Origin of the sequence: Arthrobacter nitrophenolicus, from assembly GCF_045833485.1 — a bacterium.
Classification (GTDB): Bacteria; Actinomycetota; Actinomycetes; order Actinomycetales; family Micrococcaceae; genus Arthrobacter; species Arthrobacter nitrophenolicus.
In genome coordinates this window covers 3,233,315-3,289,415 of record NZ_CP174504.1, presented here as the reverse complement: position 1 = coordinate 3,289,415, position 56,101 = coordinate 3,233,315, and the positions used below count along the sequence as shown (strand labels likewise).

Here is a 56,101-nt window from a genome sequence, read left to right as displayed (position 1 = left end):
TGAACGCTGAGGTCATGAACGGGGTGTAAGCCGATCCTGTGCCATCAGCGCCGGCATTTTCGGCGCTCCCGCCGGACTGCGTCCTGGAAGGCGCACGCGACCGAAGCTCCGTCACATGGATCAGCACATCGCCGTCGAGGCGCACGGAGTGGCGGGTCCAGCCGGCACTGCCATGGCGCTCGACCCGAAGGACGCCACCTCGCCAGGTGCAGCGGTCTGGAACCCCCGGCACCGGGTCCGTGGTGTCGGCGTGGTACCAGAGAACATCGGGGTGGTCGGGATCAACCGTGAACATTCCGTGGCCTTCGAAGTGCGTCCCGTCCGGCTCACGGTGGCTGTAGGTTTGCACAACGCCGAAGCCACTGGCCACCCGCCGGTAGGTGACTTCAGCCTCCACGGTACGCTCCGGCCCCCAGGGGCCGGCAGCCAGGCGCGTGCTCCCCCGCCAGTGGCCGAGGAGACCGCGCAGGGCAGGGTGGTCAGCGGGATGGACACCAGAAGGAGGGACCCCGACGGCCTCCCGGGCATCGGCATAGCTGCCGGCGGCACTGATGTCAGCAGGGTTGATGCCAGCAGCGTTGATCTCGGCAGGATTGATCTCGGCAGGGTTGATGCCGGCAGGGTTGAAGCCGCCGGAATCGTCACGGCCGATGTTGTCCGTACCCGGCAGGGGTCCGTCCACGCCCCTCACCCCTCACCGCAAGGCGTCAGCCCTCTGCCGACGTCGAATGCGCCCATCCTATGCCCGGGCCCGAATGTGGCGGCAGGGGTCAGAGCCCGAAGGTTTCCGTCTCCTCGAAGGGGCCGACAACTGTCACGGTCCGCGGTGCGGCGGCAAGTTCGGCTGCAAGGTCCTGGACCTGCTCGGCGGTGACGGCCTTGATGAGGCGAAGGGTTTCGTCAATGTCCTGGTATTCCCCGGAAACCAGTTCGGCGCGGCCCAGCCGGGACATCCGTGAACCGGTGTCCTCCAGGGCCAGGACAATGCCGCCGCCCAGCTGTCCTACCGCCTTGCGGAGCTCCTCGTCGGAGATGCCGTGTTCGGCGAGCTTGTCCAGCTCGACACCCAGCAGGTCCAGCACCTGCCGGACCTTCGACGGGGTGCACCCGGCGTACATGCCGAAATAGCCGGCATCGGCGTAGGAGGAAGCGAAGGAGTACGTGGAGTACACCAGTCCCCTCTTCTCCCGGATCTCCTGGAAGAGCCGGGAGGACATGCCCCCGCCCAGCACAGCGTTGAGGACGCTCATGACGTAGCGGCGCTCGTCCGTGGCAACAATGGTGGGGCAGCCCATGATGATGTTGGCCTGCTCTACGGCGCGCTTGACCACATGCAGCCCCGCGGTGCCTGTGATGAGCGAGGGCTCCGTGGAGCGCCGCTTGACCGGTGAAGCGTTGGACTCCAGGGACCACCCGGCCGATTCCAGTGCGCTGATGACGAGGTCGCACACCACGTCATGCTCCAGGCCACCCGCAGCCGTGATCACCAGTTCGTCCGGCCGGTAGTAGCGTCGGTAGTGCTCCCACACAGAGTCACGGGCCACAGCCTTGATCGCGGCAGGCGTTCCGCCGATGGGACGGCCCAGGGGGTGGCTGCCGAGAACGGCGGCCACAAAGTGCTCGTGGGCCACGTCCGTGGGATCGTCGCTGTCCATCGCGATCTCTTCGAGGATGACGTCCCGTTCCTGCTCCATCTCGGTGGGATCGATGACCGCACCGGTGATCATGTCCGCGATCACGTCGATGGCCATAGGCAGGTCCGTATCGAGCACCCGGGCAAAGTAGCAGGTGCTTTCCTTGGCGGTGGCGGCGTTTGATTCCCCGCCCACCTCGTCAAATGCTGACGCGATCTCCAGGGCAGTGCGGCGTTTGGTTCCCTTGAACAGCAGGTGCTCAAGGAAGTGGGTGGACCCGTGCTGGCCCGGGGCCTCGTCCCGGGAACCGACGCCCACCCAGAAACCGATCGTGGCTGACCGCTGCCCCGGCATGGCCTCCGTCAGCACCCGCACTCCACCGGGCAGCACGGAACGCCGGACTTCGGAGCCGCCGTCGGAACCGTGGACCAGGGTATTGCCGGGGTGGTTCTGCTCAAGAGGCAGGGGTACAACAGTCATTGAGGCCTTTCAAGACGGGCAGCCGGATCTGGCTGCCATCGTAACAGCGGCGGGGCCGGTGGATCATCCACCGGCCCCGCCGATTCATTGCTTCTGCCGGAAACCGGAGCTGTTAGACGTCAGCGCCTTCAGCAGGTTCGGTGGTGTGGGCGCGCTCGGTCTCAGCCGCACCTTCTTCCTCGGCCACCACGGGGGCGAGCGACAGCTTTCCGCGGTCGTCGATCTTCGTGATTTCCACCTGGACCTTCTGGCCGACGGACACGACGTCATCCACGTTGTCCACGCGCTTGCCGTTGGCCAGCTTGCGGAGTTCGGAGATGTGCAGGAGGCCGTCCTTGCCCGGGGTCAGCGAAACGAACGCGCCGAAGGTGGTGGTCTTGACGACCGTACCCAGGTAGCGCTCACCGATCTCGGGGACCTGCGGGTTGGCGATGGCGTTGATGGCGGAACGTGCTGCCTCGGCAGACGGGCCGTCGGTGGCGCCGATGTAGACCGTGCCGTCGTCCTCGATGGAGATGTCGGCGCCGGTGTCTTCCTGGATCTGGTTGATCATCTTGCCCTTGGGGCCAATGACCTCACCGATCTTGTCCACGGGGATCTTCACGGCGATGACGCGCGGTGCGAACTCGGAGAGCTCGTCCGGGGTGTCGATCGCCGAGTTGATGACCTCGAGGATGTGCAGGCGTGCTTCGCGGGCCTGCTTCAGGGCTGCTGCCAGCACCGAAGCGGGGATGCCGTCGAGCTTGGTGTCCAGCTGGATGGCCGTGACGAACTCTGCGGTACCGGCGACCTTGAAGTCCATGTCACCGAAGGCATCTTCGGCGCCGAGGATGTCTGTCAGGGCTGCGTAGCGGGTCTGGCCGTCCACCTGGTCGGAAACCAGGCCCATGGCGATACCTGCGACGGCGGCCTTCAGGGGCACACCGGCGTTCAGCATGGACAGGGTGGAGGCGCAGACGGAACCCATCGACGTCGAACCGTTGGAACCGAGGGCCTCGGATACCTGGCGGATGGCGTACGGGAACTCCTCGCGCGACGGCAGGACCGGCACCAGGGCGCGTTCCGCCAGGGCGCCGTGGCCGATTTCACGGCGCTTGGGCGAGCCCACGCGGCCGGTTTCACCGGTGGAGTACGGCGGGAAGTTGTAGTTGTGCATGTAGCGCTTGGTCTTCACCGGCGACAGCGAGTCGATCTGCTGCTCCATCTTGAGCATGTTCAGCGTGGTGACACCCATGATCTGGGTTTCGCCGCGCTCGAAGATCGCCGAACCGTGGACGCGGGGCAGGACCTCAACCTCAGCGGTGAGCTGGCGGATGTCGGTCAGGCCGCGGCCGTCGATGCGGATCTGGTCCTTGAGGATGCGCTGGCGCACCACGTGCTTGGTGACCGAGCGGAATGCTGCGGACAGTTCCTTCTCGCGGCCCTCGAACTGGCCGGCAAGGTTGGCCAGCACTTCGTCCTTGAGGGCGTCGGCAGCGTTCTCGCGCTCCTGCTTGTCAGCGATCTGGAAGACAGCGGTCAGCTTCTCGCTGGCTGCGGACTCCACGGCGGCGTAGGCGTCGTCCTCATAGTCAAGGAAGACAGGGAATTCGACCGTCGGCTTGGCAGCACGGGCGGCGAGGTCGGCCTGGGCGTCGCAGAGAGCCTTGATGAACGGCTTGGCAGCCTCGAGGCCCTCGGAAACAACCTCTTCGGTGGGGGCGGTGGCGCCCTGTTCCTTGATGAGGGTCCAGGAGTTGTCCGTGGCTTCGGCTTCGACCATCATGATGGCGACGTCGTCACCGGCAACGCGGCCGGCAACCACCATGTTGAACACGGAGTTTTCCAGCTGTGAGTGCTTCGGGAAGGCAACCCACTGGGAGCCGTTTTCGTCGGCGACCAGGGCAACGCGGACGCCGCCGATGGGGCCGGAGAAGGGCAGGCCGGACAGCTGGGTGGACATCGAGGAGGCGTTGATGGCCACCACGTCGTACAGCTCGTCGGGGTTGATTGCCAGGACGGTGACAACGATCTGGACCTCGTTGCGCAGGCCCTTGATGAAGGCGGGGCGCAGCGGGCGGTCCATCAGGCGGCAGGCCAGGATGGCCTCGGTGGACGGGCGGCCTTCACGGCGGAAGAACGAGCCCGGGATGCGTCCGGCGGCGTACATGCGCTCTTCGACGTCAACCGTCAGCGGGAAGAAGTCAAAGCCTTCGCGCGGGTGCTTGCCGGCGGTGGTGGCGGACAGCAGCGCGGTGTCCTCGTCGATGTACACCATGGCTGCGCCGGCTGCCTGCTTGGCGAGGCGGCCGGTTTCGAACCGGACCACGCGCTTGCCGAAGCGGCCGTTGTCGATGATTGCTTCTGAGAACTGGATTTCGGGACCCTCCAAGAGAGTCACCTCCGTTTCTGTTTACGGAAGTCCAGCCGCATCAACCTGGCCAGCATCTGTCTACTGGCCCTGCACCCGGTCATCGATCGAGACCCACGGGCCGGGACTTCAGTCGCTGAAGCCTTCCCGGGGATCACTACCGAGGACCGCGAATGCGTGATGCGGTTGATCCTCCTGTTTAGTTTTGATTGAAGAAGGCGGCCCGTCCCGTACTGGAAAGGGCCGCCCCCGAAGTCTGACTAGCGGCGCAGGCCGAGGCGCTCGATGAGCGAACGGTAGCGGGCGATGTCGGTCTTCTTGAGGTAGCTCAGCATGCGCTTGCGGCGACCCACCATGGCCAGCAGGCCGCGCTGGGTGTGGAAGTCGTGCTTGTGCTCCTTCATGTGCTCAGTCAGATCCTTGATCCGCTGGGTCAGGACAGCAACCTGGACCTCCGGTGAACCGGTGTCGCCTTCTGCGGTTGCGTATTCCTTGATGATGGACTGCTTTACAGCGGCGTCAAGTGCCACATTAACTCCTATGAAATGTGCCGTGAGGGCCCGGTCAGAAAATCACTGCCGGGTCTGCCGCCGCGGCCTGGCCCCGGAAAACCGGGAAGGTCCGAACACGACAGGAACCAGCCGCCACGGACTGCAGCCGGATCCATCGTCAAGTTTACCGGCCCGGGCCTAACCTGTCGAAACAGTCGGTGTTAGTCCTGCAGCCGGTCCCGGATGGCCGCCATTCCCTGCAGCACCTCCTGGAAGCTGGTGCTCAGGGGCGAGAGGCCGATGCGGATGCCGCGGGGCGAGCGGAAGTCGGGGATCACGTCGTCATCCCACAGCGACGCCACGGTGGCCTTGGTGAACCCGGGGTGGTCCACGGTAATGTGGCTGCCCCGCTCCCCCGGACTGCGCGGGGTGGCCAGTTCGGCGCCCAGCGGTGCCAGCCACGCGTCGAAGATTTCGACGGCGAACGCCGTCAGCTTCTCCGACTTTGCCCGGATGGCAGCCATGGACGCTTCCTCGATCAGGTCCAGCGTCCCCCGGCTGGCGAGCATCCCAAGGATGGCGGGGGTGCCGCTCAGGAATCCCCGGATGCCTGCCGCCGGCTCATACCCCTTGGCCATCTCGAACGCGTCCTTCCGGCCCATCCAGCCCCAGATGGGCTGGTTCAGCGAGGCCAGGTGCCGCTGGTTGACGTAGGCGAACGCCGGCGACCCCGGGCCGCCGTTCAGGTACTTGTACGTGCAGCCCGCGGCGAAGTCCACGCCGGCGCCGTCGAGGTCGATCTCCACCGACCCCGCGGAGTGGCAAAGATCCCACACCACCAGGGCGCCGGCGTCGTGCACGGCGGCGGTAATGGCAGGCAGGTCGGCAAGGTGGCCCGAGCGGTAGGCGATCTGGCTGAGAAGGACGACGGCGGTGCGCGGGCCGGTCGCTTCGCGCACCTGGTCAGCGGTCACCCCGGCGGCGGGATCGGCCTCGATCCAGCGGAGCGTCAGGCCCTCTTCAAGCGCGATGCCTTCCACGAGGTAGCGGTCCGTGGGGAAGTTCTCGGTGTCCAGGACCAGTTCGTTCCGGTCCGGGTCAGCCACCGCGGCCAGGGCGGCCCGGATCAGTTTGTAGAGGACCACCGTGGTGGAGTCCGCGATGATCGTTTGTCCCGGCGCAGCACCCAGGACGGCCCGGCCCAGCTGGTCACCGATGGCCTGTGGCAAGTCCAGCCATTCCTCATCCCATGCGCGGATCAGGCGCCCGCCCCAGCCCTCGCGGATGAACGCCGCGATGTCCCCGGGCGTCCTCTTCAGCGGGCGGCCCAGGGAGTTGCCGTCCAGGTAGGACAGCGGGGTATCGGTGCCGATGAAGTGGCCCCGGTAGTGGGCCAGCGGGTCCTGGCGGTCAAGTTCTTCGGCGCGCTGCTGCAGGGCTACGCCTTCCTCTTCCACCAGGGGCTGCTGCTGGGTGGTCATTGGCCGATCTCCGTCCTGACTGCGAATAACTCCGGGAAGAAAGTGAGCTCGAGGGCTTTTTGCAGGAAGGCGGCGCCGCTGGACCCGCCCGTTCCGGCCTTCATGCCGATGGTCCGCTGCACCGTCCGCAGGTGGCGGAACCGCCACAGCTGGAAATTGTCTTCCAGGTCAACCAGTTCCTCGCACGCCTCGTACGCGCTCCAGTTGTCTGCCGCGTGTTCGTAGATGTGCTTGAACAGCGGCACGAGTTCCGGGGTGAACTCGTGGGCGCGGCTGACGTCGCGGTCCAGGACCGAGGCAGGGACGTCGAAGCCGTGCCTGGACAGGTAGGCGAGGAATTCGTCGTAGATGCTGGGCGCCGCGAGGAGTTCGGACAGCATGGCGTGCGCCTCGGGATCGGATTCGAACACCGGAAGCATCTTGCGGTTCTTGTTGCCCAGGACGAATTCCACGGCACGGTACTGGGCGGACTGGAAGCCGGAGGAGTTGCCCAGGAATCCGCGGAACTGGGAGTACTCGGTGGGTGTCAGGGTGGCCAGCACGGACCACTGTTCGGTGAGGGTCTTCTGGATATGTTTGACCCGGGCGATGCCCTTGAGCGCCGAACCCAGGTCATCGTTACGGAGCCAGGCGGCGGCACTGCGCAACTCATGCAACACCAGCTTCAGCCACAGCTCCGTGGTCTGGTGCTGGATGATGAACAGCAGTTCGTCATGGTGCTCGGGCTTGCTCACCGGCTGCTGGGCACTGAGCAGGGTGGGCAGCTGGAGGTAGGAGGCGTAGCTCATCCGGGAACTGAAGTCGCGGACGATGCCTTTATCCAGCTTGCGGGTGTTCTTTTCGACGGACACGTACTGCCTTTCCCTGCTGACCCCGGCAGCTTCCCGCCGGGGCTGGTGGATCGGATCGGCTGCAGCGCCCCGTTCTGGCCAGCGCCTGGCCAGCGCCTGGTCAGGGTCTGGTCAGCGTTTGACCAGGAGGTCGTGGGCCTGGACCACGTCCAGCTTCATCTGGTCCACCAGTGCTTCAGGCCCACGATAGGCCACCATCCCCCGAAGGCGCGCCACGAATTCCACGACTACTGTCTGGCCGTACAGATCGAAGTCCTCAACGGCCTCCTTGGGCCTGTCGATGACGTGGGCCTCCACCTGGCGGCTGACGCCGTCGAACGTTGGATTGGAACCCACCGAGATGGCGGCCGGCCAGCGCTTGCCGGCCTGGTCCACAAGCCAGCCCGCGTAGATGCCGTCGGCAGGAATGAGGCCGCTGGCGTTGGAGGCGAGGTTGGCGGTGGGGAAACCCAGGGCCCGCCCGCGGGCGGCGCCATGCACCACTTCGCCGCGCATCCGGTGCCACCGGCCCAGCACGGCAGCCGCCGTGGCGACGTCGCCCTCCTGGAGCGCTTCACGCACCCAGGTGGACGAGCAGCGGCGGTCCGCGCCGTCGTCGTCATGCAGGGGGTAGCCCTCGGAGCCGAACTCGCTGATCACCTGGACCTCGAAGCCGAACTTTTCACCAAGGGCCTTCATGGTGTCCAGGTCCCCGGAATTGCCGCGGCCGAAGCGGGCGTCGTGACCGATCACGACGTGGCTGGCGTGCAGGCAGTCCACGAGGTACTGCTCCACGAATTCCTCGGCAGTGAGGCTTGCCAGGTCCAGTGAATACTTGACCACCAGGATGGCGTCCAGGCCCAGTTCGCCCAGTGCCTCCAGCTTGTCGTCCAGGCCCATGATCATCTCGGGGGCGGACTCCGGGCGGTGTACGAACGCAGGATGCGGGTCGAAGGTGACCGCCACGGCCTTGGACCGGGTGAGCCGCGCCGAGCGGATCAGCTGGGACAACACCTGCTGGTGCCCCCGGTGGACACCATCGAAGTTCCCGAAGGTGACAACAGAGGGTCCGAAGTCCGCCGGGACCTCGGACGGATCGTTCCAGATGTAGACCATCACCCTCGCCTTAGACTGCCTGCAGCATCAACATTCCGCAGCCGGACCAGCCGCGGAACTCTTCAAGGTTACCCGTATTCACCGTGCCCCTTTTCCCAGCGACTTTCCCTGCGACGGCCGGCGCCGGTACAGCCACACCAGCCCCAGGATCGGCAGCAGGAGCGGGATGAAGCCGTAACCGCGGCCGAACAGGGACCACACGGTCTCATGGGGGAACGCCACGGCGTCGAAGATGCTCAGCGCCCCCACCACCAGGACGCCCACGAGCTCCACCAGCACGGCGGCGACGGACACTTTGAACCAGGTGCTGCCGGCCTTGGCCAAGGAGATCGTGGCTATCACGTAGACCAAGGCGGCGAAGGCGGACAGCAGGTAGGCGAGCGGGGCCTCGGAGAACTTGGTGAGGATCTGGTAGCCGGCGCGGGCCGAGGCCGAAATGGCAAAGACGGCGTAGACAGCGATGAGGAGGCGTCCCGGGCCCGTGTTCCGGGTATTGCGGGGGGTGCCGGCGGGTGCGCTGCCCACCGCGGCCGGTGTGTGCTGGTCATTCACGTTGCGTGCTTCTTCCACTTCAGTACCAGATCTGGTTCATGCGGGCGGCCATCACCAGGGCCGTCACGCCGACGGCGGCAAGGACGAAGTTGCTCCACCGCGTCCGTTCCAGGATGGACCAGTAGACGGCTGCCGGGGGCAGGAGCATGGCCGTGGCAAGGTAGCCCCAGAATTCCCACGCCTCGCCCGCGATGGGTTCCCCTGCGATCACCCGGACGATCGAACCCACAAGGTAGACCACCAGGGCCAGTTCCACGGCGGCCACCGAGAGAATGGTGACGTCGTTGGGTGCCTTCTTCATGATGCCCGCCACCAGGCAGATGGCGGTGGACAGCAGGCCGACTGCCAGGATGATCCAGAAATACGCGTCCACCCTAGGCCTCCCCGGCTGCCGCGGCGGCGGGTGCGCCGTTGCCCGGTGCGAACACCAGGACCGGTTTTGCGTAACTGCCGGCGTCAGCGAGCAGTGCCACCAGACTTCCGTCGGGGGCGAAAGCGGCGGCGGGATGGTCCGGGGTGGCGGCGGCGGGGCTTCCCGGTTCCGCCCCGGCCGCAATGCGGCGGCCGAACGAGATTTCCGTGGTTTCCTCGGCACTCAGCTCGCGGTTGGGCATGAGCGCACGGGCCGCCTGGGACATTTCCAGGACGTTGAGCTCCTCGGCGAGCTGGTCGAGCGTGCGGGCCTGGTCCAGTGAGTACGGGCCCACATGGGTCCGGCGGAGGGCGGTGAGGTGCCCGCCCACGCCCAAGGCATTCCCCAGGTCCCGTGCCAGGGCACGGATGTAGGTTCCGGACGAGCACTCCACGGTCACGTCAAGGTCCAACGCGCCGGCTCCGGCATCACGGCGGATGCCGTGGACCTCGAAGCGGTGGATGGTGACGGGCCGGGCCGCGAGCTTCACGTCCTCGCCGGAGCGGACCCGGGCGTACGCGCGCTCGCCATTGACCTTGATGGCGCTGACGCTGCTGGGCACCTGCAGGATGTCGCCGGTCAGTGCGGCGACGCCGTCGTGGATTGCCTGGTCGCTGACACCCTCGGTGCCGGCGGTGGCGGTAACCTCGCCCTCGGCGTCGTCCGTCACTGTCGACTGGCCCAGGCGGATGGTGGCGGTGTAGGTCTTGGACGTGCCCACAATGTAGGTCAGCAGGCGCGTGGCCTTGTTGATGCCGACCACCAGGACGCCGGTGGCCATCGGATCAAGGGTTCCCGCGTGCCCCACTTTCCGGGTCCCTGCGAGGCGCCGCATCCGGCCAACCACATCATGGCTGGTCCATCCCTGCGGCTTGTCCACTATCACCAGTCCAGAAAGCACGCCTACCAGTATATCGGCGCAGGTTGGGGCCCCGGTGCAGGGCGGCGGCGGCTAGGATGGCAGGCATGCCCGAGCTTGCCGCCCATGTCCGCGACGTGCCCGTCAACCAGATCCGCGAGATCACCGAGGCGGCGTGGCGCACCCCGGGAGCACTGGTCCTGAGCATCGGGGAGCCTGGCTTCCCGCTCCCCCGCCACGTGCTGGATGCGGGCATGGCGTGCCTGGACCGCGATGAAACGAACTACACCCCCAATGCAGGCATTCCCGGGCTGCGGGAGGCCTTCGCCGCCAGGTTCCGGGAACAGCAGGGCGTGGATGTGGGAGCCGACCGGGTGTACGTCGTGGCCGGGGCACAGCAGGGCCTGCACCTGGCCATGAGCCTGCTGCTTTCCCCCGGCGATGAGATCCTGATCCCCAACCCGGGCTACCCCACCTTCGCGATGACCGCCCGGCTCCTGAACGCCGAACCCGTGGGGTATCCGCTGTACCCCGGGCATGGCTTCCAGCCCCGGACGGAGGATATCGAGGCGCTCATCACGGACCGGACGCGGGTGCTGGTGCTGAACTCACCGTCCAACCCGCTCGGTGCCGTCCTGGGCGGGGACCTGACCCGCGAGCTCATGGAGCTCGCCCGCAGGCACGACCTCTGGGTCATCTCGGACGAATGCTACGAGGCGTTCACCTACGACGTGCCGCACATCAGCCCGGCAAGGTTCGACGGCGGGACGCGCGGCGAAGCGCGGGTGTTCACCTCCCTGACACTGTCCAAGACCTACGGGCTCACGGGCCTCCGGATCGGGGCGCTGGTGTGTCCGCCGGAGTTGAAGCAGCAGATGGACAATGTGATGGAATCCATCGTCTCCTGCGTGGCGGCACCGCCCCAGTACGCCGCACTCGCTGCCCTGACCGGCCCGCAGGACTATGTGCAGCACGCCTCCCGGCACTACCGGGAGAACCGCGACGCCGCCTCCGCAGTCCTTGACGCCAAGGGCATCCCGTACCTCCAGGCCCAGGGCGCCTTCTACCTGTGGGCGGATCTGTCGCACGCCAGTGGCGGCGACGTGCGCGGATGGGTTCGCCGGTTCCTGGCGGACGCCGGTGTTGCCCTGGCCCCCGGCACTGCCTTTGGGTCGATCGGCGAAGGCTGGGTCCGCATCGCGCTGTGCGGGCAGAAACAGGACCTGCTGGAGGGACTGTCACGCCTGCCGGCAAGGACCGGCCTGGAATAACGTCTCCGACCGCTTACCTGGCCGCGGGCCCGCCTACCGGGCCGCATCCGCCTACCGGGCCGCATCCGCTTCCAGGGCCGCGTCCGCTTACTGGGCTGCGCTGATTACCGGGCTGCGCCGCCCAGGGCCCCGTCCAGCCAGGAGCGCAGCACCTGTGCGGGCGCCGCCCCCGCCTGCCGGGCGGCCACCTTTCCGTCCACCAGCACCATCAGGGTGGGGATCGCCTGCACGTCGAACCGCCGCGACAGGCCGGGCGCCTTGTCCACATCGACTTTGACCAGCTTGATCCGGCCGGGCCGTTCGCGGGCCAGTTTGTCCAGGACCGGACTCACCATGCGGCAGGGCCCGCACCAGTCCGCCCAGAAGTCAACCAGCACGGGTACGGGTGACCGTTCAGCCACGGCGGCGAAGTCAGCGTCCCCGGCGTTGACGATCCAGGGCAGCCCGGCCTTGCAGTTGCCGCAGCGCGGCGTCCCGGCTGCCTGCGCCGGAATCCGGTTGGTCTTGCCACAGGAGGGGCAGGCGATGAGCGTTGGCTCCATGCCTAATACTCCGTCTTGCCCTCGAAGGCGTCCCACGCCTTGAAGGGGGCGGCCGACGTCGGAATGTCGTCGCGGGTGACCGGCATCAGTTCGGGGCGGGTGCCGCTGAAGTAGTCGTAGAACAAGGCATCGTCGAAGCCGGCGGCGGCGGCTCCATGCCGGTCCGCGGCAAAGTGGACCCGGTCAATCCGCGCCCACAATGCAGAGGCGAGGCAGAGCGGGCACGGCTCGCAGCTGGCGTAGAGCACCGCGCCGTGGAGGTCGAAGTTGGCAGTTGCCGTAGCGGCGGCGCGGATGGCCACCACCTCCGCATGGGCGGTGGGATCGTTGTCCCGGGTGACCCGGTTGACGCCTTCATGCACGCGCCCGTCCGCCGTCACCACCAGCGCGCCGAACGGTCCGCCGCCCTCGGCAACGTTCCGGACGGCCAATTCGACGGCCTGCTCAAGGTAGCGCGCGGCCTCAAGGTGCTCAGTTGCCTGGGTCATAGCTCGATCCTAGCCACCGCATCCCGGTTAGGGGATGAAATAGGGGGCGCATTAGGGGGAAAGTCCCGACGACATCTGCGCAGCACAGGAATAGTCTGGCGCCCTGGGGCGTCAGCTGTACTGCCTCCCTGCGGGGCACCCTCATCCCGGCCCGCCGCAAGCCACCAGTCCCGGAGTACCCAATGAAGAGAAAACTCGCTTTGATCGCATCCCTGGCGGTGGCGGCCGTCATCATCCCGGCCGCCGCATCTTCAGCGTCCGGCGGGGACCACCACGGCTGGCCGTACGAGGAAGTGGCCGGCGGCCTGGTCTCTCCCCTGCACCTGGCCGTCGGCACCGGTAAATCGCTGTATGTGACCCAGGACTTTGCAGCGACACTTAGCCGGATCGGCAGGGACGGCGACGTCGAGGACATCTACGCCAAGGGCGTTGAAGGCTGGGACGTCGCAGGCGTCGAAACGCGGGGCGCCACGACGTTCTTCCTGGAAAGCACCGGGGCGGGCCTCGGTGAGCCCGCCAAGCTGGAGGGCTACCTGAAGGCCATTGGTCCGGGAGGAGACGTGCGGACCATCGCGGACCTCGCGGAGTATGAACGCAAGTACAACCCGGACGGCAACCAAAAGTACGGGTTCGCGCCTGGCACGGGCGCTGCCTGCCTTGCCGAAACCACGCCGCCCGACGGTGAGGGCGGCCCGCCGCCCCAGTACAAGGGAGTGGTGGACTCCCATCCGTACGCCACCGCAGTCCAGGGCAATACGGCCTACGTGGCGGACGCCGGGATGAATGCCATCCTCAGGGTCAACATCCGTACCGGCGAGATCTCGACGCTGGCCGTCCTGCCGCCCCGGCCTTTCACGATTCCTGCCGAGGCCGCCAAGGAATTGATGGCGCCCAGCTGCGCCGGCTTCACCTACGCCTTCGAGTTCGTCCCGACTGACGTCGAGATAGGCCCCGACGGCTGGCTGTACGTGACGTCCCTGCCCGGTGGACCTGAAAGCGAAGCCCTCGGCCACCGCGGCGCGATCTTCAAGGTCAACCCGTGGACCGGAGCAACCAGGCTCTGGGTGGACTACATCCTCAGCCCCACCGGACTGGCTGTTGCCAACACGGGCGACGTTTATGTTGCATCATTGTTCGGCAACGAGATCCTGAAGTTCCACGCCTGGAAGGGACACCGCACCCAATTCCTGAAAGTGAACCAGCCCGCCGACGTCGAAATCCAGGGCCGGACGCTCTACGCCACGATTGATGCACTGCCAGGGCCTCCAGCAGGACCAGGTGCGGCACCTCCTGCGGGGCCTCCGGCCGGAAAGGTCATCAAGGCCGATATCAAGTAGGCACCGCACAGGAGGCGAACACAGGTTTCTGGGAAGCAGAAGGCCCGGACAGCATTCGCGGTCCGGGCCTTCTGCTGACGTTTTCGGGCTACTTGCTGCCGTCTTCGTCGAACTCGTCGGTGTCGTTGAGGTCGAGGTCCTCTTCGTCGAAATCGTCTTCGTCGATCTCCACGTCAGGTGACGCATCGCTCTTGTAGGGATCGGCGTCGCCGGCGTGCTTGGCCTTGGCAGCCAGGGCGGCCACCTCGGCGTCGCGCTTCTTGGCTTCCCGCAGCAGTTCCTCAAGGTTGGAGGCGTTCACGGGAATCTGGTCGGCCACGAATTCGAGCGTGGGAGTCAGGCGCGCAGTGATGTTGCGGCCCACCTCCTGCCGCAGCACACCCTTGGCCTTCTCCAGTCCCTTGGCAGCATCAGACTGCAAAGCCTGGTCCCCAAAGACGGTGTAGTAGACGGTGGCATGCTGCAGATCATTGGTCACGCGGGCATCGGTAACAGTAATCCCCTCAAGCCGCGGATCCTTAACCTTCCGGCTCAGGGCCTCAGCAACAACAACCTTAATCCGCTGCGCCATCTTGGCAGCACGTGCCGGATCAGCCATGTTCAACTCCTATAAAAGAAAATTTGGGTCGTACGACGGCGGCGCGGAGGCTGCCAGCGCACGTTTCAGTTCTGCACCACGCACCCAGGCGGGCCAACGACGATGCCGGAGAGTTTTGGGGGCGCCCGGGAGTGGCATCGGGCCTACCGGAGCTGGGCGGCAAAGGATCGCAAGATCCTTTGCCGCCCAGCGTAGGGGCGGGGCGCCCCCAAAACTCGGAGGCGTCCCGCCGCGGGACAGACTAGACGCGCGGCTTTTCGCGCATCTCGAAGGTCTCGATGATGTCGCCTTCAACGATGTCGTTGTACGAGCCAAGGCCGATACCACACTCGAAGTCCGTGCGGACCTCGGTGGCGTCATCCTTGAAGCGCTTGAGCGTCTCAATGGTGAGGTTGTCACCGATGACCTTGCCGTCGCGGCTGATGCGTGCCTTGGTGTTACGGCGGATGATGCCGCTGCGGACGATCGAGCCTGCGATGTTTCCGAACTTGGAGGAGCGGAAGACTTCGCGGACCTCGGCGGTGCCCAGCTGGAATTCTTCGTATTCCGGCTTGAGCATGCCCTTGAGCGCCATCTCGATGTCATCGATTGCGGCGTAGATGACCGAGTAGAAGCGCATGTCCACGCCTTCGCGGTCTGCCAGTTCGGCAACCCGCTCGGCCGGCTTGACGTTGAAGCCGATGATGACGGCGGAGTCGACCGTTGCCAGGTTGACGTCGTTCTGCGTGATGGCACCCACACCGCGGTGGATGACGCGCAGCTGCACGCCTTCGCCGACGTCGATCTTGAGCAGGGCATCTTCGAGGGCTTCCACGGCACCGGACACGTCACCCTTGAGGATGAGGTTGAGGGTGTCGATCTTGCCGTCGGCCACGGCCTGGTCGAAGTCTTCGAGGCTGATGCGCTTGCGGCGCTTGGCGAGCTGGGCGTTGCGCTCAGCGGCTTCACGCTTTTCGGCGATCTGGCGGGCGGTCCGTTCGTCGGTGGTGACCAGGAAGCTGTCACCGGCGCGCGGCACGTTGGACAGGCCGAGGACCTGGACCGGACGTGACGGCAGCGCGACGTCGAGGGCTTCGCCGTCTTCGTCGAACATGGCGCGGACGCGGCCGTGGGCCGTACCGGCCACGATCGTGTCGCCGACCGCCAGGGTACCGGACTGCACCAGCACGGTGGCCACCGCACCCCGGCCCTTGTCCAGGTTGGCTTCGATGGCGATACCGCGGGCGGCCTTGTCCGGGTTGGCCCGGAGGTCCAGCGCGGCGTCGGCGGTCAGCAGCACAGCGTCGATCAGTTCGTCGATGTTCAGGTTCTGGCGGGCAGAGACCTCAACGAACATGGTGTCGCCACCGTATTCTTCCGGAACCAGGCCGTACTCGGTCAGCTGGCCCTTGACCTTGTCAGGGTTGGCGCCTTCCTTGTCGATCTTGTTCACGGCCACGACGATCGGCACGTTGGCCGCCTGGGCGTGGTTGAGTGCTTCAACGGTCTGCGGCATAACGCCGTCGTCCGCTGCCACCACCAGGATGGCGATGTCGGTGACCTTGGCACCACGGGCACGCATGGCGGTGAACGCCTCGTGACCGGGGGTGTCAATGAACGTGATGTCGCGCAGCGTGCCCTCATGCTCATGGCTGATCTGGTAGGCACCGATGTGCTGGGTGATGCCGCCGTGCTCGCCGGCCACGACGTCCGAGTTGCGGATGGCATCCAGCAACCGGGTCTTACCGTGGTCAACGTGGCCCATGACGGTGACGACCGGAGCGCGCGGCTCGAGTTCGTCGTCGCCTTCGGCTTCGAGTTCGGCTTCCACGTCGATGTCGAAGGTGGAGAGCAGCTCGCGCTCCTCGTCCTCCGGCGACACGACCTGCAGCTTGTAGCCCAGTTCCTCGCCCAGCAGCGCGAAGGTGTCCTCGTCCAGCGACTGGGTGGCGGTTGCCATTTCACCGAGGTGGAACAGCACGGTCACCAGTGCGGCGGGGTTTGCCTCGATCTTGTCGGCGAAGTCCGTGATGGACGAGCCGCGGCGCAGCCGGATGACGGTGTTGCCGTCGCCGCGGGGTACGCTGACGCCACCCAGCGACGGTGCGCTCATCTGCTCAAGTTCCTGGCGCTTTGCGCGCTTCGACTTGCGCTGCTTGCCACGGCCTGCGCCGCCCTTGCCGAAGGCACCCTGGGTGCCGCCGCGGCCGCGGCCGCCCTTGCCGAAGCCACCGCCGGCGGGAGCACCGCCGCCGCCACCGGGACCACCGGTTCCGGGTGCGCCGCCCGGGCGTCCGGGACCGCGGCCGCCGCCACCGGGACGGCCTGCACCTGCGGGTGCGGGACGCTCAGTGCGGTTGGGCATCATGCCGGGAGTAGGCCGCGGACCACCGGGGCGGGGTGCACCGGGACGGGGACCGCCGGCACCGGCTGCGGGACGGGGCCCACCTGCACCGGCCGCTGGACGCGGACCACCGGGACGGGGACCACCGGCACCGGCCGCGGGACGCGGACCACCGGGACGGTCGCCGTCGGTGCGGCCGCCACCCGGGCGGGGCATGCCCTGGGACGTGGCAAACGGGTTGTTGCCCGGACGGGGAGCGCGGTCACCGTCGCCGCCACGGCCGCGGGGCATGCCCTGCGAGGTGGCGAACGGGTTGTTGCCGGGACGGGGACCGCCCGGGCGCGGCGCGTTCGAGCCGGGAGCGGAGCCACCCGGGCGGGCGGCGGGGGTGTCAGCCTTGGGGGCCGGACGGGCACCGGGCTTGGCGCCGGTGGAGGGTGCCGCGGGAGCAGCCGGAGCGCTGGCGGCAGGTGCCGGCGGCGCGCTGGGAGCCGGGGCCGACGGGGCAGCCGCCTGGGCGGGGGCTGCGGGTGCCGGAGCCTTGGGTGCGGGAGCTTTGGGAGCTGCCGGGCCCGGAGCCGGGGTTGACGGACGTGCTTCCGCGGCGGGAGCAGGTGCCTTGGGGGCAGCTGCGGGTGCTGCGCTCTTGGCGGCAGCATCGGGGAAGGCGTTGCGCAGCTTGCGCACGACGGGGGCCTCAATGGTGGATGAGGCGGAGCGAACGAATTCGCCCAGTTCCTGCAGTTTTGTCACTGCATCTTTGGAAGTAATACCGAGCTCTTTCGCGAGCTCGTGTACGCGGACCTTGGCCACATTTCTCCTGTCTCGGTCCGCACCGAGCCAGGCACGAACCGTCTACTTCTTACTGCGGGCCCCAGCCGCGAATGCTGCAGAAGGGCCCATTGCAGAGCGCAACAAAGTTGTCATCGTTACGCACTCATCGCTGGGAACTCATCGGGTTTCCATCAGATTTCTGACCCGCTTTCAGGTTGGACGGTTGGTGTCGCAGCCGCCGTGGCGCCTGTGACGATCGGACCTGACGTGATCCGGCGTTCCACGGCTTCGGTTCCGGTTGCTCCCCGAAGGGCGCGTCCGAACGCTCGCCGCTTTACTGCCAGAGCCAGGCACGATTCGCTGGGATGCAGCCATGCACCCCGGCCAGCCATCCGGCGTCGTTCATCCACCAGGACAGCGGTTGATCCGCTGCCTTCGGCGACGAGCCGGAGTAACTCAGACCGCGGCCCCTTCTTCCGGCAACCGATGCAGGTGCGTTCCGGTTGACTCCCGCTGGTACGTACTTCTGCCACGGCAATCGTCCTGACGTTCATATCTGCAGGCCACGCGCGGGCTCCTCCCCATCCGGGAAAGGGCACACGCAAGGCACACGGTTACCGGCCGTAAGGCGCGGTCCTATCTATTCTAGCCCCTCCGGGGCCTTCCGCCCGAACCGCCCGCCGGCTCCGGCGTGGCAGGATCCGGCCGGACAGCGGGTCAGCTTTCCTTGGCCGTTGCGGCGTCGGAGACGATATCGATCCGCCAGCCGGTGAGCTTCGCAGCCAGGCGGGCGTTCTGGCCCTCCTTGCCGATGGCGAGCGACAGCTGGTAGTCGGGGACCACCACGCGTGCTGACCGGGTGGCCTCATCCGTGATGGTGACAGAATTCACACGCGACGGCGACAGGGCGCTGGCGATGAAGGTGGCGGGGTTCTCGCTGAAGTCGACGATGTCGATCTTTTCGTCGTTGAGTTCGTTCATGACGGCGCGGACCCGGGAACCCATCTCACCAATGCAGGCGCCCTTGGCGTTGATCCCGGGAGCATTCGCCTTCACTGCAATCTTGGTGCGGTGGCCGGCTTCGCGGGCGAGTGCCACGATCTCCACGGAACGGTCGGCGATCTCCGGAACTTCCAGTTCGAAGAGCTTCCGGACAAGCCCCGGGTGGGAGCGGGACAGCGTGACGGACGGGCCCTTGGAGCCGCGGTGGACGTCGATGACCAGGGCACGGAGCCGGTTGCCGTGGATGTACTTCTCCCCCGGAACCTGCTCGGGCGGCGGAAGCAGTGCTTCCACCGAACCCAGGTTGACCTGGATCATGTGCGGGTTGTTCCCCTGCTGGATGGTGCCGGCAACCAGCTCGCCCTCGCGGCCCTTGAACTCGCCCAGCACGTTGTCGTCCTCAACGTCGCGCAGGCGCTGGAGGATGATCTGCCGGGCGGTGCTGGCGGCGATGCGCCCGAAACCCTCCGGCGTGTGCTCGAACTCGCCGATGGGCGCGCCGTCGTCGTCGATCTCCACGGCCCAGATGGTCACGTGGCCGCTCTTGCGGTCCAGCTCGGCACGGGCCTTTTCGAAGGCGCCGGGAGACTTGTGGTAGGCCACCAGGAGCGCCTGCTCGATGGTGGGGATCAGGAGGTCCAGCGGGATTTCACGCTCACGCTCCAGAAGTCTCAGTGCGCTCATGTCAATATCCATCAGGCCTCCTCAGAAGGTCCATTGTGTTCAGGTTCCAGACCGCCCTCATTGAGGTGGCTGAATTCGATCTCGACTTTTCCGCTGCGGATCCTGTCGAAAGGAAGTTTGATGGGGTCGCCCTGCTTGGGCTTCATACCCTTCTTGACGGCGATCTCCGGGACGAGTGTCACGCCGGCGTCGTCCACAGACTGGATACGGCCGGTGACATTGTCGCCCTGGATGACGTTCACCGTGACCATCCGGCCCCTGGCCCGGTGCCAGTGGCGGGGTTCGGTCAGGGGACGTCCGACGCCGGGTGAGGAAACTTCGAGGTCATACGGGCGGCTGTCCGTGGCGGGGTCGTTGTCCAGGACATCGGAGAGAACCCTGGAAATGTCCGCGATGACGTCGAGGCTTACGCCGCCCGATTCCTCCTGCGGCAGGTCCACCACAACGTGGACCACCCGGTGGGACCCGGCAACGTTGATTTCCACGTCCTCGAGGTACAGCCTGTTGGCCAGGACCGAGGGTTCGAGGAGGGCTCTCAGCCGGGCAGCTTCCGGATTGTGTGCCGCTGCGGTCCCAGTCCTGCCCGTTCCGGTGTGGTCTGGTGAAGCCGTGGCTTCTGCATTGCTCACGATGCCGGCCGCCTCCCTATAGATGATGTGGTGTGTACTAGCGTAGCTATTTTACCGGCAGAACGGTGCACGGCGATCCCCCTCAGCCGTGGCACCATGGTCTGTTGTGAACGACGACAACCAGGAAAACCGCCCGCGGATGCGCTATTTCCGGTACGCCGTCCTCTCCCTGGCAGCACTTCTTGTCCTCAGCCTGGGATTCGCCCTGGTTCCGGCGGATCCGCCGGAACCGCCCGCTCCCCCGTTCACCGAGCAGGCCCGCGCGGCCGCCCTTGCGGACGCCCTTGAACTCCGAGCCGCGGGACTTCAGCTTGCCGGCGGGACAGCCGACGGCGGTGCTGCCGCCAGCCTGGACCGGGTTGTGACCTTGCTGACCATCCAGGCGCGCGCCCTCCTGCTGCCGGAGGCCGCTGCGGCGTCGACCGCCCCGTCGCCAGCCACCGCCACCCCCACGACCCCTGCTCCTGCTCCTGCCTCGATGACAGCGGCCGGATTGGCCACAACCCTGGCCGCAAGCGGTACGGAGCGGCTCCGGGACGCGGCAGCGGCCGACGGCGGGATGGCCCGCCTGCTGGCAGGGGCAGGCACAGCCCAGGTCCTGGCCGCCCAAGAGCTCGCCGCGGCAGCCGGCCAGGCCGCGCCGGGTGGCACCGCACCCGCAGCACCAGGATCACCTGGCGCCACGACTACTGCGGCGTGCCCTTTTGTCCCCTCACAGCAGGCTCCCCCCGCCGAGCAGGCACAGTCGGAACGTCACGAACAATCGGAAAAGCAGGCACAGTCGGAAGAACCGGCGCAGTCGGAAGAACCGGCCCAGTCCGGGGAGCAGGTTCCACCTCCTGGGCCGGCGGCGCCGGGCAGCGCCCTGGCGGCCCTGGCCGCCGCTGAGCTGGAGGCGGTCTACGGCTACCAGGCGGCTCTGGCGCGGCTGCCCGAGGATGCCGCCGGGCCGGCGTCGGAATTCCTGCGCCGGCACCAGGACCTGGTGGAGGATGCCGAAGCCGCCAGCCGCCTGCATTGCGCCGTTCCGCTGCCGCAGGAGCCGGGCTACGTTCTGGAGCCCGGGTTTCTCGCTGCCCCCGCCGCCGGACTGGCGCAACTGGAGGCTGCAACCCTTCCCGCCTATGGAGACGTGGCGGCACTGACGGACGGCTCCGCCCGCACCTGGGCTATAGCGGGGCTGCAGGCGGCCGCGGAGCGGACAGTTCACTGGGGCGGGGACCCTGGCGCTGTTCCCGGAATACTCCTGGACGAGGCCCGGCTGCCTCTGTTGCCGGAGTAGAAACAGGATTTCCGGCTGCCCCGCCTTGTCCGGGCCGGAAGTCCCGCCCCGGGCGCCTAGGCTGGACCTGATGAATCCGCCAGCAGCCGTAGTACCCATCCCGCAGGACCTGACCGCCCGATACAGCCGCAGCAGTTCCGGACGCGCCTGGCTTGCCTCGCTGCCGGACCTGATCCAGGGCCGGCTGGAGCAATGGCGCCTCGAAGCGGACCTCCCCGCCGGCAGCGTCCCCTGGAACGGGCACGGCGGCGTGGTGGTACCGGTACGGCAGGCAGATGGTTTCCCGGCGGCCCTCAAGATTGCCTTCCCGCACGATGAAGCCAGGGCCGAGCGGCACGCGCTGGAGCTGTGGCAGGGGCAGGGGGCAGTAGCCCTCCTCGAATCGGATGCGGGCACGTGCGCCATGCTCCTGGAGCGGCTGGAGGCCGGCAGCTCGCTTGCCACCGTGCCCTTTGATGCGGCGGCCGAGGTGTGGGGCGGGCTGGTGCGGCAGCTGAGCCTCAGCCCGGACCAGCGGCCGCAGTGGCGGGAGTTCGACCACATTGCCGCCCGCGCCGAGCAGTGGAGCGATGACCTGCCTGCCGACTGGGAGCAGCTGGGCCGCCCGTTCCCCCGCTGGCTGCTGGAAGCCGCGCTGGAGGTCTGCCAGACCCGGGGTGCGGTGGGACGGCGGTCCGGACGGGATGCCCTGGTTCATACTGATCTCCATTTCCTCAACGTCCTGGCCAGGCCGGGCAGGACGGACGAACGGCCGACGGCGGCAGGCTACGCAGCCATCGACCCCCAGCCCATGATCGGCGAACCCGAATATGCCGTGGCGCCGCTGCTGTGGAACCGGATCAGCGAACTGCCGGCCGGTGGGGCGGCCGAAGCACTGCGGCGCCGGTGCAGCGATTTCAGCGCTGCGGCGGCATTGGACGGCGAGGTGGCAAGGCAGTGGGCCGTCGCGCGGGAGGTTGCCAACGCGCTGGAGTATGCCGGGAAGCCAGGGCACCGGGGCGATCTGTCCCGTTCGCTCTGGGTGGCCAGTACGCTGGCTGGCCGGACTTTGCCGGACCTGCCGCCGGCGCAGGAACTCCCGGAACCGGGCGAGGCATTCGGCAACAGGTGAGCTCAGCCGCTGCGGACTGCGGCAAAAGCTGAACCGACGGCCGCCACGGCGGTGCCGACGTCTTCTCCGGCCGTCTGCCAGTTACTGACCGAGATCCGCAGGATGTCCCGGCCGTGCCAGCGGGACCCTGACATCCACACCCTGCCGTCATCGATGATGCGGGCCGTGACCGCGCGGGTGGTGTGGTCGTCGCCGAAGGCCACGCACACCTGGGTGTAGCCGACGTCGTTCAGTACCTCGACGCCATCAAGCACGGCCAGCCCGGCCGCGATGTCGGAGGCAGCCGCTGCCAACCCGTGAACCTGCGCTGCCACACCATCCCCGCCGAGGCTTTTCAGCGCAGCCCAGACCGGCACGCCCCGTGCCCGCCGGGAAAGCTCAGGCACTTTCTCGAACGGATCGCCGGGCCCTTCAGCGTCATGCACCAGGTAGCTCGCGTGCAGGCCCATGGCGGAGCGCAGCGCGGCTGCGTCCCGGACGATGGCGATCCCGCAATCGTAGGGCACGTTCAACGTCTTGTGCGCGTCCGTCGCCCAGGAGTCCGCTTCCCCGTATCCGCTGGTCAGGTGCCGCAGTCCGGGTGCTGCTGCCGCCCACAGCCCGAACGCACCATCGACATGGACCCAGGCTCCGTGCTTCCTTGCGACGGCGATCGCCTCGGGAAACGGATCGAAGGCGCCGGAGTGCACATTGCCGGCCTGCAGGCAGACCAGCGCCGGTCCCCCGCCTTCAGCCAGCGCCGCATCCAGCGCCGCAGGAATCAAGCGTCCCTCGCGGTCGGCCGCTACTGCCGTCGGCTGCCCCAGCCCCAGGTAGCGCAACCCGAGATCTACGGTGTCATGCCGTTCCCGGCCCACGTAGCAGCGGATGCGCGGAGCCCCGGCCAGCCCGTCGCGGTCCAGGTCCCAGCCGGCGTCGGTGAGGAGCCGCCACCGGGCGGCCGCCATCCCTGTGAAGTTCGCCATCGTGGCGCCGGTGACGAATCCGACGTCGGACTCACGGGGCAGGCCCAGCAACTCCAGCAGCCAGGCGCCCGCGCTTTCCTCGATTGCCGCGGCGGCGGGGGTGGCGTAGCGGAAGCAGGCGTTCTGGTCCCAGGCGCTGACAAGCCAGTCCGAGGCAAGTGCCGCCGGCAGTGTGCCGCCGATGACCCAGCCGAAGAACCGGCCGGACGGCATGGCCATCAGCCCCGGTTCTGCGTTCCGGGCAAGGAAATCAATCACTTCTTCGGCCGGCATTCCCTGCCGCGGCAAGGGGCCCCCGAAGGCGGCACCAAGGTCGTGCGCCGTGCGGCTGGGGCCCACCGGGCGGTCGGCAAGGCTGTGCAGCCAGGCGGTGGAGTGGTGCACGGCCCTTGCCAGTGCACGGGAGTAGTCAGCATCACCCCGGGGCATACCTGCATGCTACGCCCGGCAACACCCTGCCACGAGGGGCCCGGAACCACTCCTGGGCGAGCCGGGTCAGGCGAAGTTTTCCTGCCAGATGTCGTAGCCGAGTTTGATGATGAGGGCAGCCACCACCACCAGGAAGACGATGCGCACAAACCGGCTCCCCTGCTTGACGGCGGTCCTGGCACCGAGATAGCCGCCCGCCATGTTGGACGCGCCCAGCAGCAGGCCAAGCCCCCACAGGATGGAACCGTGCGGCATGAAGAACAACAGCGCGCCGGCGTTGGTGGCCATGTTCACGATCTTCGCCTTGGCACTGGCCTCGAGGAAGGCGTAGCCCATGGCCGAGACCAGCGCGATGACCAGGAAAGACCCCGTGCCCGGTCCGATCAGGCCGTCGTAGAAGCCGATGACCGCGCCGATCAGGCAGGCCACCACATAGTGCTTGTGGCCGTCATGGCGCAGCGCGGTGATGTCGCCGACGTCGGGCTTAAGCGCCGTGAAGAGGGCGACGGCGACCAGGGCCGCGACAATGATGGGTTTGAAGACGTTGGCCGGCAAGGTGGCCGCGAGCACTGCCCCGCCGAAACTTCCCGCCAGCGCGATCACCGCCATGGGAAGGGCCGTCTTCAAGTCCGGCCCCACCCGGCGGTAGTACGTGGTGGCACTGGTGGCCGTTCCGAAAATCGACCCCAGCTTGTTGGTCGCCAGCGCCTGCACCGGCGTGATGCCGGGAACCAGCAGGAGGGCGGGGAGCTGGATCAGCCCGCCCCCGCCCACCACGGCATCCACCCAGCCGGCCGCGAAGCCGGCCAGCACCAGCAGGAGCAGCGTTGTCAGTTGGAGGGATTCAAGCCCAAATTCCACTGCCGCGGTTCAGCTGTTGCGGACGGCGTTGACCACGTAGTCAACGGCCTTATCAACCGCCACGTTTTCCGCTTCACCCGTGCGGCGGTCCTTGATCTCCACCACGCCATCCACCAGTCCGCGGCCGACCGCCAGGATGGTGGGGACGCCCACCAGTTCCGCGTCGCCGAACTTCACGCCCGGCGATACCTTGGGGCGGTCGTCGAAGATGACCTGCAGGCCTGCTGCCTCAAGGTCCAGTGACAGCTGTTCAGCAGTGGCGAAAATGTCCTCACCCTTGCCGACGGCCACCACGTGGATGTCCGCAGGCGCAACGGCACGGGGCCAGACCAGGCCCTTGGCGTCGTGGTTGGATTCGGCCAGCGCTGCCACCGCCCGGGTAACACCCACGCCGTAGGAGCCCATGGTCACCGTGACCTGCTTGCCGTTCTGGTCCAGGACCTTCAGGTCCAGGGCCTCGGCGTACTTCCTGCCCAGCTGGAAGATGTGGCCCATTTCGATGCCGCGGGCCGTTTCAAGGGGGCCGGAGCCGTCTGGCGCGGGATCGCCGGCGCGCACCTCGGTGCACTCGATGACACCGTCCCAGGTGAAGTCGCGTCCGGCCACCAGGCCATAGACGTGCTTGCCGGCTTCATTGGCGCCGGTGATCCAGGTGGTACCGCTGACGACGCGGGGGTCCACCAGGTAGAGGAGCTTGGTGGAGCTTTCGCTGCCCAGCAGCGGTTCGTCCAAGGTCAGGCCAGGGCCGAGGTAGCCCTTGACGATAAGGGGCTGCTTCTTGAGGTCGTCGTCGTTAGCTGCTTCCAGTCCGATCTCCCCTGCGATGGGCAGGAAGGAACCGATGTTGGCCTCCACGCGCTTGAGGTCAACGCCGCGGTCACCCGGCAGGCCGATGACCACAAGCTGGCGTTCACCGGTGGGCAGCGTGACGGCGAGAACCACGTTCTTGAGGGTGTCGGCGGCAGTCCAGGCGCCGCCGTCGGCCTCGCTGCGAGGGGCCAATTCGTTGGATGCCGCCACCAGGGTTTCGATGGTGGGGGTGTCCGGGGTGTCGAGCACCTGGGCCGCGGGAGCGTCGCTGAAGTCGATCTCGTCGGGGACCACGGTGGTCACGGCCTCGACGTTGGCTGCGTACCCGGATGCCGAACGGACGAAGGTGTCCTCGCCGATCTCCGTGGGGTACAGGAATTCCTCGCTCTTGGAACCGCCCATGGCGCCGGCGGTGGCCGCGACGGGGACAACCTCCAGGCCAAGCCGGGCAAAGATCTTCAGGTAGGCGGAGCGGTGCGCGGCGTAGCTGGCGTCCAGGCCGGCGTCGTCCACGTCGAAGGAATAGGAGTCCTTCATGATGAACTCGCGCCCGCGCAGCAGGCCCGCCCGGGGACGGGCCTCGTCACGGTACTTGTTCTGGATCTGGTAGAGGCTCAGCGGCAGGTCCTTGTACGAGGAGTACAGGTCCTTTACCAGCAGCGTGAACATTTCCTCGTGCGTGGGGGCCAGGAGGTAGTCAGCGCCCTTGCGGTCCTGGAGGCGGAACAGGCCCTCGCCGTATTCGGTCCAGCGGTTGGTTGCCTCATAGGGCTCACGGGGCAGCAGCGCCGGGAAGTGGACTTCCTGGGCTCCGATGGCCGCCATTTCTTCGCGGATGATGTCCTCGACCTTGCGCAGGACGCTGAGACCCAGCGGAAGCCAGGTGTAGATGCCCGGGGCTGCGCGGCGGATGTACCCGGCGCGGACCAGGAGCTTGTGGCTGGCGACCTCGGCGTCGACGGGATCTTCACGCAGGGTGCGCAGGAAAAGCTGGGACAGTCTTAGGACCACGGGTGGTATCCGTTTCTGGAGAAGTGCTGGATCAGCAGGGCCGGACAATTTTCGTCTGGGTACTAATCTACCGGCACCCGGCGCCCGGTCCCGACTGCGGCCGGCACCGGCGGGACACATCCGGCCCCGGACACAGTAGAGCCACGCCCGGAATAACAAAGCCCCTGGCCCCCCAGTTGAGGCTGGTCATCGCATCCGGGCGTGGCTCAACGCCGTTATCGCCCAAGTACTGGTGAGGACTGGTGAGACCGCCCAAACCACTCCAGCGCAGCTAGATCGAACCTATGTGATGGCGCGCACGTTGACAAGTATTTTTTCGGCACCGGCCCCATTGACCGGCAGCACAGCGGTGCCTAGCTTTAATTCATCAGGTGGTGAATTCTCTGGTCCAGCAAGGTCCGGGCAGCCTGTACGACGGCGGAGGCGGCCATGTCCCACGCGGCAACCCGACCACAACTTCCGGATTCTTCCACGGCCGTGGCCGCCTCAGGGCTGATGGTCTCACGGGGCCGGCTGCAGGTCCTCCGGGGATTGGATTTCACCGTGCCTGCAGGCCGGATCACTGGGCTACTGGGACCATCCGGCAGCGGCAAGACAACTCTTATGCGCGCCATTGTGGGGGCCCAGATTGTCGCGTCCGGGACAGTGCAGGTCCTGGGGATGCCAGCGGGCAATCCCATACTGCGGCACCGGGTGGGTTACGTGACCCAGTCGCCGAGCGTGTATCCGGACCTTACGGTGGAAGCCAACGTCCGGTACTTCGGTGCCATGCACCGGAAAGGCAAGGCCGACGCGGCAGAGGCAATCGCCGCCGTCGGACTTGAACGGGAGGCCCGCCAGAAGACGGCAAGCCTCTCCGGAGGCCAGCTCAGCCGCGCCTCACTGGCGTGCGCCCTGGTGGCGCGCCCCAGGCTGCTGGTGCTGGACGAGCCCACCGTGGGACTGGACCCGGTGCTCCGTGCGGACCTCTGGAGCAGGTTCCGGTCCATGGCGGAGGCTGGAACCACCCTCCTGGTGTCAAGCCACGTCATGGAAGAGGCCAGCCACTGCCACATGCTGCTGCTTCTTCGCGAGGGCCTGCTGTTGGCGCAGCTGACTCCGGAGGAGCTGGGCAGGCGCGGACACAGCAGTGACCTGGAGCAGGCATTCCTGTCCATCATCCGCGAATCAGGTGGCGGCAACGGGGACCAGCCGCCGCCTGGGGACCCGGGCAGGCACCAGGGGCTCCGCGGCGCTGGAAATGACAGGAGTGCACGGTAATGGATGCCAGGATGATGTTGGCCACCGCGGGCCGCGTTTTGGACCAGCTGCGCCATGACCGGCGGAGCATCGCCCTCATTCTGGTGGTTCCGGCGCTTCTGCTCACGGCGGTCTACTACCTTTTCGAGAATGAGGTGCTTCCGCCGGGAATGCCGCGCACCTTCGACCGGGTGGGCCTCATGATGCTGGCGATCTTCCCCTTCGTGGTGATGTTCCTGGTCACCTCCATCACGATGCTCCGGGAACGGACTTCCGGAACGCTTGAACGGCTGCTCACAACACCGGTGCACAAAGCCGACCTGCTCTTCGGCTACGGCCTGGCGTTTTCCATCATGGCGGCCCTGCAATCAATGGTGGCGACCGCCGTGGCCTACTGGATTTTCAACCTGGACATCGAAGGCCCGACGGGCTACGTGGTCATGATCGCCGTGATCAACGCCGTGCTGGGCGTGGCGCTGGGGCTACTGTGTTCGGCCTTCGCCAGGACCGAGTTCCAGGCAGTGCAGTTCATGCCGGTGGTCGTGGTCCCCCAGATCCTGCTTTGCGGACTGTTCGTGCCCCGGGACCGGATGAATGACGTCCTGGAATCAGTGTCCAATGTTCTTCCCCTGACGTTCTCCGTAGACGCCCTGCAGGAAATCGCGGCCCATCCGGAGGCCACCGAACAACTCTGGCAGGATGCCGGCATCATGGCCGCCATTGTCCTGGCGGTGCTGGTGCTCGCAGCATTGACCCTGCGAAGGCGCAGCGCGTGACGTCCCCCGGACAAGGCGGCGCCATGGCCAGGCGGGGACGTCGGCGCGGCGCCGCCGTATCCCGTGAGAACATTCTCGACGCCGCCCGGCGGTTGTTCGCCGAACATGGCTTCGAGGGGACAAGCCTCCGCCAGGTTGCCCGTGCGGCAGGTGTCGACCCGGCCATGATCCACCACTTCTTCAAGGGCAAGGACGAACTTTTTGCCCTGAGCGTGGAGCTGCCGGCCGATCCGGAGGAGGTGCTTCGCGGAGTGGCGGATACGGACCCTGGCCAGCGGGCCGAGCTGCTCGTGCGTACCGTCCTGCACCTGTGGGAAAGCCCCGCACAGGCGAGCCTGGTGGCGTTCCTGCGCGGGACACTCGGATCCCGTGCGAAGACGGCACTCCTGCGGGAGATGGTGGGCCGGACCATCATCAGCCGCATCATGGCCGGCGTACCGGGGCAGCCTGCGGAGGTGGCACTGCGCGGAGACCTGGTGGCAAGCCAGATGGTGGGACTGATGATGGTCCGCTACGTGGTCCGGCTGGAGCCTCTGGCGTCTGCCGGGCAGGACGAGGTGGTCCGGCTGGCCGCCCCGAACGTGCAGCGGTATCTCACCGGCGACCTATTTGAGCAGGGCCGCCGCTGAGTCCAGGAGCGCACCGGTGCGGGCTACAGCTTCCGCCTCGCTCTCGCCGCCGGCGGCGACAGCTGTGAACAACACGCCCTGCTGCAGTGCCTGGGCGGTGATCACGGACTGCACCTGGCCGTCCGGCAGGAATGTGTCCGTGCGGAAGGCCAGAGTGCCCGGAATGGTGCCCACTGCGTCCAGCGGCGTCAGCGTGACGTCCGCCGTCACGCCGGACACGGTCATGGTCATGGCGGAACAGGCCGCGAGCTGCTGCTCCTGCGCGGCGGTTCCGGCGACGAACGCTTCGTCAAGGCCCGTCGCGAGTGTCAGCATGGTCATTGAGCCGGCCGCGGCGTCCAGGCTCTGGCCCGCTGCCATGACGACGCCGTCCAGGGCGGGCACTCCGGTGGAGGCGGCCATTTCCTTGCACTCGGCGGGCTGGACGTCCATGGATGCGATGAGGGCTTTGCCCTGTTCGATGCTCCCGGCGAGGTCGGAGCTGGCCATGACGGACAGTTTCCGGCCGCTGGAGTCCTGCAACTGTGCCAGGACCGCGGACAGTTCCTCAGCCGTGTAGGCCTTCGGGGTGGGGGTTGGTGTTGGGGTGGGGGCGGAGGCTGTGGTTGCCGCCGGGGCGCCCGTGGCGGCTTGGGAGCCGGTGGCCGGGGCGGACGTACCGCCGCAGGCAGTGATTGTCATGGCGAGCAACGCGGTGGCCGCGAGGGTTCCCAGCACGGACGTCTTCAATTTTTCCCCCAATATTCAGATTCAAGCAGGCGATGGCCAGCTAAAAGAGAACTGTAGCGAACGTTCCTACCTGCCGGAAACCGACGCGTTCGTAGGTTGAGCGCGCCCGGACGTTGAAGCCGTTGACGTACAGGCTGGTGATGGGTGCCACCTTTTGGGCATGCTCCACCACCGCAGACATGTAGCCGGAACTGAGCCCCTTCCCGCGGAAGAGCGGATTCATCCAGACACCCTGAACCTGGGTGACCTCGGAGGTGACCGCCCCGAGTTCGGCCTTGAACACCACCTCCTGGGCCTCGTTGAGGTGTACCAGGGAATGGCCCTGCCGGATGAGGCCCTCCACGCGGCGGCTGTAGAACTCCCGGCCGCCGAGGTAGGGCGAGTACCCCACCTCCTCCTCGAACATGGCGGCGCAGGCAGGAAGGATCCGGTCGAAGTCCGCGAGGCTCCCCAGCCCGAGCCCGGGGTTTGGTTCCACGGACGGCGGCCCGTCGATGATCATCAGGGGCTGGTCCTCACGGACCTCGTGCGCCCGGTGCCCAAGCTCCAGGAGCTCGGCGTAGATGGCCAGCACGGCAGGTGCCGGCCCGAAAGCGGAGGCGTAGCGGCGCCCGGACCTGTTTGCTGCGCCGGCGACTGCCCCGGCCAATGCGGGGTCCAGCTGGACCGGCACCAAATTGGCGCCCGCCCAGCAGGCACCCACCAGCACGCCGTCGTCGAAAACTCCGATAATCCCGGCGCCCCCGCTGGTGGGCGCCGCTGTGCCGACAGCCCGCAAATGGGCAAGGATAAACACATTGGCCACCGGGTCCTGCTGCGCAAGCGACTTCAGCGCCGCCGTGTCCTGGCCGTCCAATGTACGGACGGAGAGCCCGGGCGGATCAGGAATGTCCCTACGAGACGCTAACCACGGGGCTACCCTTGACAGCATCTTCGCCATCGGCCTCCCCCATCTCTTCCGCGATACGCATGGCCTCTTCGATCAGTGTCTCAACAATCGCGCTCTCGGGGACAGTCTTGATGACTTCGCCCTTCACAAAAATCTGGCCCTTGCCGTTGCCGGATGCAACACCCAGGTCGGCTTCGCGCGCCTCGCCCGGCCCGTTCACCACGCAGCCCATCACGGCCACCCGGAGCGGGATCTCCATTCCTTCCAGCCCGGCAGTGACCTGCTCGGCAAGGGTGTACACATCCACCTGGGCGCGGCCGCAGGAGGGGCAGGAGACGATTTCGAGCTTGCGGGGACGCAGGTTGAGGGACTGCAGGATCTGGTTTCCAACCTTGATTTCCTCCACCGGCGGGGCCGAAAGGGAAACCCGGATGGTGTCGCCGATGCCCCTGGACAGGAGCGCGCCGAAGGCCGTGGCCGACTTGATGGTTCCCTGGAACGCCGGGCCGGCCTCGGTGACGCCGAGGTGCAGGGGCCAGTCGCCTTTCTCCGCCAGCATCTCGTAGGCCGCCACCATGATGACGGGGTCATTGTGCTTGACCGAGATCTTGAAGTCGTGGAAACCATGCTCCTCGAACAGAGACGCCTCCCAGACGGCGGACTCCACCAGGGCCTCGGGGGTGGCCTTGCCGTACTTCTTGAGGATCCCGGGCTCCAGCGAACCGGCGTTCACGCCGATGCGGATGGACGTGCCGTGGTCCCGCGCGGCAGCGGCGATTTCCTTGACCTGGTCATCGAACTTCCGGATATTGCCGGGGTTCACGCGGACGGCGGCGCAACCAGCCTCAATGGCGGCAAACACGTATTTCGGCTGGAAGTGGATGTCTGCAATGACCGGGATCTGGGACTTCCGGGCGATGATCGGCAGCGCCTCGGCGTCGTCTGCGGAGGGGCAGGCAACACGCACAATGTCGCACCCTGATGCGGTCAGCTCAGCGATCTGCTGCAGGGTTGCGTTGATGTCAGTGGTGGGCGTGGTGGTCATGGACTGCACGCTGATGGGATAGTCGGAGCCAACTCCGACGGAACCGACTTTGATCTGGCGCGTCTTGCGGCGGGGGGCAAGGACGGGTGGCGGGGCGGACGGCATTCCCAGGCTGACCGAGGTCACGTGGACTCCTAAAAGGTGAAAAGTGGAAACGGCTTAGGCGGTGAGCCCGGCGAGCATGCCGGTGACGGGAGACCATTCAGTGATGCGGATTCCGGCGATGACTCCGGCAGCAGCGAACGGGTCCTGCTTCAGGATCGAGTTGAGCGCGGCTTCGTCCGTTGCCTTGAAGATCAGGAGCGCGCCTGCGCCGTCACCGTAGGGTCCGCTGGCCAGGATTGCTCCGTCCTGGGCAAGGGTGCCGGTCCATTCGCGGTGGGCGGGCCGTGCCTCGTTCCGGGCTTCGGTGGAATCGGCGGCGTAAACGTACTCAACGGCAAAAACTGTCATACCGCTACCCTATCGCCATGCCTGCCCTACCACCCATCCCGGAAGCTGTCCGGCCCTGCGGGAGGACGGGTGGACGGCGGACGGGCGGCGGGACGCCAAGGCAGCGGGACGCCAAGGCAGCGGGATGCTAGGTAAGGAACAGGACCTTGGTGACAGCGGCGATGCCTGCGGCCCAGAGCATGGATGCCAGGGTGCCTATGATGAAGCGCTCGGCCGCTACCGGCGTCTCCTTCAGCTCGGCAAACCTGCCAAGGCCCTTGATGGCCACGATGTAGGCAATGGCGACCGGCTGGCCGGTGAGGATCGCAAGGCACACGCCCAGCCGCTCCAGGATGCCGATGATGGCCCCGCCGCGCAGGATCCGCTGGCTGGGGACCGCCGGTTCGGCAGGCGAAGCGCCCGACGCCGGCCGGCCGGGGTCCGCGGTGAGTTCACCGTCCACATTCTGGTGGGCCGTGTCCGGCCGGTGGCCGGCGGCAGGGTCCACCGTGACATCCGCGGCGGGATCCTCGGCCGTCCTGCGCGCCTGTTCCGCCGCCTTCGCGGCATCGGCCTTGTCGTCGATGGTGCGGGCGAGCTTGAAGACGAGCGCCGTGACAGGCCACCCGGCAAACCCGGCCAGCAGCAGGGCGGCAGCTATCCAGAATGCGGTCATCGGTCTCCTTCGGTCTGGGCACGTTCAGTGCGGGTGCCTTGGGCACGGGCGCCGGCAGCCACCAGGGCGTGGGCATGGTCAAGGAGCATGGCTGCTGCCGGCCTGGCAGCCCATTCTTCCTGCCAGCCGGACCTCAGCACGGCACGGCTCACGGATTGCTCCGTAATTCCCAGCTCCCCTGCGACTTGTTTCTGGCCACCATGCCGGCCGGCCCCGCCCTCCAGGGCGCGCAGCCGGTCTACGACGCGCCACTGGGCCGGGGTCCGCTGCTGCACGAGGCGTCCAATCAGGCGAAGCACAGCCTGGGCATGTGCGCTGGCCATGTCCCCTTCCTGGGCCGGGGTCCGGGTATCACCGCCCATCGTGCCGGCCACCACTGACAGCGGAACCTGGCCGGCCGCGCCCTTTGCCAGTTCCACAGCTTTGCGCGCCGCCACAAAGGCGCTGCCGGAGCCCTCGCGCGGGCTGGCGCCAGGGGCAAGCTGCACAACTCCCAGTCCGATCCCCACGTACCAATGCCCGCCGCGCAGCGCATGCAGTGCTGCATCCACCACCTGCTCGGCGGAGTCCAGCACGCCCTGGAGTTCGTCACCTACGGAGCGTTCAAAGGTGGCGGACGTGAGCCTTGCCAGGTCGGAGATGAGCTCCGGCACACGATCCACATCCGAGGTGCTGCCACGTTGGTCAATCGTGAGGACGTACATGGTTCAACCGTAAACGGCTGATCGCTGCCAATCAATCGAAATTAGCTGATTCGCTGAAATCAGCCGGAAACGGCTGATAGGTCAGCCGAAGAGGTTCACGGGCTTGACGATGTCGGCGTAGATCAGCAGTGCGCTCATTCCCATGAGCAGGGCGGCCACGACGTACGTGACGGGAAGCAGTTTCGCGATATCGAATGCCCCCGGATCCGGCCGGCCAAACAGTCTTGCCACTTGGCGCCGGGCACCTTCATAGAGCGCTCCTGCAACGTGGCCGCCATCGAGCGGCAGGAGCGGGACCAGGTTGAAAACGGCCAGCGCGAAGTTGAGTCCGGCCAGCAGGCCGATCAGGGTGGCCACCCGCGACTGAACGGGTATCTCTTCCATCGCGGCCACTTCGCCGGCAACCCTGCCCACGCCCACCACGCTGATGGGCCCATTGGGGTCCCGCGGTTCCTCGCTGAACGCCGCCTTCGCCACGCCCACCACCCGGGCCGGCAGGTTGAAGATGACGCCGGCCACCTGGCGGATGTTCTCCCCCGCCATCGGAAGGACGGACGACGCCGGCTGCGGCACCAGTTCCGTCTGCGCGCCAATGCCCAGGAAGCCTACGTCCTGGTAGAGGAGGGTGCCGGCGTCGTCCGTTGCCTGCCGGCCGTCGGCGCTGATGATTGGCCGGGCGGACAGGACTGGCGTCACGGTGGTGGAAACGGAGGCGCCGTCCCGCTCCACGGTGATTTCCACTTCCCGGCCGGCGGAGGCGCGGATCCATTCAGTCAACTGGTCCCAGCTGGTGACCGCCTTGCCGTCGAAGGAGGTGACGGTGTCGTTGGGCTGAAGGCCCGCCGCGGCGGCCGGTGTCAGCCGGCAGTCAGCAGAATCCGGGTCCACCGTTTCGCCCTCTGCCACCTGGCATTTGGATACGTCCGAGATGGTGGTGGTGGCCGTTGCCATGCCGAAGCCCATGAGCAGGACAGCGGTGAGGATCAGGCCAAGGACCATGTTCATGGCCGGCCCGCCAAGCATGACGATGATCTTCTTCCACACCGGAAGCCGATAGAAGACCCGGTTCCCGTCGCCCGGGCCAACTTCCTCGTGCGCCAGGGAGCGTGCTTCCGTTGCGAGCGTCTGGAACATTCCGGTGCTGGAGGGGCGGACGGAGCCATCCTCTTTATTGGGCGGGTACATGCCGATCATGGACACGTAGCCGCCCAGCGGGATGGCCTTGATCCCGTACTCGGTTTCGCCTTTCCGCCGGGACCACAGCGTGGGGCCGAAGCCGATCATGTACTTGGTGACCCGCACCTTGAAGAGCTTGGCCGGTACCAGGTGGCCCACTTCGTGGAGCGCGATGGAGGCAGCGATGCCGATCGCCACGAAGACAACGCCGAGGACGAAAAGGAGAACGGGGGTCATGGAGGGTGCTGCTGCTTCCTAGAGACTGCTGACTGCTAAACGTTCGTGTGCGCGGGACCGTGCCCACCCTTCAGCATCCAGCACAGATTCCAGCGTCAGCCGGGAAGAACCTGAATGTTCGCTGAGGACACTCTCCACCGTATCCACGATGTCCGTGAAGCGGATGCGGCCGGCGTGGAAGGCCGTCACGGCTTCCTCGTTCGCGGCATTGAAGACCGCAGGGTAGGTGCTCCCCTGCCGGGCGGCGTCCTTGGCCAGGTTGACGGCCGGGAACGCCGCTGCGTCGAGGGGCTCGAAGGTCCAGGTGACAGGGTTGGTCCAGTCACAGGCGGCGGCGGCCTTGGGCACCCTGTCCGGCCAGCCCAGCCCGAGCGCGATGGGCAGGCGCATGTCCGGCGGTGACGCCTGCGCGATGACGGAGCCATCAATGAACTGGACCATGGAGTGCACCACGGACTGCGGGTGGACCACCACGTCGATCCGGTCCAGCGGAACATCGAACAGCAGGTGCGCCTCGATGACCTCCAGGCCCTTGTTCACCAGCGTGGCCGAGTTGGTGGTGACCATGACGCCCATGTCCCAGGTGGGGTGTGCCAGGGCTTCCTGCGGGGTGACACCGTGGAGGTCTTCGCGGCTCCTGCCCCGGAAAGGCCCACCCGAGGCGGTGAGGATCAGTTTCTCCACTTCCCCGGCGGATCCGGAGCGCAGGCACTGGGCGATGGCGGAGTGCTCTGAGTCGACGGGCACGATCTGGCCTTCCCGCGCCGCCGCCTTGACGAGTTCTCCGCCCACGATGAGCGATTCCTTGTTGGCAAGCGCCAGGGTGGCACCTGATTTCAGTGCCGCCAGGGTGGGGGCCAGCCCGATGGACCCGGTGATGCCGTTGAGCACCACGTCCGCCTCGATTTCGGCGATCCGGGTGGAGGCATCGGGGCCGGCAACGATTTCCGGCCGGTAGCCGGGTTTTCCGGCGGCGGCCGCGGCACCGGCGATCAGCGATTCCAGGTGCCGGGGATCACCCCCGGCGATGCCAACCGCGGAAGCACCGGTGTGCACCGCCTGCCTGGCCAGGAGTTCAAGGTTGCCGCCGCCGGCGCTGAGTGCCACGACCTCGAAAAGATGCGGGGCGCCGTCGACGACGTCAATCGCCTGGGTGCCGATGGAACCGGTGGATCCGAGGAGGACGACTCTGCGTGGCTGCATTGCTTAAGTATCCCGCACCATCCTTGACCTGCTGACGGCCCGGCGTAACGTGGATCCCGTGGACTGGCTGTCATGGTTCGATGCGCCGGAATACGAGTTCGCCCGGCAGGTGCTGCAGCGGGGCGTCGCCGCGCTCTTCTTCGTGGCGTTCCTGTCCTCGCTCAACCAGTTCCCTGCGCTGCTGGGCGAACGCGGGCTCCTGCCGGTCCCGGAATACGTCGGCGCGTTCAGCAGGATGCGCCGGCCCACGCTGTTCCGCTGGCGGTATTCCGACCGGCTGCTGCGGGCCGTCTGCGCCGCGGGGCTGGTGGTATCCGCACTGCTGGTGGCGGGGATTCCGCAGCTCGGACCGCCGTGGGTGCCGCTCATTGCCTTCCTGGCCCTCTGGCTGCTGTACATGTCGATCGTCAACGTCGGCCAGACGTTCTACGGCTTCGGCTGGGAAATGCTGCTCCTGGAAGCCGGCTTCACCGTGGCATTCCTGGGCTCCAACCAGACGGACCCGCCCCGCACCATCCTGATCCTGGTTGCCTGGCTGGTGTTCCGGCTGGAGTTCGGCGCCGGGATGATCAAGATCAGGGGCGGCCGGGAGTGGCGGGACCTGACGGCGCTGTACTACCACCACGAGACGCAGCCCATGCCCGGCCCGCTCAGCCGGCAGGCGCACCTGCTGCCCAAGCCCCTGCACAGGGTGGAAGTACTGGGCAACCACTTCGCCCAGCTGGTGGTCCCGTTCTTCCTGTTCGCGCCGCAGCCCGTGGCCAGCGTGGCGGCGGGCATCATCATCGCCACCCAGCTGTGGCTGGTGGCCAGCGGAAACTTCGCCTGGCTGAACTGGATTGCGATCATCCTTGCCTTCGCAGCGGTGAGCGACCCCGTGGCGCACGCCGTCATCCCCGCCATTCCCCTGGACTGGCACGGCGGGACGCAGGAGGCACCGCCCTGGTGGCTGGCCATCACCCTCGCGGCGACGGCGCTGCTCGTGGTGCTCAGTTACTGGCCGCTGCGGAACCTGTTCTCCAGCCGGCAGCTGATGAATGCCAGCTTCAACCGGTGGCAGCTGGTTAACACCTACGGCGCGTTCGGCTCTGTCACCAAGAAGCGGATCGAAATCGTGGTGGAGGGGACCCTGGACGAGGAGCCGGACGATTCCTCCTGGCGCGAGTACGGGTTCAAGGGCAAGCCCGGGGACCTGCGGCGGATACCGCGGCAGTGGGCGCCCTACCACCTCCGGCTGGACTGGCTGATGTGGTTCCTGCCGCTGCGCACCGTGCATGAGGAGTGGTTCTACGCGTTCCTTGGCAAGCTGCTGGAGGCGGACCGGCGGACGCTGCGGCTCCTGCGCCATGATCCGTTCGACGGCGGGGCGCCGCGCTGGGTGCGCGTCCGCAGCTACCACTACCGTTTCGCCACCCGGCGGGAGTTCCGCGAGACCGGGAACCGCTGGGTGCGGACGCTGCTGTACGAACCGATTCCGCCGCTGTCGCTGCGCCGGTCACCGGGGCGGCGCAGGTAAGCGGCGGCCTGGTGGGCCCGGCGGCGCTGGTGGCGGCTGGTAAAGACCCTACGCGTGTTCGCCCGCGCGGCGGATGACTGCTTCGGCGTGCTTGAGGATGGGGCCGTCGATCATCTTTCCGTTGTATTGGAAGACCCCGGAGCCGGCGGCACGGGCGGCCTGCAGCAGGGCTGCGGCTTCTGTGACCTCAGCTTCGGAGGGGGCATACGCACCGCGGACCACGGCGGCCTGGCTGGGATGGATGCAGGCCTTCGAACTGAAACCCGACGCCACGGCGTCGGCGGCTTCCGCGGCCAGCCCGGCCAGGTCCGGGATGTTCACGTAGACCGCATCCACGGCTTCCTTGCCGAACGCCCGGGCGGCCAGCAGCACCGATGACCGTGCGTGCAGCGCCACTGCCCGGTAGCCGCCGTCGTCCTTCCTGCTGGAGGTTCCGCCCAGGGTTGCCAGCAGGTCCTCGGCCCCCCACATCAGTGCCACCACATTGGGCGCGGCGGCAATGGCGGGGGCGTTCAGGACGCCCGCGGCTGTCTCGCACAGCGCGATGACCTGGTAGTCGCCCAGCGCCTCCAGCTGTCCGGCGCTTTCGGCCTTGGCCAGCATGACGGTCCGGTACGGGGTGTGGGCCAGGCAGTGGAGGTCCTTTTCGAATTCCTCGGTCCCTGCGGGGTTCACGCGGACGATCGTCCGGCTCGGATCCAGTTCCGGTTCGTCGCCGGTGGCCCCCACCTGGGCGAGGATGGCGCCGCGGGCCCGCTGCTTGTCTGCCGGGGCCACGGCATCCTCGAGGTCCAGGATGACGGCGTCGGCCCGGGTGGCGGCCTTCTGGTAGCGTTCGGGCCGGTCAGCGGGGCAGAAGAGCAGGGCGGGTCCCATCACAAAGGTCATAGAGACATTCTCCGATTATTTGCGCCGCTGCGCTTCCCTGTGCGCCTCGAGGGTCCACATCAGGCAGCTCCGGGTAGCCAGCGCCACTACTGTGCCGTCCTGGTTCCTGCCGGTGTGCTGCATGGTGACGATCCCCTGGCCCGGCCGTGAACCGGACAGCCGCTTTCCGGTGACCAGCGTTTCCGTGTACAGCGTGTCCCCGTGGTGGAGCGGGTGCGGAAAGGACACATCGGTGAGGCCCAGCTGCGCGATGATGGTGCCCTGGGTCAGCTGGCCCACCGACTGGCCCACCATGGTGGCGAGCGTGAACATCGAATTCACGAGCCGCTGGCCGAAGGGCTGGCCCGCGCTCCACGCGGCGTCCAGGTGCAGGGCCTGGGTGTTCATGGTGAGGGTGGTGAACAGGACGTTGTCCGCCTCCGTCACGGTCCTGCCCGGACGGTGGGCGTACAGCACGCCCTCCTCCAGCTCGTCGAAGTACAGCCCCCGCTGCTCAACCACCTTCAGCCCGGCGGAGGCTGAGCCTGCCGGCCCGGTGGTTGAGCCCGTCGAAACCCCGTCAGTCATACGGTCAGTTCCATATCTTCCTCGAACAGTTCGGCACCGGTGGCGGCCGCAACATCCTCCACCGAGACATTCGGGGCCAGCTCGCGAAGGACCAGCCGTGATCCGGAGCCGTCCGTCACGACGTCGATGACCGCGAGGTCCGTGATGATCCGGTCAACGCAGCCTTTGCCGGTCAGCGGAAGCGAGCACTGCCGGACGATCTTTGGGTTCCCGTTCCGGTCCACGTGCTCCATCATCACGATGACCTTTTTGGCCCCGAAGACAAGATCCATTGCGCCGCCCATGCCCTTGACCATCTTGCCCGGAATCATCCAGTTGGCGAGGTCGCCGTTTTCCGCCACTTCCATGGCCCCGAGGACGGCAACGTCCACGTGCCCGCCGCGGATCATGCCGAAGGACGCGGCGGAATCGAAGAACGCGGCACCCTTGTTGACTGTGACGGTTTCCTTGCCGGCGTTGATCAGGTCCGGGTCAACGGCGTCCTCCGCCGGGTAGGGGCCAACGCCCAGGATCCCGTTTTCGGAGTGGAGCACCACCTCCACCCCTTCCGGGATGTAGTTGGGGATCAGCGTGGGCATCCCGATGCCGAGGTTCACGTACTGGCCATTGCTGAGTTCCTTGGCCACCCGGGCCGCGAGCTCGTTGCGCGTCCAGCCCTTGGTGTCTGCTCCGGCAGTCGACTCGCCGGGTCCGGCATGCTGCTGGGATGCTGCCCGCCGGTATTCGGGCCGGACCGCTTCGGGCCGGGGTGCTTCGGGGCTGTTCGGGTCCATGGTTATGCTCCTGACTGCCGGGTGAGGGACACCGTCCGCTTTTCGATCCGTTTCTCGCCGCCGGGCGCCACCACCACCCGCTGGACGAAGATGCCCGGCGTATGGATGTGCTCCGGATCAAGCTCGCCGGGCTCCACGAGTTCCTCGACCTCGGCGATGGTGATCCGGCCCGCCATGGCGCATAGTGGATTGAAGTTCATGGCAGTGGCATGGAAGACAAGGTTGCCGTGCCGGTCGCCCTTCCAGGCGTGGACCAGCCCGAAGTCGGGGGTGAGGGATTCCTCCAGGACGTAGTCCACGCCGCCGAAGGACCGCACCTCCTTCGGTTCGGAGGCCACCGCGATGCCGCCGTGGGCGTCGTACTTCTGCGGCAGGCCGCCGTCGGAGACCTGGGTACCCACGCCCGCCTTGGTGTAGAACGCCGGGATCCCGGCGCCGCCTGCACGCAGCTTCTCCGCGAGGGTGCCCTGCGGAGTGAGGACCACCTCCAGCTCGCCGGCCAGGTACTGGCGTGCGAACTCCTTGTTCTCGCCGACGTAGGAGCTGATGGTGCGGCGGATGCGGCCGTCCCGGAGCAGGATGCCCAACCCCCAGTCGTCCACGCCGCAGTTGTTGCTGACGGTTTCCAGGTCCGAGGTGCCGGCCCTATGCAGGGCGTCGATCAGGGTGACCGGTATTCCGCAGAGCCCGAACCCGCCCACAGCCAGCGAGGCGCCGTCGGGAATGTCCGCCACTGCCAGGTCGGCGCTTGCAACAACCTTGTCAATCATCATCGATCCTTTCAGGCAGGCTACGTTCCATGCGGCAACGCCGGGTGCTACAGACCCAGTTCGCGGGCGATAAGCATCAGCTGCACCTCCGTGGTGCCCTCCCCCACTTCAAGGATCTTGGAGTCGCGGTAGTGGCGTGCCACGGTGAACTCGTTGATGAAGCCATAGCCGCCGAATACCTGGGTGGCATCCCGCGCATTGTCCATGGCCGCCTCGCCTGCGACCATCTTAGCGATGGCCGCCTGCGTCTTGAACGGCTTGCCGGCAAGCATGCGGGCAGCCGCATCGTAGTAGGCCAGGCGGGCGGTGTGGGCCCTGGCTTCCATGCGCGCGATCTTGAACGAGATGGCCTGGTACTTGCCAATCTCGCTGCCGAACGCCCGGCGTTCCTTGGCGTACCGGACCGACAGGTCCACGCATCCCTGCGCCGCGCCGGTGGCCAGGGCTGCGATGGCGATGCGCCCTTCATCCAGGATGGACAGGAAGTTGGCATAGCCTCGGCCCTCGGCTCCGAGCAGGTTCGCTTCGGGAACGCGGACGTCCTTGAGGGTGAGCGGGTGCGTGTCCGAGGCGTTCCAGCCCACCTTGTTGTAGGGCTTTTCCGCCTTGAAGCCGGGCGTGTCGGTGGGCACCAGGATGGTGGAGATTTCCTTCTGCACGGACCCGTCGCCGCGTTCCTTCCGACCCGTGACGGCGGTGACGGTCACCAGCCGGGTGATGTCCGTCCCGGAGTTGGTGATGAACTCCTTGTTGCCGTTGATCACCCATTCCCCGCCTTCCCGCCGGGCCGTGGTCTTGGTGCCGCCCGCGTCCGAGCCGGCCTCCGGCTCGGTCAGGCCGAAACCGGCGAGCGCCTGCCCCGACGCGAGCATGGGCAGCCACTGCTGTTTCTGCTCGTCGGTTCCGAAGCGGTAGACAGGCATGGCGCCCAGGGACACCCCTGCCTCCAGCGTGATGGCCACGGACTGGTCCACCCGTCCCAGCTGTTCAAGCGCCAGGGCGAGGGCAAAGTAGTCGCCGTCCATGCCGCCGTACTCCTCGGGAAAGGGCAGCCCGAACAGCCCCATCTCCGCCATCTGCTTCACTACCTCGTAGGGAAAGCTGTGTTCTTCATCGTGCTTGGCCGAGACCGGCGCCACCACATTGTCCGCGAAGTCGCGCACCGTGTCGCTGAGGTCCTGGTACTCCTCGGTCAGTTCTACGCCTGGCATTTGTTAGGCTCCTTCGCCCGTTGTGGGATTGTGGTGGTCCTGTTCCGCAGCATGCGGGTGGACGGTGGCGAGGACCTGGTCAGCCTTCACCAGGTCTCCGGGCTGTGCGGTGAGGTGCACCGTTCCGGCCAGGGGTGCCACGAGCTGGTGTTCCATCTTCATGGCCTCCACCGAGACCAGCACCTGGCCCGCTGCCACAGCGTCTCCGTCATTGACCGGGACGGACACCACCGTGCCGGGCATGGGCGAACGGACCGCCGGGTCAGCTGCCCCCTCCTCCCGTTGGACGGCGGCGAGGATCCGTTCCAGCCGGGCTTCCCGGGTCAGGACGTCCAGGCGGCAGGACCAGCCCTGGCTGCCGAGGAAGACCTGCCCCGTGCCGTCTTCCGCCAGCGCATAGTGGTGGGTGGCGCCGTCGAGCATCAATTCCACCTGGCCCGGCCCCTGGACGTGCAGGGAGGCGGTACGGCCGCCGCCGCCGTCCACCGCCACCGTTACCGGGCCGGACGCAACCTCGCCGGTGACCTCCACGGTGGCCATCCCGCCGTCGGGGGTCCCCAGGTGGATGCGGCGCGGTGCAGGCTTGCCCAGCCGCCAGCCGTTACGCATCTGCCAGGGCCCGGCGGCAGTCATCCCATGATCCCGGCCGGCCAGGACATGCAGCGCCGCAGCCACCAACTCCGCAGCACCCACCCGCCGGAAGGCAAGGCCGGGCAGCTTCCGCCCGATCAGGCCGGTGTCCAGGCGGCCCGCCCGCACGTCGGGGTCGTTGACCAGCAGCCGCAGGTACTCGACGTTGGTCTCCAGGCCAAGGGCGGTGTAGCCGGCGAGCGCCGTGTCCAGGGCATCGAGTGCGGCGGCCCGGTCCCCTCCCCAGGCAATGACCTTGGACATCATGGGGTCGTAGTTCGAAGACAGTTCCAGCCCCTCCAGCAGGGAAGAATCCACGCGGACCCTGCCCTGCGTGCCTGCGGGCAGCTCGTCCAGCAGGTGCACCCTGCCGGTGGAGGGCAGGAAGTTCTTTTCCGGCACCTCGGCATACACGCGGGCTTCCACCGCATGGCCGGTCAGCGCGACGTCGGACTGCCGGATGGTGAGTTCCCCTCCAGCGGCGATCCGCACCTGCCATTCCACGAGGTCCAGGCCTGCCACCATCTCCGTGACCGGGTGCTCCACCTGGAGGCGGGTGTTCATTTCCATGAAGTAGAACTCGTCCGGGTGCTCGTCGGAGACCAGGAACTCCACAGTTCCGGCCCCGGTGTAGTTCACGCTGCGGGCGGCGTTGCAGGCGGCCTCGCCGATCCGGGCCCGGATGGCGGCGCCGTTGGGCAGGTTTTCCAGCAGGGGGGACGGTGCCTCCTCTATGACCTTCTGGTGGCGCCGCTGCAGCGAACACTCGCGCTCGCCGAGGTGGATGACGTTGCCGTGGTGGTCCGCCAGCACCTGCACCTCGATGTGCCGCGGGGTGGTCACCAGGCGCTCCAGGAACAGGGTGTCGTCACCGAAGGCGCTGGCCGCCACTCGCCGGGCCGTGGCCAGGGCCGCGGGAAGGTCCTCCGCGTTGTCCACTGCGTGCATCCCCTTCCCGCCGCCGCCGGCGGAGGGCTTGATGAGGAGCGGAAATCCGACGCCGGCCGCGGCCTCCGCGAGCTCGGCATCCGTCATTCCGGGGCGGGCCACGCCCGGGACCACGGGGACCCCGTAGCCGGCCACGTGGTTCTTCGACCGGATCTTGTCCCCCATGACGTTCAGGGCCTCCACGCCGGGACCGATGAAGGTGATCCCGGCGTCTTCCAGTGCCCGGGCGAAATCGGCGTTCTCGCTGAGGAAGCCGTAGCCGGGGTGCACCGCTTGGGCCTCTGTTTCGCGGCAGGCTGCGAGCACCGCCCCGATGTTGAGGTAGCTGTCGGCGGCAGGGGCCGGGCCGATGCGCACGGAAGTGTCGGCTTCCCGCACGTGGCGGGCGCCGGCGTCGGCATCGCTGTACACGGCGACGGACCGGATGCCGAGCGCGCGCAGCGTCCGGATTACCCGGCAGGCGATTTCGCCGCGGTTGGCCACCAGGACGGTGCCGAACAGTGGGGTTCCGGCGACGGGTGCGGCCGGTGTTGAGACGTCGGTGGGTGCGGTCATGTTCGTGCTCACATCCGGAAGAGGCCGAAGGAGGTGTCCGGCAGCGGGGTGCGGGAGACGACGTCGAGCGCCAGTCCCAGGACAGTGCGGGTGTCTGCGGGGTCGATCACGCCGTCATCCCACAGGCGGGCGGTGGAGTAGTAGGGGCTGCCCTGGTCCTCGTACTGCCGCCGGATGGGGGCCTTGAACTCCTCCTCGGCCTGTTCCGGCCATTCCTCCCCGGCAGCCTCGTACTGGTCCCGCTTGACGGTGGCCAGCACGCTGGCGGCCTGGTTGCCGCCCATCACGGAGATCCGGGCCGCGGGCCACATCCACAGGAACCGCGGTGAATAGGCGCGGCCGCACATAGAATAGTTCCCTGCGCCGAAGGAGCCGCCGATCACCACCGTGAGCTTGGGGACCCGGGCAGTGGCCACGGCGGTGACCATTTTGGCCCCGTTCTTGGCGATGCCGCCCTGCTCCGCGTCCCGGCCCACCATGAAGCCGGAGATGTTTTGAAGGAAGAGCAGCGGAATGCCGCGCTGGTCGCAGAGTTCGATGAAGTGTGCGCCCTTGAGGGAGGACTCGCTGAACAGCACGCCGTTGTTGGCCACGATGCCCACGGGGTGTCCGTGCAGACGGGCGAAGCCGGTGACCAGCGTGGTGCCGTAGTCCTTCTTGAATTCGTGGAAGGTGCTGCCGTCCACCAGCCGTGCGATGACTTCGTGCACGTCGTAGGGGGCGTTCACGTCCGTGGGTACGGCGCCGTACAGCTCTTCCACGCCGGCAACAGGTTCGACGGCGGGTTCCACCTGCCACGCGGGCGGGGCCGGGGGCGGCAGCGTGGCCACGATGTCCCGGATGATCTGAAGGGCGTGGTGGTCGTTCTCGGCCAGGTGGTCCGTCACACCGGAAATCCTGGAGTGGACCTCCCCGCCGCCGAGTTCCTCCGGGCTGACGATTTCGCCGATGGCCGCCTTCACCAGCGGCGGGCCGCCCAGGAAGATGGTGCCCTGGTTGCGGACGATGACGGTCTCGTCACTCATTGCGGGAACGTAGGCTCCGCCGGCCGTGCAGGAACCCATGACCGCCGCGATCTGCGGGACCTTGGCCGCAGACAGGCGCGCCTGGTTGTAGAAGATGCGGCCGAAGTGGTCCCGGTCCGGAAAAACTTCGTCCTGCTTGGGCAGGAACGCCCCGCCGGAGTCCACAAGGTAGATGCAGGGAAGCCGGTTTTCGAGGGCGATCTCCTGGGCCCGCAGGTGCTTCTTGACCGTCATCGGATAGTACGTGCCGCCCTTGACCGTCGCGTCGTTGGAGATCACCAGCACCTGGCGGCCATGTACCAGGCCGATCCCGGCGATCACGCCCGCCCCGGGGGCTTCGTCGTTGTACATGCCGTTTGCCGCCAGCGGCGCGATTTCAAGGAAGGGGCTGCCGTCATCCAGCAACTGGTCGATGCGCTCCCGGGGCAGCAGCTTGCCCCTGGCTGCATGGCGTTGCCGGGACTTCTCCGGCCCGCCCAGCGCTGCCTCGGCCAGCCGTTTCCGAAGCTCCCCGGCCAGCTCCCTCTGGGCCCGGCTGTTGGCACCGAACGCCTCGCTGGCCGGGTTGATCCTGCTGACAAGGGTCTCCATTGACGGGTCCGTTCCTCGATGAACCAAGCCGGATTCATCCAACTCGGTTAGTGCCGAATAACTGAAATTCAGGTTAGTCTCTCGTAACTGTGATGTCCAACACATGGGCCGGCTTGCTAGAATCTGCGGGTCCTAGGAGGAAAAGTGCCCAGCACCGAAGCCACGCAGACCGGCGAGCGCAGACCAGCCGGCCGCGGCCCATCGACCCAGCGCAGCAAGGCGAAGGAGAACCGCCGCCAGGCCCTGCTCGCTGCCGCCGCGTCGCTGTTCGCGGTGAACGGGTTCAACAAGGTATCGCTGGAGGACCTGGGGGCGGCGGCGGGAGTCAGCGGCCCGGCCGTGTACCGCCACTTCCCCGGCAAGCAGGCAGTCCTGGCCGACCTGCTGCTGACGGTCAGCCAGGAACTGCTGGACGGTGGCCGCCAGGTGGTGGAGGCCAGTCCCGATCCCCTGGCCGCGCTGCAGCGGCTGGTGGCATTCCAAGTGGACTTCGCCCTGGGCAAGCCGGACGTGATCCGGGTGCAGGACCGCGATTTCAGCAACCTGTCGGAGCAGGACCAGGCGGCGGTCCGCGCCCTCCAGCGGAGCTATGTGGAGGTGTGGGTGGAGGTCCTCGCCGGCGTCCACCCGGACGTCGACATCCCGGAACTTCGGATGCGGGCGCACGCCACGTTCGGCCTCATCAACTCCACCCCGCACTCGGTGCGCAGCCACGGCCGCAGGATTAGCACCGCTGCAGCCCGCCCGCTGCTGGAGGGGATGGCCCTGGCCGCCCTCCTTGTCCGCATTCCGCAGGCCCCCTAGCCCAGGGGCCTGACGAGGGGTCCGCCTTTGCACTACACCATGGTCAGGACCATGCCGGGTTCGGCCAGGATCGCGCCGACGTCGGCAAGGAAGCGGGAGCCCTGCTCGCCGTCCACCAGGCGGTGGTCGAAGGACAGGCTGAGCGTCAGGACCTGCCGCAGTGCCACCTCGCCGCGGTACTCCCAGGGCATGGTCCGCACAGCCCCCATGGCCAGGATGGCCGCTTCCCCGGGATTGAGGATTGGAGTGCCGGCATCAATGCCGAAAACGCCGATGTTGGTGATGGAGATGGTGCCGCCAGACAGGTCTCCGGGCGCGGTCTTTCCGGCCCGGGCAGTCTCGGTAAGGTCCGTCAGGGCTTCCGCCAACTGGTGCAGGGACAGCGCATGGGCGTCCTTGATGTTGGGCACCGTCAGGCCGCGGGGTGTGGCTGCGGCGATTCCCAGGTTCACGTAGTTGAAGGTGACGATCTCCTGGCTGGCCTCGTCCCACCTCGTGTTCAGGGCGGGGTTGCGCCGCAGGGCGATGAGCACCGCCTTGGCGGCCAGGGTCAGCGGCGTGAGCTTTACCCCGGAAAACGCATTGCCGGCTTTGAGCTTGGCCAGCAGCTCCATGGCGGGAGTGACATCCACAGTCAGGAACTCGGTGACATGCGGCGCCGTGAAGGCACTGTCCACCATGGCCGCCGCCATGAACTTTCGGACACCCTTGATGGAAGTCCGGGTCTCCCGCGTCCCCTGTTGGACGGAGGTGGCCGCGGCCGCCGGGGCAGTGTCCGGCCCTTTTGCGGATGTGCCGTCAAGGAAGGCCTGGACGTCCTCCCGGGTGATGAGCCCGTTGGGCCCGGTTCCGGCAACCTGCGCCAGGTCCACGCCGAGGTCCTTCGCCAGCTTGCGCACCGGGGGCGTCGAGCGGGGCCGCTCGCCCTGGAGCCCGCGCTCCGGCACAGGGGTTTCGGTTTCCGCAGGCCGGGTTTCCGCGGGCAAGGAGTTCGCCGGCCCGGCTTCGACGGGCTCAACGGTTGGGGCTTTGGGCTCTGCCGTCTCGGATGTGGACAGGGCGGTCTCCGGAGCCTGAAGGTACCGGGGGCGGCGCACCGGACGTCCGGAGCTTTCGACGACGGCGCCGTACCCCACCAGGTTCGGCTGCCTCTTGGGAGTCTCGGCCGTCGCTTCCCCACCACCCGGGGAAGCGTCGGCAGGCAGTGAAGGCTGCGTCCCGGCGTCGTCCGGCACTTCGAAGGACACGATGGGCTTGCCAACCTCCACGATGGTGCCCGGCTGTTCATGCAGTTCCTTGATGACGCCGGCGAACGGCGACGGCAGCTCCACCACCGCCTTGGCCGTTTCCACCTCGGCAATCACCTGGTTCAGGCTCACGGTATCGCCTACATCCACCTTCCAGCTGAGGATTTCTGACTCGGTGAGTCCCTCACCCAGGTCCGGGAGCCGGAATTCCTTGATCATGGTGCCGCTCATCCTTCCAGCCCGCTGAGGGAGTTGGGGCGGCCCAGCGCGCGGTCCACGCCGTCCAGGATGCGGTCCAGGCCGGGCAGGTGGTGCATCTCAAGCTTTGAGGAGGGATACGGGATGTCGAAGCCGGTGACCCGTACCGGGGCTGCCTCGAGGTGGTAGAAGCAGCGTTCAGTGATGCTGGCGGCCACTTCGGCGCCCAGCCCGCCCGACTCGCCGGCTTCGTGCGTGACCACCAGCCGCCCGGTGCGTTTGACCGAGGCCACGACCGTTTCGTAGTCCACGGGTGCCAGCGAGCGCAGGTCGATCACCTCGATGGAAATGCCCTCGTCGGCGGCAGCGGTGGCGGCATCCAGCGCGGTCTTCACCAGCGGACCATAGGCAACCAGCGTGACGTCCGAGCCCTGGGTCAGGACCCGCGCCTGGTCCATGGGCAGGGCCGTGCCGGGACCGGCCGACTCGTCCACGTCGGCTTTGTCGTGGTAGCGCCGCTTGGGCTCAAAGAAGAGGACGGGATCGTCGCAGGAGATGGCCTGCTGGATGACGGTGTAGGCGTCCTGCGGGTTGGCCACCGAGACCACCCGGAGGCCGGCGGTGTGCGTGAAGTAGGCCTCCGGGGATTCGGAGTGGTGCTCAGGCGAGCCGATGCCGCCGCCGAACGGGATCCGGATGGTGATGGGCATCTTCACTGCTCCGCGCGTCCGGTAGTGCAGCTTTGCCACTTGGCTGACGATCTGGTCGAAGGCCGGGTAGACGAACCCGTCGAACTGGATCTCCACCACCGGCCGGTAGCCCCGGTAGGCGAGGCCGACGGCGGTGCCCACAATGGCGGATTCTGCGAGCGGAGTGTCCACCACCCGGTGCTTCCCGAAGTCCTTCTGCAGTCCGTCCGTCACCCGGAACACGCCGCCGAGCGTGCCGATGTCCTCACCCAGGAGGACCACCTTCGGATCGTTCTCAAGGGATTTCCGCAGGCCCGCGTTGATGGCGCGGGCAAAGGTCATCTGGGTCATCAGCGTGCACCTTCTTCAAGAGTGGCTGCGTCGGGATCGCCGAAGGAAGCCAGGTAACGGGAGTAGTGGTCCTGCTGCCGGTCCAGCCAGGAATTGGGGGTGCTGTACACGTGCTTGAAAACGTCCAGCGGTTCCGGATCCGGCATGCGGGTGCAGCCGTCGCGCATCTCGCGGGCAACGGCGTCGGCCTTGTCCTTAATCTGTTGCTGCAGGCCTTCCGTCAGCAGTCCCTTACGGTCCAGGAGCGCCGCCACCCGGCTGATGGGATCCTTGGCGGCCCAGTCCTCGAGCTCGTTGGGGTCCCGGTAGCGGGTGGGATCGTCCGCGGTGGTGTGCGGACCCATCCGGTAGCTGACGGCTTCGATGAAGGTGGGCCCGCCTCCGCGCCGTGCCCGGTCCAGCGCTACGCGGGTGGCGGCCATCACGGCCAGGACATCGTTCCCGTCCACGCGCAGGCTGGGTATTCCGAAGCCCGCCGCCCGGTCCGCGAGCTGGATATGCGACTGGAGCCTGACAGGTTCCGAGATGGCCCAATGGTTGTTGGTGCAGAAGAACACCACGGGGACCTGGAAACTGGCCGCGAACACCATGGCCTCGTTGACGTCGCCTTCGCTGGTGGCACCGTCGCCGAAGTAGGTGATGGCCACGGAATCGGCGCCGTCGTTCTGGATGCCCATGGCGTAGCCGGTGGCGTGCAGGGTCTGGGCACCGATGATGATCTGGGGCGTGGCCATGTTGACGGTGTAGGGGTCCCAGCCGGAGGGGGCATTGCCGCGCCACATCCGGAGCAGGTCCACCAGGTCGACGCCCCGGCAGTACGCCACCCCGTTTTCCCGGTAACTGGAAAACACGAAGTCGTCGCTGCGGAGGGTCCGGGCTGACCCGACTTGCGCGGCCTCCTGGCCCAGCAGCGGCGGCCACAGACCCAGCTCGCCCTGCCGCTGCAGCGCCGTGGCTTCGAGGTCGATGCGCCGGACGACACTCATGTCCTCATACAGGGAGCAGAGCTGCTCGTCGGTGATGTCCCGGACCCAGAAATCGAACTCGGGGTGGCTGACCCGCTCCCCTGCAGGAGTTATCAGCTGGACCAGCCTGGCGGCCGGCCCGGAGGTGCCCTGGGCACTGGTGGGGGCGGATGCGCCGCCCTGGCCCGTTTCGTCTGTAGACACGATAGCCCGCAACCTTCTCACGTCGTTGACCAGCAGCTTTGGAACTTATGGCTCCTGGCCTGCCGGCCTCCCGGGCGCCGTTGCCCCGGATAATTGTGACCCTACTCACAATGCTCAGGAGGTACAACTGCCACACCGATCCTTGAGCAAAATGCCCTGTCCGGGGCGCCGGGACCGTGCTAGCTTTGCGCATTATGCAAGCTTTGGATGGCACGGACACCCGGCTGTTATCGGCCCTCGCGGAGGACCCGCGGAAAACGGTGGTGGCGCTCGCCCAGCAGCTTGGCCTCTCCCGGAACACCGTGCAGGCGAGGCTGGCGCAGCTGGAGAAGAAACACGTCTTCCTGTCCTTCGAACGGCGTATCAATCCCGCCTCGCTGGGATACCCGCTGATGGCCTTCATCTCCGTTCACGTCCAGCAGCAGAAGCTCACCCGGCTGGCAGGGCAGCTGGCGGAAATCCCCGAGATCCTGGAAGGCTATGGACTCACCGGCTCAGCAGACCTGCTGCTGCGCGTCGTGGCAGTGGACGCCGAGGACCTCTTCCGGATCAACGGCAAGATCCTGGCCTGTGACGGTGTGGAGCGGGCTGACACTGCCCTTGCGATGGGTGAGCTCATCCCGTTCCGGGTGCAGCCGCTGCTGGAACGGGGGTCCGCGCGCGGTTAAGGCAGCTGCCGCCGGGAGGGTTGCTTCGCGCCACAAGTGAGCAGGCGTCTGCCGAAAGTACGCCATAAGTGAGCGGGCATTACGACGGCGAACGCGGGCCGGCAAGGGGGCCTGCGCGCCAGGGTTATAGGCTTGTCCCAGAAATCCGCCGGGGACCGGAACCGGACCTCTGCATCGCAGCACCACTTTTGGAAAGGCTCCACCTTGAGCAGTCCCCAGGAACCGTACCAGCCGGGCCATCCCGGCCCGGGCCAGCAGCAGCTCCCCCAGCAGCCGGGCCAGTACGCGGCGGCGGGCCCGTTTGGCCTTCCCGGCGAGGAACCGCCGGCACGGAGGCGGCCCAGGCTGTGGGTCGTCTTGACGGCCATTGGCGGCGTCCTGCTCCTGGTGGGCCTGGGCATCGTCATCCTGGTCAACGTGGCGGGCAGCGCCACGAACCAGGCCAAAGGCCTTGCGGACGGCTTCACCAGGCTGGTCATCGCCGGGGACAGCTCCAAGGCCTACGATGACTACCTTGACCCCGCGCTGCAGGAGCAGCTGTCCAAGGAGTCCTTCATTTCCGGCATAGCCAGCCTCAACATGGACGACACCTGCGAGCCGGAGTACAACGACCTCCAGGTGGCCACGGAGAACGGCGTGAAGTCTGCCGATATCGTGGGCCTGATCACGTGCGAGGGCAGGAACGTTGACCTGGCGTACCGGTTCGAGGGCACGGACGAGCTGAAGATGACCAACATCAAGCTCAGGCCGGCAGCCTGACCAGGGAATCCGCATTAGGAAGTTTGCTGATCTTTTACCCATCCGCACTTCCGGGTGGTCCGAATCGCTTCCGAGGGTCCCGGCCGGGGACCCGCAGTCCGGCGGGGAACACCTCCCCCGCCCTACCGGAAGGATTCGGGCCATGCGCACTTCACCCAACCGCCTCGTCGCCACCGTCTTCGGAGCCGTCTACCTGCTGGTGGGCCTCCTCGGCTTCGCCGTCACGTCCGGCGTCGGCTTCGCCGCCACCGAGGGCGCCAACCTCATCATTTTTGAAGTCAACCCACTGCACAACGTCATCCACCTCGCCATCGGCGCGGCGCTCCTTTTCGCCGGGCTGAGGGGCACCGCGATCGCCCGTTCCGTCAACGCCACCGTCGGCGCCGTCTACCTGCTGGTGGGCGTGCTTGGGCTGTTCCTGCTGAACTCCCCGCTGAACATCATCGCCCTGAACGGCGCCGACAACGTGCTGCACCTTGCCAGCGCCGTGCTGCTGCTGGGCGTGGGCCTCTCGCTGGACAAGTCCCCGGCAACCGCCCGGGCCTAGTCATCATGAACCGGACCGCACCCGCCCGGACGCTGGAGCCGGGGGCAGCGCCGGAAGCCGCTGAGGGCCCGGTACCCGCCGCCGTCCGGCTCTTCGCCGGTTTCGCGGGCTTCGGTGCCGGCACCGTCAACCTGGCCATTTCCTCAAGCCTCTTCGCCGGGACAGTGGGAGCCGCAGGGCCGGGGCAGCTCGCCGCGGGCGGACTCGCCGGGCTCTGGGGCGCCGGCCTGCTGGCGGCCGCTGTAATCCACCTGGCCCGGGGGACCTTCCCGGACAACCGGGCGGCCCGGGCCACCCTCCTGGCGGCCGCCGCTGTCCATGCCGCCGCCGCGCTCTTCAGCGCACCGGCCGCGGCGGGGCTCAACCTGAGCCATCTGGCTGCCCTGCTGCTCACGCTGATGATCATCGCGGCGCTGGCGTGGCTGCGCCGGCACGGGAGCCAGGCGTCCGCAGCCGGGACGTCCGGCGCACATCCCGGCCGGCTGCTGCTGGCGGCCTTCGCCGGCGCGGTCCTGGTGGCAGGCATCGCGACGCCGGGTCTCGCCGCCTCGACGGCAGGCCAGTTCGCAGTGCCGCACGGCGAACACGGACCCACTCCCCCGCCCGGCGGACACCACCAGCGGTGAAAAAGCCTCCGTGCCAGTGATTCGGCACGGAGGCTTTTCCGTTGCGGGGCGGCCGCGGGTTCAGCGCAACCGCGGGCGGATGGTCAGTGGTCGACGGCTTTCTCGGCGCCTACTCCCGTGAGGGACCGGACTTCCATCTCCGCCTGCTTGGCGGTGTCCTCGCGCTTCTTGTCCAGCACCGTGCCGAGCCAGCCCAGGAAGAAGGCCAGCGGGATGGAGACGATGCCGGGGTTGCTCAGCGGGAAGAAGGCAAAGTTCACGTCCTTGATCATGGACGTTGCGCCGCCGGAGACCACCGGGGAGAAGATGATCAGCACGATGGCCGCGCCGAGGCCGCCGTACATGCTCCAGATGGCACCCTGCGTGGTGAACTTCCGCCAGAACAGCGAGTAGATGATGGTGGGCAGGTTGGCGGATGCCGCGACGGCGAACGCGAGGGCCACCAGGAAGGCCACGTTCTGCCCGTTGGCGAGGATGCCGCCCAGGATGGCCAGGACGCCGATGACCACCACGGTCCGGCGGGCAACCTTCACCTCCGTGTCGGCGTCGGCCTTGCCCTTGGCAATGACGCTGGCGTAGATGTCATGGGCGAAGGATGCAGCGGCGGTGATGGTCAGGCCCGCCACCACGGCCAGGATGGTTGCGAAGGCCACAGCCGAGATGAAGCCCAGCAGCAGCGGCCCGCCCAGGAAGAACGCCAGCAGCGGTGCTGCCGAATTGACGCCGCCCGGGGCGCTCTTGATGGTCTCGGCACCAACCAGTGCTGCTGCACCGTAGCCGAGCACCAGGGTGAAGAGGTAGAAGAGGCCGATCAGCCAGATGGACCACACCACGGACTTGCGGGCTTCCTTGGCGGTCGGGACCGTGTAGAAGCGCATCAGGACGTGGGGCAGGGCGGCCGTGCCCAGGACCAGGGCCAGGCCCAGGGACATGAAGTCCAGCTTGGACGTTTCGGTCTTGCCGTACTGCAGGCCGGGGTTCAGGACTGCCGGGTTGTTGGCGGTTTCCACCGCGGCGCCGAGCAGGCTGGAAAGGTTGAAGCCGTAGATGGCCAGGACCCAGAGCGTCATGACGGCCGCGCCGGCGATCAGCAGGATTGCTTTGATGATCTGGACCCAGGTGGTGCCTTTCATGCCGCCGATCAGCACATACATGATCATGAGGGCGCCGACGACGATGATCACCAGGGCCTGTCCGCCCCAGTCGCTGATGCCCAGCAGCAGGGAAATGAGGCTGCCGGCGCCGGCCATTTGGGCGAGGAGGTAGAAGAAGCAGACGGCGAGGGTGGAGATGGCGGCCGCGATCCGGACGGGCCGCTGCTTGAGCCGGAAGGACAGCACGTCCGCCATGGTGAACTTGCCCGTGTTGCGGAGCAGTTCAGCCACCAGGAGCAGTGCCACCAGCCAGGCCACCAGGAAGCCGATGGAGTACATGAAGCCGTCGTATCCGTTGATGGCGATGGCGCCCGTGATTCCCAGGAACGACGCCGCGGAGAGGTAGTCGCCGGCGATGGCCGTGCCGTTCTGGGAGCCGGTGAAGGAACGTCCGGCCGCGTAGTAGTCGGCAGCGGTTTTGTTGTTGCGGCTGGCACGGAACACGATCACCATGGTGACGGCGACGAAGAGTCCGAAGATGCCCATGTTGAGCAGCGTGGTGTCCTTGAGGGCGGCGACGTCCACCGCCGCGGCAATGGTGATCATTTGCTGGCTCCTCCCACCCGGTTGCCGTGCTTGTCGAATTCGTGCCCTTCAATCTCGTCCCGGATCTCCGAGGCAATGGGGTCCAGGCGCTTGTTGGAGTAGCTGACGTACCACCCGGTGATGGCGAAGGTGGAGACGAACTGCAGCAGGCCCAGGATCAGGCCGATGTTGATGTTGCCCCAGACCTTCGTGGACATGAATCCCACGGCGTAGTCGGCGAGCAGGACGTAGGCGAAGTACCACAGCAGGAAGGCCACTGCCATGGGGAAGACAAAGCTGCGGTGACGCCTGCGCAGTTCCTGGAACTGGCCGGTCGACTGGACCTGTTCAAAGTCCACGGACGCCGCTGCGTCCGGAGTATGGGCATCGTTACCCATGATTCCTCCTCGTTGAGACTTGCCGGGACACACCGGCCGGCCGGCCCTGGTCAGGGACACCATTGGTGTGACTCCAATCACTGTGCGGCGTGCCCGCGGCAGGTTTCCAGTGGAACCGCCGCCGTGGTCGCTCAGCGGTCGGGATGCTGCGGCAAGCGGCACCCGCCGCTACGCTGGGCTCCATGCCGGACTCCCCCCTCCTGACCGCCGCAGCCGTGGCCGTCATCGCCATGGCCATTGCCGTCGTCGTCGGCGTGGGACTCAAAGTGCTCCGGTCCTTCCGTGACCTGGGCACGGACGCCGAACGGGCCACCTACCATACGCTGCACGCGGCGTCCCAGGCGGGCCAGCACCTGCGGCGCGGCCTGAATCCGGCCGGCGCGGCGAAAGCCAGCCGGCAGCTGCGCACCCTGCTGGGCTCGGAAGCACTGGCCATCACGGACACGTCCGGAGTCCTGGCCTGGGACGGCGCCGGCGATGACCTGAAGCCCCGGCTGATGGACCTTGCGGCCCCCGTCCTGGCGGGCGGCCGGACCGCCGTGCTTCCGGCCGGTGCGGAAGGTACCGGCGGCAGCCTTGCGGCCGTGATCGCGCCCGTACGGGCAGACTCCCGCGTGGTGGGCGCCGTCGCGGCGTTCGCGCCGTCGGCCGGCGCCGGACTGGTGCGGGCCACCGGCGAGGTGGCGGACTGGGTGGCTGTCCAGGTGGAGCTGGCGGAGCTGGACGCGTCCCGGACGCTGCTGATGGAAGCCGAGGTGCGCGCCCTGCGGGCCCAGATCAGCCCGCACTTCATCTACAACTCCCTCAACGCCATCGCCTCCTTCATCAACACAGACCCCCAGCGCGCGCGGGAACTGGTGGTCGAGTTCGCGGACTTCACGCGCTATTCGTTCCGCCGGCACGGGGACTTCACCACGCTCGCCGAGGAACTGCGCTGCATCGACCGCTACCTGCTGCTGGAGCGGGCCCGGTTCGGCGAGCGGGTGCAGGTCAGCCTGCGGGTGGCGCCCGAGGTGCTGAGCACGGTGATCCCCTTCCTGAGCCTGCAGCCCCTGGTGGAGAATGCCGTGCGGCACGGCCTGGAAGCCAAGGAGGGGCCGGGGCACATCAGCATCACCGCGGAAGACGCCGGAGCGTTCGCCGAGGTGACCATCGAGGACGACGGCGTGGGCATGGACCCCGCGCAGCTCCAGTCAATGCTCGCCGGGCACACCGACGGCGAACACGTGGGGCTGCGGAACGTCGACGCCCGGCTGCGCCAGGTCTACGGCAACGACCACGGCCTGGTCATCGAAACAGCCCCCGGCGAAGGCACCCTGATCACCATGCGGGTGCCCAAGTCCCAGCCCGGCCATGATGCCTGATCCGGCGCCCGCCGCCGGAAAGCTACCCTAGGAAGATGATTAACGTCCTCGTCGTTGATGATGAGCTGCCC

At 67.3% G+C, this 56,101-nt stretch carries 55 protein-coding genes (2 of these 55 cut by a window edge); 15 read left to right on the top strand and 40 right to left on the bottom strand.

The annotated features are described in order from the left end of the window. The 10 genes from ACJJV6_RS15200 to truB all read right to left on the bottom strand — a co-directional run. On the bottom strand, window positions 1-682 hold the 5' portion of the coding sequence (locus ACJJV6_RS15200; protein ID WP_407709347.1) for a hypothetical protein. 11 nt of this gene lie to the left of the window's left edge; 682 of the gene's 693 nt are visible here — the first part of the coding sequence; the start codon lies at window positions 680-682; its stop codon lies off the left edge, out of view. An 88-nt stretch (window positions 683-770) separates the two neighbouring features. Beyond that, complete coding sequence (locus ACJJV6_RS15195) at window positions 771-2,114, bottom strand: M16 family metallopeptidase (RefSeq protein WP_407709346.1); 1,344 nt, start codon at window positions 2,112-2,114, stop codon at window positions 771-773. 112 nt (window positions 2,115-2,226) lie between these two features. Further along, the gene (locus ACJJV6_RS15190; RefSeq protein ID WP_133350171.1) at window positions 2,227-4,485 is read right to left on the bottom strand and encodes a polyribonucleotide nucleotidyltransferase; all 2,259 of its coding nucleotides are present in this window, start codon (window positions 4,483-4,485) and stop codon (window positions 2,227-2,229) included. A 239-nt stretch (window positions 4,486-4,724) separates the two neighbouring features. Next, the gene (gene rpsO / locus ACJJV6_RS15185; protein ID WP_009372966.1) at window positions 4,725-4,994 is read right to left on the bottom strand and encodes a 30S ribosomal protein S15; all 270 of its coding nucleotides are present in this window, start codon (window positions 4,992-4,994) and stop codon (window positions 4,725-4,727) included. A gap of 182 nt (window positions 4,995-5,176) precedes the next feature. Next, window positions 5,177-6,436, bottom strand: a complete 1,260-nt coding sequence (locus ACJJV6_RS15180) for a kynureninase (protein ID WP_407709345.1) — start codon at window positions 6,434-6,436, stop codon at window positions 5,177-5,179. Then, window positions 6,433-7,287 carry a tryptophan 2,3-dioxygenase gene (gene kynA, locus ACJJV6_RS15175; RefSeq protein WP_407709344.1) on the bottom strand — a complete coding sequence of 285 codons (855 nt, stop codon included), beginning with the start codon at window positions 7,285-7,287 and terminating at the stop codon, window positions 6,433-6,435. Before kynA ends, ACJJV6_RS15180 begins: the two co-directional genes overlap by 4 nt. A 111-nt stretch (window positions 7,288-7,398) precedes the next feature. Continuing rightward, on the bottom strand, window positions 7,399-8,382 hold the full coding sequence (locus ACJJV6_RS15170; protein ID WP_133349918.1) for a bifunctional riboflavin kinase/FAD synthetase: 984 nt from the start codon (window positions 8,380-8,382) through the stop codon (window positions 7,399-7,401). Window positions 8,383-8,460: 78 nt separating this feature from the next. Further along, the gene (locus ACJJV6_RS15165; protein WP_009372969.1) at window positions 8,461-8,934 is read right to left on the bottom strand and encodes a hypothetical protein; all 474 of its coding nucleotides are present in this window, start codon (window positions 8,932-8,934) and stop codon (window positions 8,461-8,463) included. Window positions 8,935-8,953: 19 nt separating this feature from the next. Next, complete coding sequence (locus ACJJV6_RS15160) at window positions 8,954-9,307, bottom strand: hypothetical protein (RefSeq protein WP_133349922.1); 354 nt, start codon at window positions 9,305-9,307, stop codon at window positions 8,954-8,956. Between the two features lies 1 nt (window position 9,308). Then, window positions 9,309-10,247 (bottom strand): tRNA pseudouridine(55) synthase TruB, encoded by a 939-nt coding sequence (gene truB, locus ACJJV6_RS15155; protein ID WP_407709343.1) that lies wholly within the window; start codon window positions 10,245-10,247, stop codon window positions 9,309-9,311. Window positions 10,248-10,312: 65 nt separating this feature from the next. Here truB and ACJJV6_RS15150 point away from each other — a divergent pair, with 65 nt between their 5' ends. Further along, on the top strand, window positions 10,313-11,476 hold the full coding sequence (locus tag ACJJV6_RS15150) for a pyridoxal phosphate-dependent aminotransferase (protein ID WP_407709342.1): 1,164 nt from the start codon (window positions 10,313-10,315) through the stop codon (window positions 11,474-11,476). A 104-nt stretch (window positions 11,477-11,580) separates the two neighbouring features. Here the strand turns inward: ACJJV6_RS15150 and trxA are convergent, their stop codons facing one another. Continuing rightward, window positions 11,581-12,018: a thioredoxin gene (trxA, locus tag ACJJV6_RS15145; protein WP_009372973.1), complete on the bottom strand. Its 438-nt coding sequence runs from the start codon at window positions 12,016-12,018 to the stop codon at window positions 11,581-11,583. Window positions 12,019-12,020: 2 nt separating this feature from the next. Beyond that, on the bottom strand, window positions 12,021-12,506 hold the full coding sequence (locus ACJJV6_RS15140) for a nucleoside deaminase (protein WP_009372974.1): 486 nt from the start codon (window positions 12,504-12,506) through the stop codon (window positions 12,021-12,023). Window positions 12,507-12,688: 182 nt separating this feature from the next. On the opposite strand from ACJJV6_RS15140, the gene ACJJV6_RS15135 reads away from it, so the two are divergent. Next, window positions 12,689-13,843, top strand: a complete 1,155-nt coding sequence (locus tag ACJJV6_RS15135; protein ID WP_407709341.1) for a ScyD/ScyE family protein — start codon at window positions 12,689-12,691, stop codon at window positions 13,841-13,843. An 88-nt stretch (window positions 13,844-13,931) separates the two neighbouring features. On the opposite strand, the gene rbfA is transcribed toward ACJJV6_RS15135, so the two are convergent. From rbfA to rimP, 5 genes are all read right to left on the bottom strand, one after another. Then, a complete protein-coding gene (gene rbfA / locus ACJJV6_RS15130; protein WP_407709340.1) occupies window positions 13,932-14,441 on the bottom strand; it encodes a 30S ribosome-binding factor RbfA in 510 nt (169 codons plus the stop codon). Between the two features lie 241 nt (window positions 14,442-14,682). Beyond that, on the bottom strand, window positions 14,683-17,577 hold the full coding sequence (infB, locus tag ACJJV6_RS15125) for a translation initiation factor IF-2 (RefSeq protein ID WP_407709339.1): 2,895 nt from the start codon (window positions 17,575-17,577) through the stop codon (window positions 14,683-14,685). Window positions 17,578-17,729: 152 nt separating this feature from the next. Then, window positions 17,730-18,092 carry a YlxR family protein gene (locus ACJJV6_RS15120; protein ID WP_133349936.1) on the bottom strand — a complete coding sequence of 121 codons (363 nt, stop codon included), beginning with the start codon at window positions 18,090-18,092 and terminating at the stop codon, window positions 17,730-17,732. A gap of 163 nt (window positions 18,093-18,255) precedes the next feature. Beyond that, window positions 18,256-19,236, bottom strand: coding sequence for a transcription termination factor NusA (gene nusA, locus ACJJV6_RS15115; protein ID WP_009357847.1), 981 nt, complete (start codon window positions 19,234-19,236; stop codon window positions 18,256-18,258). Beyond that, window positions 19,236-19,853 (bottom strand): ribosome maturation factor RimP, encoded by a 618-nt coding sequence (gene rimP, locus ACJJV6_RS15110; RefSeq protein WP_009357848.1) that lies wholly within the window; start codon window positions 19,851-19,853, stop codon window positions 19,236-19,238. Before rimP ends, nusA begins: the two co-directional genes overlap by 1 nt. A 106-nt stretch (window positions 19,854-19,959) precedes the next feature. Here rimP and ACJJV6_RS15105 point away from each other — a divergent pair, with 106 nt between their 5' ends. Together ACJJV6_RS15105 and ACJJV6_RS15100 are read left to right on the top strand one after the other, a co-directional pair. Continuing rightward, window positions 19,960-21,135, top strand: coding sequence for a ferritin-like domain-containing protein (locus ACJJV6_RS15105; RefSeq protein WP_407709338.1), 1,176 nt, complete (start codon window positions 19,960-19,962; stop codon window positions 21,133-21,135). A 70-nt stretch (window positions 21,136-21,205) separates the two neighbouring features. Continuing rightward, window positions 21,206-22,246 (top strand): aminoglycoside phosphotransferase family protein, encoded by a 1,041-nt coding sequence (locus tag ACJJV6_RS15100; protein WP_407709337.1) that lies wholly within the window; start codon window positions 21,206-21,208, stop codon window positions 22,244-22,246. Window positions 22,247-22,248: 2 nt separating this feature from the next. Here ACJJV6_RS15100 and ACJJV6_RS15095 read toward each other — a convergent pair whose 3' ends face one another. The 3 genes from ACJJV6_RS15095 to ACJJV6_RS15085 all read right to left on the bottom strand — a co-directional run bounded on the left by ACJJV6_RS15095 (window position 22,249) and on the right by ACJJV6_RS15085 (window position 26,322). Then, a complete protein-coding gene (locus ACJJV6_RS15095) occupies window positions 22,249-23,640 on the bottom strand; it encodes a pyridoxal phosphate-dependent decarboxylase family protein (protein ID WP_407709336.1) in 1,392 nt (463 codons plus the stop codon). Between the two features lie 66 nt (window positions 23,641-23,706). Further along, a complete protein-coding gene (locus ACJJV6_RS15090; RefSeq protein WP_407709335.1) occupies window positions 23,707-24,501 on the bottom strand; it encodes a sulfite exporter TauE/SafE family protein in 795 nt (264 codons plus the stop codon). A gap of 9 nt (window positions 24,502-24,510) precedes the next feature. Then, window positions 24,511-26,322 carry a proline--tRNA ligase gene (locus ACJJV6_RS15085; protein WP_133349948.1) on the bottom strand — a complete coding sequence of 604 codons (1,812 nt, stop codon included), beginning with the start codon at window positions 26,320-26,322 and terminating at the stop codon, window positions 24,511-24,513. A 429-nt stretch (window positions 26,323-26,751) separates the two neighbouring features. On the opposite strand from ACJJV6_RS15085, the gene ACJJV6_RS15080 reads away from it, so the two are divergent. The 3 genes from ACJJV6_RS15080 to ACJJV6_RS15070 are packed head-to-tail and all read left to right on the top strand — an operon-like array spanning window position 26,752 to window position 28,966. Continuing rightward, window positions 26,752-27,582, top strand: a complete 831-nt coding sequence (locus ACJJV6_RS15080; protein WP_407709334.1) for an ABC transporter ATP-binding protein — start codon at window positions 26,752-26,754, stop codon at window positions 27,580-27,582. Window positions 27,583-27,593: 11 nt separating this feature from the next. Next, complete coding sequence (locus ACJJV6_RS15075; RefSeq protein ID WP_035752658.1) at window positions 27,594-28,337, top strand: ABC transporter permease; 744 nt, start codon at window positions 27,594-27,596, stop codon at window positions 28,335-28,337. 23 nt (window positions 28,338-28,360) lie between these two features. Further along, window positions 28,361-28,966, top strand: coding sequence for a TetR family transcriptional regulator (locus tag ACJJV6_RS15070; protein WP_035752660.1), 606 nt, complete (start codon window positions 28,361-28,363; stop codon window positions 28,964-28,966). On the opposite strand, the gene ACJJV6_RS15065 is transcribed toward ACJJV6_RS15070, so the two are convergent. The 8 genes from ACJJV6_RS15065 to dxr form a co-directional block, all read right to left on the bottom strand. After that, complete coding sequence (locus ACJJV6_RS15065) at window positions 28,943-29,695, bottom strand: hypothetical protein (protein ID WP_407709333.1); 753 nt, start codon at window positions 29,693-29,695, stop codon at window positions 28,943-28,945. The two genes, ACJJV6_RS15070 and ACJJV6_RS15065, sit on opposite strands and share 24 nt — an antisense overlap. Window positions 29,696-29,735: 40 nt before the next feature. After that, on the bottom strand, window positions 29,736-30,626 hold the full coding sequence (locus ACJJV6_RS15060; RefSeq protein WP_407710513.1) for a GNAT family N-acetyltransferase: 891 nt from the start codon (window positions 30,624-30,626) through the stop codon (window positions 29,736-29,738). Then, window positions 30,589-31,755: a flavodoxin-dependent (E)-4-hydroxy-3-methylbut-2-enyl-diphosphate synthase gene (gene ispG / locus ACJJV6_RS15055; RefSeq protein WP_009357859.1), complete on the bottom strand. Its 1,167-nt coding sequence runs from the start codon at window positions 31,753-31,755 to the stop codon at window positions 30,589-30,591. The genes ACJJV6_RS15060 and ispG overlap by 38 nt, the downstream gene beginning before the upstream one ends. Window positions 31,756-31,788: 33 nt before the next feature. Then, entirely contained in the window at window positions 31,789-32,082 is a 294-nt protein-coding gene (locus tag ACJJV6_RS15050; RefSeq protein ID WP_009357860.1) for a YciI family protein, read from the bottom strand. Window positions 32,083-32,209: 127 nt separating this feature from the next. Next, entirely contained in the window at window positions 32,210-32,737 is a 528-nt protein-coding gene (locus ACJJV6_RS15045) for a hypothetical protein (protein WP_407709332.1), read from the bottom strand. Beyond that, a complete protein-coding gene (locus tag ACJJV6_RS15040) occupies window positions 32,734-33,441 on the bottom strand; it encodes a MarR family transcriptional regulator (protein WP_407709331.1) in 708 nt (235 codons plus the stop codon). The genes ACJJV6_RS15045 and ACJJV6_RS15040 overlap by 4 nt, the downstream gene beginning before the upstream one ends. Before the next feature lie 81 nt (window positions 33,442-33,522). Beyond that, a complete protein-coding gene (locus tag ACJJV6_RS15035; protein WP_407709330.1) occupies window positions 33,523-34,854 on the bottom strand; it encodes a M50 family metallopeptidase in 1,332 nt (443 codons plus the stop codon). Between the two features lie 18 nt (window positions 34,855-34,872). Further along, window positions 34,873-36,057 (bottom strand): 1-deoxy-D-xylulose-5-phosphate reductoisomerase, encoded by a 1,185-nt coding sequence (gene dxr, locus ACJJV6_RS15030; RefSeq protein WP_133349958.1) that lies wholly within the window; start codon window positions 36,055-36,057, stop codon window positions 34,873-34,875. A gap of 58 nt (window positions 36,058-36,115) precedes the next feature. Here dxr and ACJJV6_RS15025 point away from each other — a divergent pair, with 58 nt between their 5' ends. Then, on the top strand, window positions 36,116-37,573 hold the full coding sequence (locus tag ACJJV6_RS15025) for a lipase maturation factor family protein (protein ID WP_407709329.1): 1,458 nt from the start codon (window positions 36,116-36,118) through the stop codon (window positions 37,571-37,573). A gap of 48 nt (window positions 37,574-37,621) precedes the next feature. Here the strand turns inward: ACJJV6_RS15025 and ACJJV6_RS15020 are convergent, their stop codons facing one another. From ACJJV6_RS15020 to ACJJV6_RS14990, 7 genes are read right to left on the bottom strand one after another with little or no spacing between them, the layout of a single operon-like run. Beyond that, window positions 37,622-38,461 carry an HpcH/HpaI aldolase/citrate lyase family protein gene (locus ACJJV6_RS15020; protein WP_407709328.1) on the bottom strand — a complete coding sequence of 280 codons (840 nt, stop codon included), beginning with the start codon at window positions 38,459-38,461 and terminating at the stop codon, window positions 37,622-37,624. A 15-nt stretch (window positions 38,462-38,476) separates the two neighbouring features. Continuing rightward, the gene (locus ACJJV6_RS15015; protein WP_009357866.1) at window positions 38,477-39,028 is read right to left on the bottom strand and encodes a MaoC family dehydratase; all 552 of its coding nucleotides are present in this window, start codon (window positions 39,026-39,028) and stop codon (window positions 38,477-38,479) included. Next, on the bottom strand, window positions 39,025-39,801 hold the full coding sequence (locus tag ACJJV6_RS15010; protein WP_354175531.1) for a CoA transferase subunit B: 777 nt from the start codon (window positions 39,799-39,801) through the stop codon (window positions 39,025-39,027). Before ACJJV6_RS15010 ends, ACJJV6_RS15015 begins: the two co-directional genes overlap by 4 nt. Before the next feature lie 2 nt (window positions 39,802-39,803). After that, on the bottom strand, window positions 39,804-40,571 hold the full coding sequence (locus ACJJV6_RS15005; protein ID WP_354175530.1) for a CoA transferase subunit A: 768 nt from the start codon (window positions 40,569-40,571) through the stop codon (window positions 39,804-39,806). Window positions 40,572-40,618: 47 nt separating this feature from the next. Then, window positions 40,619-41,782, bottom strand: a complete 1,164-nt coding sequence (locus tag ACJJV6_RS15000; RefSeq protein WP_009357867.1) for an acyl-CoA dehydrogenase family protein — start codon at window positions 41,780-41,782, stop codon at window positions 40,619-40,621. A gap of 3 nt (window positions 41,783-41,785) precedes the next feature. Further along, window positions 41,786-43,915 carry an acetyl/propionyl/methylcrotonyl-CoA carboxylase subunit alpha gene (locus tag ACJJV6_RS14995; protein WP_407709327.1) on the bottom strand — a complete coding sequence of 710 codons (2,130 nt, stop codon included), beginning with the start codon at window positions 43,913-43,915 and terminating at the stop codon, window positions 41,786-41,788. Window positions 43,916-43,923: 8 nt separating this feature from the next. Further along, window positions 43,924-45,531, bottom strand: coding sequence for a carboxyl transferase domain-containing protein (locus ACJJV6_RS14990; RefSeq protein ID WP_407709326.1), 1,608 nt, complete (start codon window positions 45,529-45,531; stop codon window positions 43,924-43,926). 144 nt (window positions 45,532-45,675) lie between these two features. On the opposite strand from ACJJV6_RS14990, the gene ACJJV6_RS14985 reads away from it, so the two are divergent. Beyond that, window positions 45,676-46,335 carry a TetR/AcrR family transcriptional regulator gene (locus ACJJV6_RS14985; RefSeq protein WP_009357869.1) on the top strand — a complete coding sequence of 220 codons (660 nt, stop codon included), beginning with the start codon at window positions 45,676-45,678 and terminating at the stop codon, window positions 46,333-46,335. Between the two features lie 32 nt (window positions 46,336-46,367). Here ACJJV6_RS14985 and ACJJV6_RS14980 read toward each other — a convergent pair whose 3' ends face one another. From ACJJV6_RS14980 to pdhA, 3 genes are read right to left on the bottom strand one after another with little or no spacing between them, the layout of a single operon-like run. After that, window positions 46,368-47,801 carry a dihydrolipoamide acetyltransferase family protein gene (locus tag ACJJV6_RS14980; protein ID WP_009357870.1) on the bottom strand — a complete coding sequence of 478 codons (1,434 nt, stop codon included), beginning with the start codon at window positions 47,799-47,801 and terminating at the stop codon, window positions 46,368-46,370. A gap of 8 nt (window positions 47,802-47,809) precedes the next feature. Then, a complete protein-coding gene (locus tag ACJJV6_RS14975) occupies window positions 47,810-48,820 on the bottom strand; it encodes an alpha-ketoacid dehydrogenase subunit beta (RefSeq protein WP_009357871.1) in 1,011 nt (336 codons plus the stop codon). After that, window positions 48,820-49,989 (bottom strand): pyruvate dehydrogenase (acetyl-transferring) E1 component subunit alpha, encoded by a 1,170-nt coding sequence (pdhA, locus tag ACJJV6_RS14970; protein WP_009357872.1) that lies wholly within the window; start codon window positions 49,987-49,989, stop codon window positions 48,820-48,822. The genes ACJJV6_RS14975 and pdhA overlap by 1 nt, the downstream gene beginning before the upstream one ends. Window positions 49,990-50,183: 194 nt before the next feature. Between pdhA and ACJJV6_RS14965 the strand changes: the two genes are divergently transcribed. The 4 genes from ACJJV6_RS14965 (at window position 50,184) to ACJJV6_RS14950 (ending at window position 52,589) form a co-directional block, all read left to right on the top strand. Next, window positions 50,184-50,657 (top strand): Lrp/AsnC family transcriptional regulator, encoded by a 474-nt coding sequence (locus tag ACJJV6_RS14965; RefSeq protein ID WP_035752667.1) that lies wholly within the window; start codon window positions 50,184-50,186, stop codon window positions 50,655-50,657. Window positions 50,658-50,861: 204 nt separating this feature from the next. After that, window positions 50,862-51,416 (top strand): hypothetical protein, encoded by a 555-nt coding sequence (locus ACJJV6_RS14960; protein ID WP_152419561.1) that lies wholly within the window; start codon window positions 50,862-50,864, stop codon window positions 51,414-51,416. Between the two features lie 142 nt (window positions 51,417-51,558). Next, window positions 51,559-51,963 carry a DUF4383 domain-containing protein gene (locus ACJJV6_RS14955; RefSeq protein ID WP_009357875.1) on the top strand — a complete coding sequence of 135 codons (405 nt, stop codon included), beginning with the start codon at window positions 51,559-51,561 and terminating at the stop codon, window positions 51,961-51,963. Between the two features lie 5 nt (window positions 51,964-51,968). Next, entirely contained in the window at window positions 51,969-52,589 is a 621-nt protein-coding gene (locus ACJJV6_RS14950) for a hypothetical protein (RefSeq protein ID WP_009357876.1), read from the top strand. A gap of 83 nt (window positions 52,590-52,672) precedes the next feature. Here ACJJV6_RS14950 and ACJJV6_RS14945 read toward each other — a convergent pair whose 3' ends face one another. Together ACJJV6_RS14945 and ACJJV6_RS14940 are read right to left on the bottom strand one after the other, a co-directional pair. Then, a complete protein-coding gene (locus ACJJV6_RS14945) occupies window positions 52,673-54,289 on the bottom strand; it encodes a cation acetate symporter (RefSeq protein WP_133349986.1) in 1,617 nt (538 codons plus the stop codon). Further along, complete coding sequence (locus ACJJV6_RS14940; protein ID WP_009357877.1) at window positions 54,286-54,666, bottom strand: DUF485 domain-containing protein; 381 nt, start codon at window positions 54,664-54,666, stop codon at window positions 54,286-54,288. The genes ACJJV6_RS14945 and ACJJV6_RS14940 overlap by 4 nt, the downstream gene beginning before the upstream one ends. Before the next feature lie 182 nt (window positions 54,667-54,848). Between ACJJV6_RS14940 and ACJJV6_RS14935 the strand changes: the two genes are divergently transcribed. Continuing rightward, window positions 54,849-56,030, top strand: a complete 1,182-nt coding sequence (locus ACJJV6_RS14935) for a histidine kinase (protein ID WP_354175522.1) — start codon at window positions 54,849-54,851, stop codon at window positions 56,028-56,030. Window positions 56,031-56,065: 35 nt separating this feature from the next. Then, a protein-coding gene (locus ACJJV6_RS14930; RefSeq protein WP_009357878.1) for a LytTR family DNA-binding domain-containing protein crosses the window boundary here: on the top strand, window positions 56,066-56,101 show its beginning. 681 nt of this gene lie beyond the right edge of the window; only the first 36 of its 717 coding nucleotides appear in the window; it begins with the start codon at window positions 56,066-56,068; its stop codon lies off the right edge, out of view.

Coding starts and splice junctions, on each gene's coding strand:
- ACJJV6_RS15195 (WP_407709346.1), bottom strand. CDS start 2,114: ATGACTGTTGTACCCCTGCCTCTTGAGCAGAACCACCCCGGCAATACC.
- ACJJV6_RS15180 (WP_407709345.1), bottom strand. CDS start 6,436: ATGACCACCCAGCAGCAGCCCCTGGTGGAAGAGGAAGGCGTAGCCCTG.
- ACJJV6_RS15170 (WP_133349918.1), bottom strand. CDS start 8,382: ATGGTCTACATCTGGAACGATCCGTCCGAGGTCCCGGCGGACTTCGGA.
- ACJJV6_RS15150 (WP_407709342.1), top strand. CDS start 10,313: ATGCCCGAGCTTGCCGCCCATGTCCGCGACGTGCCCGTCAACCAGATC.
- trxA (WP_009372973.1), bottom strand. CDS start 12,018: ATGGAGCCAACGCTCATCGCCTGCCCCTCCTGTGGCAAGACCAACCGG.
- ACJJV6_RS15140 (WP_009372974.1), bottom strand. CDS start 12,506: ATGACCCAGGCAACTGAGCACCTTGAGGCCGCGCGCTACCTTGAGCAG.
- ACJJV6_RS15135 (WP_407709341.1), top strand. CDS start 12,689: ATGAAGAGAAAACTCGCTTTGATCGCATCCCTGGCGGTGGCGGCCGTC.
- rbfA (WP_407709340.1), bottom strand. CDS start 14,441: ATGGCTGATCCGGCACGTGCTGCCAAGATGGCGCAGCGGATTAAGGTT.
- ACJJV6_RS15120 (WP_133349936.1), bottom strand. CDS start 18,092: ATGAACGTCAGGACGATTGCCGTGGCAGAAGTACGTACCAGCGGGAGT.
- nusA (WP_009357847.1), bottom strand. CDS start 19,236: ATGGATATTGACATGAGCGCACTGAGACTTCTGGAGCGTGAGCGTGAA.
- ACJJV6_RS15100 (WP_407709337.1), top strand. CDS start 21,206: ATGAATCCGCCAGCAGCCGTAGTACCCATCCCGCAGGACCTGACCGCC.
- ACJJV6_RS15095 (WP_407709336.1), bottom strand. CDS start 23,640: ATGCCCCGGGGTGATGCTGACTACTCCCGTGCACTGGCAAGGGCCGTG.
- ACJJV6_RS15080 (WP_407709334.1), top strand. CDS start 26,752: ATGTCCCACGCGGCAACCCGACCACAACTTCCGGATTCTTCCACGGCC.
- ACJJV6_RS15075 (WP_035752658.1), top strand. CDS start 27,594: ATGATGTTGGCCACCGCGGGCCGCGTTTTGGACCAGCTGCGCCATGAC.
- ACJJV6_RS15070 (WP_035752660.1), top strand. CDS start 28,361: ATGGCCAGGCGGGGACGTCGGCGCGGCGCCGCCGTATCCCGTGAGAAC.
- ACJJV6_RS15060 (WP_407710513.1), bottom strand. CDS start 30,626: ATGCTGTCAAGGGTAGCCCCGTGGTTAGCGTCTCGTAGGGACATTCCT.
- ACJJV6_RS15050 (WP_009357860.1), bottom strand. CDS start 32,082: ATGACAGTTTTTGCCGTTGAGTACGTTTACGCCGCCGATTCCACCGAA.
- ACJJV6_RS15045 (WP_407709332.1), bottom strand. CDS start 32,737: ATGACCGCATTCTGGATAGCTGCCGCCCTGCTGCTGGCCGGGTTTGCC.
- ACJJV6_RS15040 (WP_407709331.1), bottom strand. CDS start 33,441: ATGTACGTCCTCACGATTGACCAACGTGGCAGCACCTCGGATGTGGAT.
- ACJJV6_RS15035 (WP_407709330.1), bottom strand. CDS start 34,854: ATGACCCCCGTTCTCCTTTTCGTCCTCGGCGTTGTCTTCGTGGCGATC.
- dxr (WP_133349958.1), bottom strand. CDS start 36,057: ATGCAGCCACGCAGAGTCGTCCTCCTCGGATCCACCGGTTCCATCGGC.
- ACJJV6_RS15020 (WP_407709328.1), bottom strand. CDS start 38,461: ATGACCTTTGTGATGGGACCCGCCCTGCTCTTCTGCCCCGCTGACCGG.
- ACJJV6_RS15015 (WP_009357866.1), bottom strand. CDS start 39,028: ATGACTGACGGGGTTTCGACGGGCTCAACCACCGGGCCGGCAGGCTCA.
- ACJJV6_RS15010 (WP_354175531.1), bottom strand. CDS start 39,801: ATGGACCCGAACAGCCCCGAAGCACCCCGGCCCGAAGCGGTCCGGCCC.
- ACJJV6_RS15005 (WP_354175530.1), bottom strand. CDS start 40,571: ATGATTGACAAGGTTGTTGCAAGCGCCGACCTGGCAGTGGCGGACATT.
- ACJJV6_RS15000 (WP_009357867.1), bottom strand. CDS start 41,782: ATGCCAGGCGTAGAACTGACCGAGGAGTACCAGGACCTCAGCGACACG.
- ACJJV6_RS14995 (WP_407709327.1), bottom strand. CDS start 43,915: ATGACCGCACCCACCGACGTCTCAACACCGGCCGCACCCGTCGCCGGA.
- ACJJV6_RS14990 (WP_407709326.1), bottom strand. CDS start 45,531: ATGGAGACCCTTGTCAGCAGGATCAACCCGGCCAGCGAGGCGTTCGGT.
- ACJJV6_RS14980 (WP_009357870.1), bottom strand. CDS start 47,801: ATGATCAAGGAATTCCGGCTCCCGGACCTGGGTGAGGGACTCACCGAG.
- ACJJV6_RS14975 (WP_009357871.1), bottom strand. CDS start 48,820: ATGACCCAGATGACCTTTGCCCGCGCCATCAACGCGGGCCTGCGGAAA.
- ACJJV6_RS14965 (WP_035752667.1), top strand. CDS start 50,184: ATGCAAGCTTTGGATGGCACGGACACCCGGCTGTTATCGGCCCTCGCG.
- ACJJV6_RS14955 (WP_009357875.1), top strand. CDS start 51,559: ATGCGCACTTCACCCAACCGCCTCGTCGCCACCGTCTTCGGAGCCGTC.
- ACJJV6_RS14950 (WP_009357876.1), top strand. CDS start 51,969: ATGAACCGGACCGCACCCGCCCGGACGCTGGAGCCGGGGGCAGCGCCG.
- ACJJV6_RS14945 (WP_133349986.1), bottom strand. CDS start 54,289: ATGATCACCATTGCCGCGGCGGTGGACGTCGCCGCCCTCAAGGACACC.
- ACJJV6_RS14940 (WP_009357877.1), bottom strand. CDS start 54,666: ATGGGTAACGATGCCCATACTCCGGACGCAGCGGCGTCCGTGGACTTT.
- ACJJV6_RS14935 (WP_354175522.1), top strand. CDS start 54,849: ATGCCGGACTCCCCCCTCCTGACCGCCGCAGCCGTGGCCGTCATCGCC.